At 62.0% G+C, this 54726-nt stretch carries 58 protein-coding genes (1 of these 58 only partly in view); 25 read left to right on the top strand and 33 right to left on the bottom strand.

Translation table 11 applies throughout. The annotated features are described in order from the left end of the window. Both AB4Z15_RS20045 and recR read left to right on the top strand, forming a co-directional pair. On the top strand, positions 1 to 2156 hold the 3' portion of the coding sequence (locus AB4Z15_RS20045) for a DNA polymerase III subunit gamma and tau (protein WP_442018669.1). Its footprint begins 1219 nt before the window's first position; only the last 2156 of its 3375 coding nucleotides appear in the window; the start codon falls outside the window, past its left edge; the stop codon is at positions 2154 to 2156. A gap of 33 nt (positions 2157 to 2189) precedes the next feature. After that, positions 2190 to 2789 carry a recombination mediator RecR gene (gene recR, locus AB4Z15_RS20040; protein WP_216921891.1) on the top strand — a complete coding sequence of 200 codons (600 nt, stop codon included), beginning with the start codon at positions 2190 to 2192 and terminating at the stop codon, positions 2787 to 2789. Here recR and AB4Z15_RS20035 read toward each other — a convergent pair. Further along, positions 2743 to 3864, bottom strand: a complete 1122-nt coding sequence (locus tag AB4Z15_RS20035) for a hypothetical protein (protein WP_442004319.1) — start codon at positions 3862 to 3864, stop codon at positions 2743 to 2745. The genes recR and AB4Z15_RS20035 overlap by 47 nt on opposite strands. Before the next feature lie 206 nt (positions 3865 to 4070). Here AB4Z15_RS20035 and AB4Z15_RS20030 point away from each other — a divergent pair, with 206 nt between their 5' ends. Next, complete coding sequence (locus AB4Z15_RS20030) at positions 4071 to 5417, top strand: aspartate kinase (protein WP_442018668.1); 1347 nt, start codon at positions 4071 to 4073, stop codon at positions 5415 to 5417. Between the two features lie 91 nt (positions 5418 to 5508). On the opposite strand, the gene AB4Z15_RS20025 is transcribed toward AB4Z15_RS20030, so the two are convergent. Further along, the gene (locus AB4Z15_RS20025) at positions 5509 to 6108 is read right to left on the bottom strand and encodes a TetR/AcrR family transcriptional regulator (protein ID WP_442018667.1); all 600 of its coding nucleotides are present in this window, start codon (positions 6106 to 6108) and stop codon (positions 5509 to 5511) included. Positions 6109 to 6249: 141 nt separating this feature from the next. Between AB4Z15_RS20025 and AB4Z15_RS20020 the strand changes: the two genes are divergently transcribed. Then, positions 6250 to 8742: a beta-glucosidase gene (locus tag AB4Z15_RS20020; protein ID WP_442018666.1), complete on the top strand. Its 2493-nt coding sequence runs from the start codon at positions 6250 to 6252 to the stop codon at positions 8740 to 8742. A 157-nt stretch (positions 8743 to 8899) separates the two neighbouring features. Continuing rightward, positions 8900 to 9199 (top strand): DUF4193 domain-containing protein, encoded by a 300-nt coding sequence (locus AB4Z15_RS20015; protein ID WP_216921958.1) that lies wholly within the window; start codon positions 8900 to 8902, stop codon positions 9197 to 9199. Positions 9200 to 9302: 103 nt separating this feature from the next. On the opposite strand, the gene AB4Z15_RS20010 is transcribed toward AB4Z15_RS20015, so the two are convergent. The 11 genes from AB4Z15_RS20010 to AB4Z15_RS19960 all read right to left on the bottom strand — a co-directional run bounded on the left by AB4Z15_RS20010 (position 9303) and on the right by AB4Z15_RS19960 (position 18218). After that, positions 9303 to 9512 carry a hypothetical protein gene (locus AB4Z15_RS20010; RefSeq protein ID WP_442018665.1) on the bottom strand — a complete coding sequence of 70 codons (210 nt, stop codon included), beginning with the start codon at positions 9510 to 9512 and terminating at the stop codon, positions 9303 to 9305. Continuing rightward, a complete protein-coding gene (locus AB4Z15_RS20005) occupies positions 9509 to 9868 on the bottom strand; it encodes a LapA family protein (RefSeq protein ID WP_442018664.1) in 360 nt (119 codons plus the stop codon). The genes AB4Z15_RS20010 and AB4Z15_RS20005 overlap by 4 nt, the downstream gene beginning before the upstream one ends. 201 nt (positions 9869 to 10069) lie before the next feature. After that, positions 10070 to 10300 (bottom strand): hypothetical protein, encoded by a 231-nt coding sequence (locus AB4Z15_RS20000; RefSeq protein WP_442004313.1) that lies wholly within the window; start codon positions 10298 to 10300, stop codon positions 10070 to 10072. A gap of 72 nt (positions 10301 to 10372) precedes the next feature. Beyond that, positions 10373 to 10558: a hypothetical protein gene (locus tag AB4Z15_RS19995; RefSeq protein ID WP_442018663.1), complete on the bottom strand. Its 186-nt coding sequence runs from the start codon at positions 10556 to 10558 to the stop codon at positions 10373 to 10375. Then, positions 10555 to 11616, bottom strand: a complete 1062-nt coding sequence (locus AB4Z15_RS19990; protein WP_442018662.1) for an L-idonate 5-dehydrogenase — start codon at positions 11614 to 11616, stop codon at positions 10555 to 10557. The genes AB4Z15_RS19995 and AB4Z15_RS19990 overlap by 4 nt, the downstream gene beginning before the upstream one ends. Next, positions 11616 to 12386, bottom strand: coding sequence for an SDR family oxidoreductase (locus AB4Z15_RS19985; RefSeq protein ID WP_442018661.1), 771 nt, complete (start codon positions 12384 to 12386; stop codon positions 11616 to 11618). The genes AB4Z15_RS19990 and AB4Z15_RS19985 overlap by 1 nt, the downstream gene beginning before the upstream one ends. After that, the gene (locus AB4Z15_RS19980) at positions 12383 to 13375 is read right to left on the bottom strand and encodes an NAD(P)-dependent oxidoreductase (RefSeq protein WP_442018660.1); all 993 of its coding nucleotides are present in this window, start codon (positions 13373 to 13375) and stop codon (positions 12383 to 12385) included. Before AB4Z15_RS19980 ends, AB4Z15_RS19985 begins: the two co-directional genes overlap by 4 nt. Positions 13376 to 13428: 53 nt before the next feature. Continuing rightward, complete coding sequence (locus AB4Z15_RS19975) at positions 13429 to 14571, bottom strand: substrate-binding domain-containing protein (protein WP_442018659.1); 1143 nt, start codon at positions 14569 to 14571, stop codon at positions 13429 to 13431. A 73-nt stretch (positions 14572 to 14644) separates the two neighbouring features. Next, on the bottom strand, positions 14645 to 15742 hold the full coding sequence (locus AB4Z15_RS19970) for an ABC transporter permease (RefSeq protein ID WP_442018658.1): 1098 nt from the start codon (positions 15740 to 15742) through the stop codon (positions 14645 to 14647). A gap of 8 nt (positions 15743 to 15750) precedes the next feature. After that, positions 15751 to 17256 carry a sugar ABC transporter ATP-binding protein gene (locus AB4Z15_RS19965; protein ID WP_442018657.1) on the bottom strand — a complete coding sequence of 502 codons (1506 nt, stop codon included), beginning with the start codon at positions 17254 to 17256 and terminating at the stop codon, positions 15751 to 15753. A 173-nt stretch (positions 17257 to 17429) separates the two neighbouring features. Further along, entirely contained in the window at positions 17430 to 18218 is a 789-nt protein-coding gene (locus AB4Z15_RS19960; RefSeq protein WP_442018656.1) for an IclR family transcriptional regulator, read from the bottom strand. A 170-nt stretch (positions 18219 to 18388) separates the two neighbouring features. On the opposite strand from AB4Z15_RS19960, the gene AB4Z15_RS19955 reads away from it, so the two are divergent. Then, the gene (locus AB4Z15_RS19955) at positions 18389 to 19357 is read left to right on the top strand and encodes a cyclase family protein (RefSeq protein ID WP_442018655.1); all 969 of its coding nucleotides are present in this window, start codon (positions 18389 to 18391) and stop codon (positions 19355 to 19357) included. Next, a complete protein-coding gene (locus AB4Z15_RS19950) occupies positions 19357 to 20388 on the top strand; it encodes an NAD(P)-dependent oxidoreductase (protein WP_442018654.1) in 1032 nt (343 codons plus the stop codon). The genes AB4Z15_RS19955 and AB4Z15_RS19950 overlap by 1 nt, the downstream gene beginning before the upstream one ends. Here AB4Z15_RS19950 and AB4Z15_RS19945 read toward each other — a convergent pair. Then, a complete protein-coding gene (locus tag AB4Z15_RS19945; protein ID WP_442018653.1) occupies positions 20385 to 20648 on the bottom strand; it encodes a hypothetical protein in 264 nt (87 codons plus the stop codon). The genes AB4Z15_RS19950 and AB4Z15_RS19945 overlap by 4 nt on opposite strands. Before the next feature lie 47 nt (positions 20649 to 20695). Here AB4Z15_RS19945 and AB4Z15_RS19940 point away from each other — a divergent pair, with 47 nt between their 5' ends. Continuing rightward, positions 20696 to 21184 (top strand): MarR family winged helix-turn-helix transcriptional regulator, encoded by a 489-nt coding sequence (locus AB4Z15_RS19940; RefSeq protein WP_442018652.1) that lies wholly within the window; start codon positions 20696 to 20698, stop codon positions 21182 to 21184. Between the two features lie 55 nt (positions 21185 to 21239). Here AB4Z15_RS19940 and map read toward each other — a convergent pair whose 3' ends face one another. Then, positions 21240 to 22010, bottom strand: coding sequence for a type I methionyl aminopeptidase (gene map, locus AB4Z15_RS19935; RefSeq protein WP_442018651.1), 771 nt, complete (start codon positions 22008 to 22010; stop codon positions 21240 to 21242). 65 nt (positions 22011 to 22075) lie between these two features. Between map and AB4Z15_RS19930 the strand changes: the two genes are divergently transcribed. The 4 genes from AB4Z15_RS19930 to AB4Z15_RS19915 all read left to right on the top strand — a co-directional run bounded on the left by AB4Z15_RS19930 (position 22076) and on the right by AB4Z15_RS19915 (position 24338). Beyond that, positions 22076 to 22342: a helix-turn-helix domain-containing protein gene (locus AB4Z15_RS19930; RefSeq protein WP_223947860.1), complete on the top strand. Its 267-nt coding sequence runs from the start codon at positions 22076 to 22078 to the stop codon at positions 22340 to 22342. Positions 22343 to 22364: 22 nt separating this feature from the next. Next, positions 22365 to 22967 carry an SSI family serine proteinase inhibitor gene (locus AB4Z15_RS19925; RefSeq protein ID WP_442018650.1) on the top strand — a complete coding sequence of 201 codons (603 nt, stop codon included), beginning with the start codon at positions 22365 to 22367 and terminating at the stop codon, positions 22965 to 22967. A 34-nt stretch (positions 22968 to 23001) separates the two neighbouring features. Beyond that, complete coding sequence (locus AB4Z15_RS19920; RefSeq protein ID WP_442018685.1) at positions 23002 to 23868, top strand: 3-methyladenine DNA glycosylase; 867 nt, start codon at positions 23002 to 23004, stop codon at positions 23866 to 23868. 80 nt (positions 23869 to 23948) lie between these two features. Continuing rightward, complete coding sequence (locus tag AB4Z15_RS19915) at positions 23949 to 24338, top strand: serine protease inhibitor (protein ID WP_442018649.1); 390 nt, start codon at positions 23949 to 23951, stop codon at positions 24336 to 24338. A gap of 71 nt (positions 24339 to 24409) precedes the next feature. Here AB4Z15_RS19915 and AB4Z15_RS19910 read toward each other — a convergent pair whose 3' ends face one another. Next, positions 24410 to 27580: a S8 family serine peptidase gene (locus AB4Z15_RS19910; RefSeq protein WP_442018648.1), complete on the bottom strand. Its 3171-nt coding sequence runs from the start codon at positions 27578 to 27580 to the stop codon at positions 24410 to 24412. Between the two features lie 268 nt (positions 27581 to 27848). Here AB4Z15_RS19910 and AB4Z15_RS19905 point away from each other — a divergent pair, with 268 nt between their 5' ends. Then, positions 27849 to 28787 (top strand): phosphoglycerate dehydrogenase, encoded by a 939-nt coding sequence (locus AB4Z15_RS19905; RefSeq protein ID WP_442018647.1) that lies wholly within the window; start codon positions 27849 to 27851, stop codon positions 28785 to 28787. A gap of 84 nt (positions 28788 to 28871) precedes the next feature. On the opposite strand, the gene AB4Z15_RS19900 is transcribed toward AB4Z15_RS19905, so the two are convergent. Beyond that, positions 28872 to 29162 (bottom strand): DUF1540 domain-containing protein, encoded by a 291-nt coding sequence (locus AB4Z15_RS19900; protein WP_442018646.1) that lies wholly within the window; start codon positions 29160 to 29162, stop codon positions 28872 to 28874. A 125-nt stretch (positions 29163 to 29287) separates the two neighbouring features. Next, positions 29288 to 29473 carry a hypothetical protein gene (locus AB4Z15_RS19895; protein WP_442018645.1) on the bottom strand — a complete coding sequence of 62 codons (186 nt, stop codon included), beginning with the start codon at positions 29471 to 29473 and terminating at the stop codon, positions 29288 to 29290. Positions 29474 to 29729: 256 nt separating this feature from the next. Here AB4Z15_RS19895 and purS point away from each other — a divergent pair, with 256 nt between their 5' ends. The 3 genes from purS to purL are packed head-to-tail and all read left to right on the top strand — an operon-like array spanning position 29730 to position 33062. Beyond that, the gene (gene purS, locus AB4Z15_RS19890; RefSeq protein WP_011773385.1) at positions 29730 to 29981 is read left to right on the top strand and encodes a phosphoribosylformylglycinamidine synthase subunit PurS; all 252 of its coding nucleotides are present in this window, start codon (positions 29730 to 29732) and stop codon (positions 29979 to 29981) included. Between the two features lies 1 nt (position 29982). After that, positions 29983 to 30756 carry a phosphoribosylformylglycinamidine synthase subunit PurQ gene (purQ, locus tag AB4Z15_RS19885; protein ID WP_442004208.1) on the top strand — a complete coding sequence of 258 codons (774 nt, stop codon included), beginning with the start codon at positions 29983 to 29985 and terminating at the stop codon, positions 30754 to 30756. Further along, positions 30753 to 33062 carry a phosphoribosylformylglycinamidine synthase subunit PurL gene (gene purL, locus AB4Z15_RS19880; RefSeq protein WP_442018644.1) on the top strand — a complete coding sequence of 770 codons (2310 nt, stop codon included), beginning with the start codon at positions 30753 to 30755 and terminating at the stop codon, positions 33060 to 33062. The genes purQ and purL overlap by 4 nt, the downstream gene beginning before the upstream one ends. Positions 33063 to 33147: 85 nt before the next feature. Here purL and AB4Z15_RS19875 read toward each other — a convergent pair whose 3' ends face one another. The 4 genes from AB4Z15_RS19875 to AB4Z15_RS19860 are packed head-to-tail and all read right to left on the bottom strand — an operon-like array spanning position 33148 to position 36761. Further along, positions 33148 to 34617 (bottom strand): putative bifunctional diguanylate cyclase/phosphodiesterase, encoded by a 1470-nt coding sequence (locus AB4Z15_RS19875; protein ID WP_442018643.1) that lies wholly within the window; start codon positions 34615 to 34617, stop codon positions 33148 to 33150. Continuing rightward, positions 34614 to 35117, bottom strand: coding sequence for a hypothetical protein (locus tag AB4Z15_RS19870; RefSeq protein WP_442018642.1), 504 nt, complete (start codon positions 35115 to 35117; stop codon positions 34614 to 34616). Before AB4Z15_RS19870 ends, AB4Z15_RS19875 begins: the two co-directional genes overlap by 4 nt. Then, positions 35114 to 36292 (bottom strand): diguanylate cyclase, encoded by a 1179-nt coding sequence (locus AB4Z15_RS19865; RefSeq protein ID WP_442004204.1) that lies wholly within the window; start codon positions 36290 to 36292, stop codon positions 35114 to 35116. The genes AB4Z15_RS19870 and AB4Z15_RS19865 overlap by 4 nt, the downstream gene beginning before the upstream one ends. 34 nt (positions 36293 to 36326) lie before the next feature. Next, a complete protein-coding gene (locus AB4Z15_RS19860) occupies positions 36327 to 36761 on the bottom strand; it encodes a SipW-dependent-type signal peptide-containing protein (RefSeq protein ID WP_442018641.1) in 435 nt (144 codons plus the stop codon). 130 nt (positions 36762 to 36891) lie between these two features. Here AB4Z15_RS19860 and AB4Z15_RS19855 point away from each other — a divergent pair, with 130 nt between their 5' ends. Next, entirely contained in the window at positions 36892 to 37185 is a 294-nt protein-coding gene (locus AB4Z15_RS19855) for a DUF503 domain-containing protein (protein ID WP_442004202.1), read from the top strand. A gap of 49 nt (positions 37186 to 37234) precedes the next feature. Here AB4Z15_RS19855 and AB4Z15_RS19850 read toward each other — a convergent pair whose 3' ends face one another. Beyond that, entirely contained in the window at positions 37235 to 37876 is a 642-nt protein-coding gene (locus tag AB4Z15_RS19850) for a GntR family transcriptional regulator (RefSeq protein ID WP_442004201.1), read from the bottom strand. 209 nt (positions 37877 to 38085) lie between these two features. Here AB4Z15_RS19850 and AB4Z15_RS19845 point away from each other — a divergent pair, with 209 nt between their 5' ends. The 6 genes from AB4Z15_RS19845 to AB4Z15_RS19820 all read left to right on the top strand — a co-directional run bounded on the left by AB4Z15_RS19845 (position 38086) and on the right by AB4Z15_RS19820 (position 43438). Then, positions 38086 to 39429, top strand: a complete 1344-nt coding sequence (locus AB4Z15_RS19845) for an MFS transporter (protein WP_442018640.1) — start codon at positions 38086 to 38088, stop codon at positions 39427 to 39429. Between the two features lie 90 nt (positions 39430 to 39519). After that, positions 39520 to 40314 (top strand): carbon-nitrogen family hydrolase, encoded by a 795-nt coding sequence (locus AB4Z15_RS19840; protein WP_442018639.1) that lies wholly within the window; start codon positions 39520 to 39522, stop codon positions 40312 to 40314. 53 nt (positions 40315 to 40367) lie between these two features. Beyond that, on the top strand, positions 40368 to 41054 hold the full coding sequence (locus AB4Z15_RS19835) for a DUF2848 family protein (protein ID WP_442018638.1): 687 nt from the start codon (positions 40368 to 40370) through the stop codon (positions 41052 to 41054). Beyond that, positions 41051 to 42538: a 4-hydroxyphenylacetate 3-hydroxylase family protein gene (locus tag AB4Z15_RS19830; RefSeq protein WP_442018637.1), complete on the top strand. Its 1488-nt coding sequence runs from the start codon at positions 41051 to 41053 to the stop codon at positions 42536 to 42538. The genes AB4Z15_RS19835 and AB4Z15_RS19830 overlap by 4 nt, the downstream gene beginning before the upstream one ends. A 2-nt stretch (positions 42539 to 42540) precedes the next feature. Continuing rightward, positions 42541 to 42912, top strand: coding sequence for a cupin domain-containing protein (locus AB4Z15_RS19825; RefSeq protein ID WP_442018636.1), 372 nt, complete (start codon positions 42541 to 42543; stop codon positions 42910 to 42912). Between the two features lies 1 nt (position 42913). Further along, positions 42914 to 43438, top strand: a complete 525-nt coding sequence (locus tag AB4Z15_RS19820) for a flavin reductase family protein (RefSeq protein ID WP_442018635.1) — start codon at positions 42914 to 42916, stop codon at positions 43436 to 43438. 79 nt (positions 43439 to 43517) lie between these two features. Here AB4Z15_RS19820 and AB4Z15_RS19815 read toward each other — a convergent pair whose 3' ends face one another. The 6 genes from AB4Z15_RS19815 to AB4Z15_RS19790 all read right to left on the bottom strand — a co-directional run bounded on the left by AB4Z15_RS19815 (position 43518) and on the right by AB4Z15_RS19790 (position 48872). Further along, entirely contained in the window at positions 43518 to 44411 is an 894-nt protein-coding gene (locus AB4Z15_RS19815) for a carbohydrate ABC transporter permease (protein WP_442018634.1), read from the bottom strand. Then, positions 44411 to 45433: a carbohydrate ABC transporter permease gene (locus tag AB4Z15_RS19810; protein ID WP_442018633.1), complete on the bottom strand. Its 1023-nt coding sequence runs from the start codon at positions 45431 to 45433 to the stop codon at positions 44411 to 44413. Before AB4Z15_RS19810 ends, AB4Z15_RS19815 begins: the two co-directional genes overlap by 1 nt. Then, a complete protein-coding gene (gene ngcE, locus AB4Z15_RS19805) occupies positions 45430 to 46839 on the bottom strand; it encodes an N-acetylglucosamine/diacetylchitobiose ABC transporter substrate-binding protein (protein ID WP_442018632.1) in 1410 nt (469 codons plus the stop codon). Before ngcE ends, AB4Z15_RS19810 begins: the two co-directional genes overlap by 4 nt. A gap of 177 nt (positions 46840 to 47016) precedes the next feature. Next, a complete protein-coding gene (locus tag AB4Z15_RS19800) occupies positions 47017 to 47643 on the bottom strand; it encodes a hypothetical protein (RefSeq protein ID WP_442018631.1) in 627 nt (208 codons plus the stop codon). Positions 47644 to 47760: 117 nt separating this feature from the next. Further along, complete coding sequence (locus AB4Z15_RS19795) at positions 47761 to 48171, bottom strand: MmcQ/YjbR family DNA-binding protein (protein ID WP_442018630.1); 411 nt, start codon at positions 48169 to 48171, stop codon at positions 47761 to 47763. Between the two features lie 128 nt (positions 48172 to 48299). Continuing rightward, a complete protein-coding gene (locus tag AB4Z15_RS19790) occupies positions 48300 to 48872 on the bottom strand; it encodes a polysaccharide deacetylase family protein (protein ID WP_442018629.1) in 573 nt (190 codons plus the stop codon). A gap of 43 nt (positions 48873 to 48915) precedes the next feature. Here AB4Z15_RS19790 and AB4Z15_RS19785 point away from each other — a divergent pair, with 43 nt between their 5' ends. Then, the gene (locus AB4Z15_RS19785) at positions 48916 to 49230 is read left to right on the top strand and encodes a hypothetical protein (protein ID WP_442004189.1); all 315 of its coding nucleotides are present in this window, start codon (positions 48916 to 48918) and stop codon (positions 49228 to 49230) included. Between the two features lie 44 nt (positions 49231 to 49274). On the opposite strand, the gene AB4Z15_RS19780 is transcribed toward AB4Z15_RS19785, so the two are convergent. From AB4Z15_RS19780 to AB4Z15_RS19765, 4 genes are all read right to left on the bottom strand, one after another. Next, the gene (locus AB4Z15_RS19780) at positions 49275 to 49700 is read right to left on the bottom strand and encodes a CoA-binding protein (protein ID WP_442004188.1); all 426 of its coding nucleotides are present in this window, start codon (positions 49698 to 49700) and stop codon (positions 49275 to 49277) included. Positions 49701 to 49709: 9 nt separating this feature from the next. Next, positions 49710 to 50552: a hypothetical protein gene (locus AB4Z15_RS19775; protein WP_442004187.1), complete on the bottom strand. Its 843-nt coding sequence runs from the start codon at positions 50550 to 50552 to the stop codon at positions 49710 to 49712. Continuing rightward, positions 50549 to 51103: an RNA polymerase sigma factor gene (locus tag AB4Z15_RS19770; RefSeq protein WP_442004186.1), complete on the bottom strand. Its 555-nt coding sequence runs from the start codon at positions 51101 to 51103 to the stop codon at positions 50549 to 50551. Before AB4Z15_RS19770 ends, AB4Z15_RS19775 begins: the two co-directional genes overlap by 4 nt. A gap of 293 nt (positions 51104 to 51396) precedes the next feature. Then, positions 51397 to 52842, bottom strand: a complete 1446-nt coding sequence (locus AB4Z15_RS19765; RefSeq protein WP_442004185.1) for a M20/M25/M40 family metallo-hydrolase — start codon at positions 52840 to 52842, stop codon at positions 51397 to 51399. A gap of 89 nt (positions 52843 to 52931) precedes the next feature. Between AB4Z15_RS19765 and AB4Z15_RS19760 the strand changes: the two genes are divergently transcribed. Then, positions 52932 to 54404 (top strand): aminotransferase class I/II-fold pyridoxal phosphate-dependent enzyme, encoded by a 1473-nt coding sequence (locus AB4Z15_RS19760; protein ID WP_442004184.1) that lies wholly within the window; start codon positions 52932 to 52934, stop codon positions 54402 to 54404. The last annotated feature ends 322 nt before the right edge of the window (positions 54405 to 54726 follow it).

Here is a 54726-nt window from a genome sequence, read left to right as displayed (position 1 = left end):
CTTCTTCACCGGCGGTTGCCCCCGTTGCCCAGTCCGCTCCCGCGCAAGCGCCGGCGGCAGCTGTATCGGTCCCGACGGTGGCGCCAGCATCTGCACCAGTTCAGGCACCTGCACCTGCACCTGCACCTGCATCAGTTCAAGCACCTGTAGCTGTGCCGGACACGTCGTCTGCGCCCGTGTCGCGGGAGCCACTCTCCGCTCCGCGCGTCTCGACCAACGACTGGCCCGTGGACGAGTCCACGGCTGCGCAGCGTCCTGTCCAGACTGCTCCTTCGCCGAAGCCACCCGCTGCGACGGCCCCTCCCGCCGCACCACAACCGGCTCCGCAGACTGCACCCGCCTCGCAGACCGCACCAGCTTCGCAGCCAGCCCCGGCGTCCCGGCCAGCGCCAGCCGCTGGTGGAGACGTCGAAGCCCTCCGTCGCGCCTGGCCCGAAGTCCTGCAGACGCTGACCAAGATCAAGCGCAGCACATGGGCCTTGGTTGAACCGAATGCCCAGGTGGCACAGTTCGACGGCCAGGTGCTGACACTCGCCTTCACCACGGCCGGGCTCGCCGGTGCCTTTGGGCGCGCGGATCACGCCGAGAACCTTCGCCAGGCAATCCACAAGACCATCGGCATCGACTGCCAGATCGTCGCAGTGGCTGGCGGCAACAGCTCAGCGAGCTCTGAGCCAAACCCAAAAGCACCTACTAGCCGGGATCTTCCGGCGTCACCTGGCACCACAGCACCGTCGACATCACCATCAGCATCACTCTCGGCAGCGCCGGCCCCAAGCCCAGCGCCAGCTGTCCCGGCGTCAGCAGGCCCAGCTCCAGCCGTCCCAGCGTCAGCAGGCCCAGCTCCAGCCGTCCCAGTGCCGGCAGTGCCAGTCCCGGCCCCAAGCCCTGTGTCATCGGTCGACTCTGCCTGGGGCTTGGCACCCGCTGGCCCTGACGCAGCACCGCCTGTTCCGGCCACGCCTGAACCAGTGGCATCAGTTGCAGCTGCGCCTGCTCGAGACCGACGCACGGCGCCGGCACCCGCCGCTGCCTCGGCGCCGGCCGCGCCGCATGGGGAAATTGCGGCCTCCACTGCAGCGTCAGAGCCTGCCCAGCTGGCGACGCCAGAACCTGCGCAGCTGGCCGCACAAGCACCTACAGCTCCAGAGACGCCAGTGCCCGCGCCGGAGCCTGAGCGGGATCCGACCGGAGATTACTCCTACCCTGACGAGGATTGGGGTCCTCCGCTCGACGAAGATGCACCACCGTTGGACGAAGAACCGCCAATGGATTGGGAACCATCACCCGCTTTTTCCGGTCCGAACACCGCTCAGGCACCGGCTTCCTCGGAACGTCCGGCTCCGTCAGCCTCATCGCAGGCAACCGCTGACCGCCGAACCCCTGACCACCCAACCCCAGGGCAAAACACCCCCGCTCAGCACAGCCCCGCATCGCCGGTCACTACAGCTGTCAAAACCTCAGAAGCGACCGCTTCCCACGACCCCTGGTCCCGGGCAGTAGAACAAGCGCCGGGCACGTGGGTGGTCGGGACCGACTCCAACGTAGGCACCAAGCCAACGGCTGTGGTCGAGGCCGATGCGGATGGGTCGAGCACCCCCCACTACGAACCGGCCACGGCGCAAGCCCCGGACTGGCAGGCCCCGGCGGACAGGCAAGCCCCAGCGGCGCAAGCAACGGCGGCGCAGGTCCCAGCGAACACGGCTGACGCAGCAACCCCGACGTATGGCCACCTGACCAAAGCGGAGCAAAACGGCTCGTCGGGCTGGGATGTCGCTCCGGCGTCGAGCTGGCCCGGCACCATACCTGCCCAGGCGACCCAAGCGCCTGCCGCATGGCCCATCACAGCTACGGAAACCCAACACGCCAGTGTCTCCGTTGCGACGCTTGAGGAGGGCGCGCCGTCGAGCGGTCCTTCGGGTCGCCAGAGCCTTTACCAGCGCTTGACCAACAGTCCTGAAGCCCAAGCCGGACGGGTGCAGGCGCCCGTGCGGACCCAGGCCAGGCCGGAGCCGGCACCTGAGGACATCCCCAGCCCGGAGGACGAGACGATCGAGGAATCGAGGGTCTTTGGGCGGGCTGCCGTGGAGCGTATTCTGGGCGGAAAGCTGATCGAAGAGCGCGCCTTGGATGGTTCTCCCCTGCAACCCCGCTGATGACAGCATTGATACCAAACAAACGAGGACATTTTGTACGAAGGTGCAGTTCAAGAGCTGATTGACGAGCTCGGCCGGCTTCCCGGTGTGGGCCCGAAATCGGCACAGCGCCTGGCGTTCCACATCCTTGAGGCCGATCCCGAGGACATGAAACGGCTCGTTACGGCCATCACTACGGTGAAGGAACGGGTCAAGTTCTGCACTGTGTGCGGCAACGTCACCGAGCAGGAAATGTGCAACATTTGTCGCGATCCGAGGCGGGATCCGTCGGTCATTTGCGTGGTTGAGGAATCCAAGGACGTTCTTGCTGTAGAGCGCACCCGCTCATTCCGTGGCCGGTATCACGTGCTGGGCGGAGCCATCAATCCCATCGCGGGCATTGGCCCCGAGCAGTTGCGGATCCGCGAACTCCTCACACGCCTCAACGACGGCGCTATCCAGGAAATCATCATCGCTACGGATCCCAACCTTGAGGGCGAGGCCACTGCTACCTATTTGGCCCGCATGCTCAAATCGATCGGGATCACCGTCACGCGGTTGGCTTCCGGACTGCCGGTGGGAGGGGACCTTGAATACGCCGACGAAGTTACGCTTGGCCGGGCGTTTGAGGGCCGCCGGAACGCACTGACGTAAGGCGGCGTGACGACAACCAGCGGCCCGGCAGCAGCACCAACGCAGCCACCGCTGCCTGAATCATGAGGCCGGTGACGGCGACGGGCACCGGTGGCGCAAGCTGATCACTTGATTTCCCTCCGATACACGGAACATCACGGCTCGGTCCATCGGCAGCCCACTGCAAGCCGGACAACACCCATGCCAGTTCATGCTCCCTGGGGAGCGCCTCGGCGGCGATGCTACCGAAGAGCAGAATCGGGTTGGACGCTGCCAGCCAGGCAACCCGCTCTGTATGCGCGACTTCCACGGGGCGGAGACCTCCCACGCACTCGTATGCTGTGATCCGTCCGGCGTCGTCCCGCTCCACGTTGATGGGCACTGACGCTTGGTCCATCACCGCCGTCCCGGGGAGCAGCGCGATGGTGGCTGCTACATTGCCCAGGCACAAGAACGCCACCAGCGCCGCAGCCAGGGCAACACCTGCCGCGGTTTGGGCCGAGCATGCGCGAGCACCAGCGCCTATGAGTCCAAAGAGCACAACTTCAAGGACAACAACCACGACGCCGGCACCCGCCAATGCGATCGGCCCGCCGACGGCCACCCCCACCACCAGCAACGTGATGCCGGACGGCACGGCGAAGACCGCCCCGCGGAAGAGTCCGGCGAACAGCACGCCAAAGAATGTTCGAGCTCTTTGACGGAAGCCCCAGACTGCCCCGAGGAGAGCAGAAACGACTGCCATAAGTCCGGCCATCAGCATGTACGTGGCGCTTGGCAGGCTCGATTCAAACCATCCGTTGGCTTCGCCGAAGGCCACCACAGCTGCGGCCATCGCCCAGGCGAGAATCAGCGCGGACGCGGAGGCCAACCAGAACCACCACGATCGCAAGGACGTGCGGCAGTCATCCCAAGCCTCCCGCACAGCGGCTCCAAGAATGTCGGCGATCCCAGGCTGATGGTTTAGCCTGTGTTCACTCGCGGTCCCGTCACGCCGCGGAAACCGGTCGTCGATCACGCCGCCGCCGATCACTTCGTATTCCGAATCGCTCCGCGCTGGCCCGGGATCGTCCGGGTCCTCAGGAACCCAGGCCATGGCACCACGCAATGCTCATAAAAGGGATCGTACGCCCGGTAACCTGCTCCCGAAACTGCCTGCGCGGCCGCCATGTGGTCACAATTCCTGTGGGGACACACCACGGCGATAAACTGGCCGAATAAGCTACGCAGGCGTGCTCAAATTTGGAATTTGGAGTTTGGCATGCCGCGTTCGAACCCTATTGATGCAGTGAGGGTGCGCGCATGACTATGCCCACTACCGAAGTGAAGACCGAAGAGCTCTCCGACGGAGCTGCCATTACCAAGCAGCTGATCGTTCAGAAGTTCGGCGGTTCCTCGGTTGCCGATGCTGATGGTATCAAGCGGGTCGCTCAGCGTGTTGTGGATGCGCAGAAGGCCGGCAACGAGGTTGTGGTTGTTGTTTCCGCCATGGGAGACACCACAGACGAACTCCTGGACCTCGCAGGCCAGGTCACGGACTCCGCTCCTGCCCGCGAAATGGACATGCTCCTATCCGCCGGTGAGCGAATTTCCATGGCACTGCTTGCCATGGCCATCAACAAGTTTGGCGCCTCCGCCCAGTCCTTCACGGGCTCCCAGGCAGGCATGATTACCGACGGTATCCACGGCAAGGCCCGCATTATTGACGTCGACCCCCACCGCATCCGCACCGCCCTGGACAAGGGGCACATTGCGATCGTGGCGGGCTTCCAGGGCATGAGCCGCAGCACCAACGAGATCACCACCCTGGGACGTGGCGGCTCGGACACTACGGCCGTTGCTTTGGCTGCAGCGCTCGAAGCCGACGTCTGCGAGATCTACACCGACGTGGATGGCATCTACACCGCCGATCCCCGTGTTGTGTCCTCGGCCCAGAAGATCGACCGCATCTCCAGCGAGGAAATGCTGGAACTCGCTGCTTCCGGCGCCAAGATTCTGCATCTGCGGTGCGTGGAGTACGCCCGCCGCTTTGGCGTGCCCCTGCACGTCCGTTCGTCATTCAGCCAGCACGAAGGCACGTGGGTCATCCCGGGCGCCGATGAAAAGTTCACGATTCAAGAGGGAGTTGCCTTGGAGCAGCCAATCATCTCCGGCGTTGCACACGACCGGTCCGAAGCCAAGGTCACCGTTGTAGGCGTGCCGGACATTCCGGGCAAGGCCGCTGCGATCTTCCAGGTGATCGCGGACGCGCACTCGAACATCGACATGATCGTGCAGAACGTGTCCACCCACGGCACGGGCCGCACCGACATCTCGTTCACGCTCCCAATCGTGGAAGGCGCCGATGCTTTGGCCGCCCTGCGCGCAGCTGAAGGCCAGATCGGCTTCGAGAGCATCGAATACAACGAGCACGTTGGCAAGCTGTCCCTGATCGGCGCGGGAATGCGTTCACACCCCGGCGTTTCGGCAACGTTCTTCAAGGCCCTCTCCGACGCCGGCATCAACATCGACATGATCTCCACCTCGGAAATCCGCATCTCGGTGGTCACGAGCGCAGATGCCCTGGATGACGCCGTCCGCGCCATCCACGCTGCATTCGAGCTCGACGGCGATGCTGAAGCTACCGTCTACGGCGGCACCGGCCGCTAGGGTCACAGCGGTAAACGAACCAGACGATGGCGAGTACCGCCGTCGAGGTTTACCAGGAAGGACCGGGGCAAGCGCCCCGGTCCTTCCTTCGTCAGCCTTTGATACGCTCCGCCGGAGCCAGCAGGACGTCGATGAGCTGCCTTAGTCCCTCCGCCATGTCCACGTCTTTGTCATAGAGCCACTGCAACTGCAGGCCATCGAACGCCGCGACAACCAATCTGGACAGCATGCCCGCGTCGACGTCGCCCCGGACTTCACCGGTCTGCTGGCGTCGGGCAATGTCCTCGCTGATTCCCTGCACCACGTTTTCGTACCGCTCTTTGAAGTATCCGTGGGAGTCATGGCCGGGATCATTGGCTGTGGCGGATGCGACGGCGTACAGCGTGGTCAGCCCCGGCTCATGCTGGTTCCGCTCGGCGATCGGCGGCATGAGGCTAAGGCCCACCTCCTCCTGGCCTGCCACAGCCATGGCCCGTCGGTCGCGCTCTGCCAGGACTGCGGTGAGGAGTTCCTGCTTGCCCTTGAAGTAGTGGAAAAGGGTGGCTTCCTTGACCCCAACGAGTTCCGCGACGCGCTTGAGCGCAGTCCCTTCGAATCCTTCGGTCGCAAAGACGTCCGTAGCCGTCTGGATGATTTGTTCGCGGCGTTCCGCGCCCTTCGCATATTGACCGCGGGCCTTGGAAGTAGACATTGAGTCAGTCTATTTCACCCATCAAAAATCGAGTCGCCCTAGATTTATTTCCCCAAAAACCTAGTCACACTAGATTTTTGTCGCTAAAGTCTCCTGATAAGACCCGACGGTGGGTCATTGAGTTCATCAGGAGTCAAGTACATGAACCCCTCACTCTCACAAGCAGTCCTGGCAACAGGCGTGCCCGATGCCGAAGATCGCATCCGGGAACTCGCACAGAGCCTGTCCCTGGAGCAGCAGATCCAACTACTGACGGGAGCCGATGTCTGGTCCACCCGCGCCATCCCTGAAATTGGGCTCAGTCGCGTCGTCCTGTCGGATGGACCGGCCGGCGTCCGTGGCGAAGACTTCGACGAACGCCACGACTCAATCTCCCTCCCGTCCTCGTCCGCCCTCTCCGCCACGTGGAGCGTGGAAACGGCTCGCCGCTACGGGCAGGTTCTCGGCCAGGAGGCTCGCCGCAAGGGCGTCCACGCCGTACTCGGACCCACCATCAACCTTCATCGTTCACCACTGGGTGGCCGTCATTTCGAATGCATGAGCGAGGATCCGCGGCTCACGGCAACCATGGCCGCCGGGTACGTCGCCGGAGTGCAGTCCATGGGCGTAGGAGCGACTCCCAAGCACTATCTGGCCAACGAGGCCGAGACTGAACGCTTCACTTCCGACTCTGTAGTGGACGAACGCCCGCTGCGCGAGCTCTATCTGGCAGCGTTTGAAGACGCCATTACGGAAGCGCGAGCTTGGCTGGTCATGAGCTCCTACAACTCCATCAATGGCACCACGGCGAGCGAAAACAAGCTGCTGGAAACCCCGCTCTCCACGGAATGGGGCTTCGATGGCGTGGTGGTTTCGGACTGGACGGGAGTGCGTTCCGTTGATGCCGCAAACGCCCACCAGGATCTGGAAATGCCAGGGCCCGTAGGCCATTGGGGACCCAAGCTTCTGGCCGCCGTCAAGGATGGCCGAGTCAGCCGGGAGGCCATCTTGGAAAAGGTCACCCGTATCCTGCGACTCGCTGCCCGCGTCGGCTCCCTCGAAGGCTTCGAGCCCGCGGTCACCGGGCTCCCCGCGAAACTGGACGGGGCCGCCGTCGCGCGTGAAGTTGCCGTCCGCGGCGCCGTGCTGGTCCGCAACGAAGGCGGCATCCTGCCCCTGGACGCCACCACGCTGAACAGCGTAGCGGTGATTGGCCACAATGCGGCAGAGGCCCGGACGCAAGGCGGCGGAAGCGCCACGGTGATGCCCAAGTACACCGTCTCGCCACTGGAGGGCCTGCGTAATGCACTGCCCGACGGCGTCCGTGTCACCTACGCGCGCGGCGCCAAGGTGGCCGAGGGCCTTCAGGCATTCCCCCGGAATTCCCTGCGCAATCCGGTCTCCAACGTCCCGGGGATCCGCGTGACGTTCCTCGCGGAGGACGGCACAGAGATTTCGGGCGAAGACCGCCTCGCCTCACATTTGATCTGGTTCGGAATCGGCATCCCGGAAGGCGCTGCCATCATTCGGATGGAAACCGATTGGACAGCCGATTCGGCAGATGTCCACCACCTCGGAGTGGGCACAGTGGGGCACATCCGTCTCTCATTGGATGGAGCCGAAGTCTTCAACGACGAGATCCAGGACGACACCGACGTCCTGGGTGCTGCACTCTTCGATCCGCCCAAGACTGTTCACGCAATCGAGGCCGCGGCCGGCCAGAGCGTGCGAATCGAAGCCGAATACCGCCTGCCCAAGGAACAGATCATCCCGTTCACGGCAATCCTGCTGGGAGAAGAAACGGTAGTGGCAGATCCCCAGGCGGAGATCGACGCCGCGGTGGAAGCCGCCCGTGCTTCCGATGTAGCTGTGGTGGTGGTCGGAACCAATGCAGCCATCGAATCCGAGGGCTTTGACCGTAAGGACCTGGACCTCCCCGGGTTCCAGAACGAACTCGTTGAGGCTGTCGCCGCAGTCAACCCACGCACGGTGGTGGTTGTGAACTCCGGTTCACCTGTGGTGATGCCGTGGCTTGGGAAGGTAAATGCCGTGCTGCTGGGCTGGTTCGGTGGACAGGAGTTCGGCAGCGCGATTGCAGACATCCTGCTTGGCGCCGAGGAACCTGGCGGTCGGCTCCCTACAACGTGGCCGGCAGCCCTTGAAGATGTCCCGGTCCTGAACACCACTCCCGTGGACGGCAAAGTGGTCTACTCCGAGGGAATTCATGTGGGCTACCGGGCGTGGCTCAAGCAGCAGGGCACCGGCGGCCGTGCTCCGGCGCTGCCTTTCGGCTTCGGACTCGGGTATACGACTTTCGAATTCGGCAGCGCACACGCGCCACAGTCGGTTCAGGCCGGCAAGGACGTGGTTGTGCACGTCCCGGTGAAGAACACCGGCACGCGTACGGGACGTGAAGTGGTTCAGGTCTACCTTGAGCGCACCGATTCCGCTGTGGAACGTCCGGTCCGTTGGCTGGCAGGCTACGCGGGAACGCACCTTGCTCCAGCGGGGACTGACAGCGTTGAAGTCCGCATTCCGGCAAAGGCTTTTGCGCATTACGACGGCGGCTGGCAGTTTGAGCGTGGAGGCTTCCGGCTGCTGGTGGGTCGCCATGTTGCGGACACCTTCCAGACTCTGGACATTGAGGTGCGGTAATAATAGAGGGCAATTGGCGCGGCGTGGCGGCCTTTTTTGGGCCGCCACGGACGTGGTTTTCGCCACAAGCGCCGAATCTGGGGTATGGTATGGAATTTTCATGGCATGCTGTACGTTGCATACCCGGTAACCCCCTAACACGAAGAGGCATCAAAAAGTGGCAGCCGACTACGACGAACTCCGTACCGATGTAAAAGAGAACCAGGAGCAGTCCCTCCAGGCGCTCCAGTCCGCCAGCGCCCCCACGGCGAAGAGCGTCGTTCTTGAACTCGACGAAACTGACGGCCTGGACGCCAACGGTCCCGGCGGCGAAATCGTCGCTGAAGAACTCATCATCCAGGTCATCCCCCAGGCAAACGACGAGTTCACTTGTAACTCATGCTTCCTGGTCCGCCACCGTTCGCAGATTGCCCGCGAAAAGGATGGCGTCGCCTACTGCACTGACTGCGAAGGCTAAAGACGACCACCACCCCGGCGGAACATGAATCGTCAGGGAGTGCCGCCGTCGGGATTAATTGCGGAAGGACCGGAGCGCGATGCTCCGGTCCTTCCGCAATTAACTACTTGTCGCCCGCTTCCTCTGTGCCGTCCTTGTCGGGCTGGGACTTATCGGGCTCGGACTTATCTGGCTCCGACAGTCGCTCCTCGTCGGTGTATTCAGGTGCGACCACCGGGGAAAGAGCGTCCCCGAGGAGGCCGGCGGCCTCGCTGCCATCCTCTGGAGCTGGCCGGCCCGGCGACTTGTCGTCCTCCAGCGGAGTGTCCGTCATAGCCCGCCTCCCTGTCCGCCGATCATCTTCTGGCGCCGATGGTTGCTGACCCTGAGTTGAAGAATCCGGGCACCGCCGGCAAGCGCCACCAGCACGCCTCCTCCAACGGCTGCGATGAACAGCGTGGTGCCGAGGGCGAGGGCCCCTTCCAATCCAAAGAACCGGACGGTGACCATGTCCTGGTTCTGGACGAAGAAGACGATCAACAGGACCAGCACCACGAGGCCCACAGCTACAGCCACCCAGATCGCTGCTGTTCGCGTGGGCCGGGAACTGGCCGGTGCCACCCTTGGCTGTGTGTGGTCCGCCCGTCCAGAGCCTCCCCGGGCCATTGCGGCATCATCTTGAGCGCTCATTGACAGCCCCCTCATTTCCCAGAACGTATGCGTGCTCATCACTTGTCCGTGCACTCATATAATAAGCATGCTTATAAGTGGCTCAACAGTGGCAGGGCAAGGCTGGATCGGAATAAGGAAGGACCGGAGTTCGCGGTCCGGTCCTTCGGTATTTGGGTGCCGTTGTTACTGTCGGTCACAGTTACTCATGGTTACTGGCGATCACACGGTGTAGTCGGTTGAAGTTGGTCCTGAATCGTTCCTCCGGACAGCGTAGTGATGACCCTCCGAATCGGTCTCAACCTCGAAATTCTTCAAGTCTTCCTCGGAAGCCGTTTCGAAGTCGTCGTGTTTATGCACAACAGGGGCATCCGTATCCCCATGGGTTGCCGGTCCGAAGACGGACTGCAGCCGCTCGGTCACGTGCTGAAAGGTTTCCAACTTGCGTCCCATGTTCTTCCACCTCCTTTCAACTGGAGAGAGAAAAAGCGGTAGGACGGCGTATGCCGTACCAGTACGCCAATTTTACGCCCGCGGGCCGGAAAAGGCGCGAGCGTTTGGGGCCGGAAGGGGCCGGGCCAGGGCTGCCAACGCGCCCAGAACGGATTCCACGGGGGCGGTCAGCGGCGATTCCAAAGGAACCGCAATGTGGGGTATTTTTCCGCTTCCGGAGACACCCATGACGGCGATCCCGCGCTCAGGATCGTTCATATGCTCCCCTTGGAACTGAAGTTCAGCAGGACTTTGCCGGACTCGGCTGAGTTCCTGGCTACTTTGAATGCCTCGAGGCCGTGGGCGAGGTCGAACTCGTGCGTTATCACGGGGTCCACGAACAAGGATCCGTCGGCCAACGCTGCGATGACGTCATCGATTTCGTTGTTGAACCGGAAGGATCCCAGCAGTTCCAGCTCACGGGTAATGGCCAGGGAGATGAAGACCGGCTGCGGCCCGGAGGGCAGCAGCCCCACCATGACTACTTTCCCGCCGCGGGTGGCTCCCTTGATGGCCGAGGCAAGGCCGTGGTGGCTGCCGGAGGACTCGATAACGACGTCGGCCTCCACAGCCGCGATGGCCTCGGCGTCGTCGCCCTTCAAGACGGCATCGGCACCCACGGCCCGTGCGATCTCCAAGGGCTTGTCATGCATATCTACGGCGACGATCCGGGCAGCGCCGGCGCGCTTGAGGACAGCGACAGCGAGGGCACCGATCGGGCCGCTGCCGATCACCATGGCAGTCTTTCCCGCGACGTCACCGGCCCGGGCGACGGCATGCCAGGCCACGCTGGCCGGTTCCACCAACGCCGCGGTCCGCAGATCCAGGGTTTCCGGCAGGGCACGGAGCATCCGCGAGGGAAGGGTGGCGTAGCGGCTGAAAGCGCCGTCGGTGTGCGGGTAGCGTGCCGCGCTGCCCAGGTACGTGCAGCCCGGGGAGAGGTTGGGCCGCTCTTCGGGGTAGCGTGCCCCGCCCGGGGCGGGGGTTGCGGGGTGCACGGCCACACGGGTGCCAGGTTCGGGGCCGCTGCCATCGGCTGCCTGCTCGATGACGACGCCGACAATTTCATGGCCCAGGACCATCGAGGCCTTCAGGATGGACTCCCCGGCAGCACCATGCAGCCAATAATGCAGGTCTGAACCGCAGATCCCGCCGTAGGCGATCTCCACGATCGACTCATCCGGCGCCGGCGCCTTCAGCGGGATGTCTTCGATCCGCAAGTCACCTTTGCCATGGGCGACGACCGCGGGGCCGGAGGCCGGGAGGGTGATGCCCATCAGACCACCACCGTCATTCCGCCATCAACGAAGATCGTCTGGCCATTGACGAAATTGGACCCCTGGGACGCCAGCCACACAACAGGCCCGGCCAGGTCAGCGACCGTCCCCCACCGATGGGCAGGTGTCCGGCCCAGGATCCAGGAATTAAACGCCTCATCATCGACCAGGTTCTGCGTCATTTCCGTATGGATGTACCCCGGGGCGATGCCGTTGATCTGCAACCCCGACGCCGCCCACTCAGCCGTCATCGCCCGGGTCAGGTTACGCAGCCCGCCCTTCGCCGCCACATACGGGGCAATCGTCGGCCGGGCAAGGTCCGTCTGGACCGAGCAGATATTGATGATCTTCCCCCGGCCCCGGGGAATCATATGCCGCGCCGCTTCCCGGCCCACCAGGAACGCGCTGGTCAAATCCGTGCTGATCACCCTGTCCCAGTCCTTCACATCCAACTCAAGCATGGGAACACGGTGCTGGATACCTGCGTTGTTGACCAGGATGTCCAACGGGCCAACGTTGGCCTCAATCCACGCCACGCCATCAGCGGCTGAAGCCGCATCCGTCACATCAAACGCCCGGCTGTGGACCCTTCCCGCAGGATAGTCAGCAGCCATAGCCTGATGGGCCGCTTCAAGCCGTCCCGTGGTGATCCCGTTGAGAACTACAGTTGCTCCGGCGTCGGCGAGGCCCCGGGCCAGGGCGTTGCCAATCCCCCGGCTCGAACCCGTCACCAACGCCACACGCCCACTCAGATCAAACAATCCACTCATAAAGAATCCTGCTCAATAGTCGGTGCGGTCTCTATGGCCGGTACGGTGAGGTGGAGGTCACTGAGGTTTGCGATCGTTTGTCTCACGACAGCCAAGTCAAGGTCGCCGAGACCCTGATCAGTGAGGTCCGCGTAGAGTTTCCGGGCAGCCGATGCCATGGGCATGTCTGTTCCTGACTTGGACGCGCTCTGAAGGACAAAGGCCAAATCCTTATGCATGAACTTCGCTGGCCCGGTCGGCCTGTAGTCCTTCGAGGCCAGCCGGGGACCCACAAACTCCAACACCCGGCTGCCGGCCAAACCCCCGGCCAACACCTCGAAGAGGGCCTCCACATCCATGCCCGATCGTTCGGCAAGTTCCGCGGCCTCGGCGAGTGCCGCCGTCGTGGTCCCGACGATCAGCTGGTTACAGGCCTTGGCGAGCGAGCCCGCCCCCAGTTCCCCAAGACGCCGCACCGTGGTTCCCATGGTCTCGAGCGCCGGACGAAGCCGTTCGTAATGCTCAACAGGACCGCCGGCCATAATGGCCAGGGTTCCACGCTCGGCGCCTTCCGTCCCGCCACTGACTGGGGCGTCAAGGACTACCGCATTGCCATTGCTGGCCTCGCTGACAGTTGCGCCGAACCGCAGAACCGCAGTTGGCGAGACGCTGCTCATGACTACGACCAACGTTCCGGGTCGAGGCGGCTCTTGCCTCCATTCAGCCAGAAGACCAGCGGCGGATTCCTCAATGAAGGGCAAATCGGGAAGCATGAAAATAATGAGCGGCTGGTCCCGTAGTTCTGCAATCGTCGTGGCCCGCGCACCGCCCCAACGAACGAGATCGTCGAGAGCGGCCGCTGACCGGTTCCATCCTGTGACGGACCAGCCGGCGTGGAGCAGGTTTGCTGCCATGCGCGAGCCCATCAGGCCGAGCCCGACGAACCCAACGCTGCGAGGTAGGCCGCTGCCAGGCGGATCGAAGACCCGGGGATTGTTATCTTGTGTCAAAATCAACCTTGGTTCTGGGTCGAGAGCCGGTTTGGATGGCGCAGCCTCGAGGGCTACTTGCCCCAGATCTTGCGGTAGGCATCCTGGTAACCCATGGGGTCCCAAGCGTCAGTTGCCGTGGTGTTTTCCTTGGTCGAAACGTGGATCTGCGGGACGTAGCCGCTCGCAGGTTCGCCGGCGAAAGCGCGGTTGAGTTCGTCAACGAGCTGCCAGCCTTCGGATTTCAGGGGCGATGGAACCGTGGCGGTCTGGTAGTCGTCTGTCTTGATGCGCTGCAGGGCTGATGAATCACCGTCGCCAGCGCCCACATTGAAGGGTGCGCCGCCGGCTTTGACGCCACCGGCCCGCAGTGCAGCGGCTGCGTTCTCGTAGTAGACGTCGTTGATGGCCACTGAGTAGGTCCAGGCTTCGTTGTGCTTGCTGAGCAGTGAGGAGACTTCCTGAGGCATACGGGCGCTGACGTCGGAGAGCGGTACATTGTCGTATTCGAGGACCTTCACCCCTGAACAGGTCTCCAATTCCTTCTTGATCATCTGGGATTTACCTTCGGCGAACGGGATGGAAGAGTCTGTAAAGATGACGACGCCGGCATTGCCGTTGGACTTTGCAATGACGTAGTCGGCACTGATTTTGGCGACGTCTTCGACCTTGGTGGTGATGTTGCTGAAGAGCAGCGGGTCGGTGCTTGGGCCAGGGGTCGAGAGTGCCTGCCAGGCGACGAGCGGGATCTTGGAAGAGTTGGCTTCTGCCACCTGCGCGGCTGTGGTCTTAGGGTCAAAGCCGCCGATGACAATGCCGTCAGGCTTGGTTGTCAGGGCCTGGCTGAAGGCGCTTTGAATCCCTGCCGGAGTTCCCAGTCCATCGATCACTTTGACGTTCCAGCCGATCGCTGCCGTGGCTTCCTGAAGTCCTTTGGCCACGCCGGCAACGCCGGGGTTGGTCATGGACTGGGCCACATACACGATGGTTTTGCCCGCAGCCGCCTTGGGGCCCGCCATGGGACCGTCCCAAGGCGCATCGGACTTGGAGGCGCCGTCGACAGCTTTCTGGGCGGAGGTAACGACGTCGGCACACCCGCTGTTCCCGGTTGCGGCAGCCGTGGCCGCTGATTCGGAGGACCCGCTGGTGCAGCCCGTGAGTCCAAGCGCGAGGACGGTGCCAGTGACGAGCAGCAGGCGGGGGGTGGAAGGGTTCATGGTGGAGCCTTTCAGTATGGAGGGTTCCGTTGTGGTGAGCGGGATGACGAAATGCTGAAGAGAGATAGGAGTGCTATAGGGAACTGGGGGCGGTGGCCGGTGGCAATGCAGCGGACGTCGCAGGTCCCGCGGGCGGAGGTGTTTCATCCCCTGGTGTGGGAGTTGCCGGGGGCGCTGCGACTGCGCCTGCCCGGAGTTTGCGCCTGGCGGAGTACCCGGCCAGGCCGACAGCAATGAGCAGGGTGACCCCGTTGAAGAGCGGGGTGACCCAGAACTGGGCTCCCAGCTGCGAGATGCCGGCGAGTCCGATTGCCAGCGTGATCACCGCGACGAGAGTGCCAATGACGTTGGCCCGGCCGGGTTTGATGGCGGTAGCTCCCAAGAGGGCTCCTACGAAAGCCGGTAGCAGGTAGTCCATGCCGACGCTGGGGTTTCCGATCTGCTGCTGCGAAGCGAGCAGCACGCCCGCGAAGCCGGTGACGACCGCGGAAAACGTGAAAGCGTAGATGGAATATCGCTTAGTGGGGATCCCCATCAGTGCAGCAGCCCGAGGATTGGATCCCAGGACGTAGAAGTAACGGCCCAGTGGAAGGCGTTCGAACAGGATCCACAAGAGGACAGCAACAACCAGCAGGTAGACGGCGACGATAGGCACCCCCGCGATCTTGGAATCGTAGAGGTCCTTGAAAGAAATCGGCAGGCCACCAGGACCGGGCACCACGCGGGCGCCATTGGTGATGGCACCGGTAATGGCATAAAGCACCGTCCCGGTCCCGAGGGTAGCCACGAACGAGTCGATCTGGCCGAATTCCACCAGCAGTCCGTTGACGATGCCTACCAATGCCATGACACCTATCGCTACGAGCGCTGCAAGGCCCCATGGCAGCCCACCATCAACGATGAGTTTGAGGACGATTACATGAGAGAGTCCCAGCCCGTAACCGATGGACAGGTCGAATTTTCCTGTCGCGATGGGGATCATGGCGCCGAGGGCCAGCAACGCGGGGATTGCCTGATTGCTGAGGATGGCATTGAAGTTTCGGCCTGAGAGGAACGTCTGGGGCAGGATCAATGCGAAGACTGCGAAAAGCAGGACGAGAATGACCACCAAGCCGTAGGGTCCCAAGAGATGGGCGACGCCCTGCCGGCTGCTGTTCTTAGTTTGGTTCATGAGGATTACTACTCCGAAGTATGGGCAGCACCCGAGGCCGCCGCAGTGAGGTTTGCAATAGTCAGGTCAGCGCCGGCAAGTTCCGTGGTCACAGTTCCCTGGACGAAGACGAGGGCCCGCTGGCAGACGCTGGCGACTTCCTCGAAATCAGTGGAGATCATCAGGACTGCCAGGCCTGCGGCCAGGGATTCTTCCAGCAGCTGATAAATGTCTGCCTTAGCCCCGACGTCCACGCCTGCTGTAGGTTCTTCGAGAATGAGGAGTTTTCGGTTGGCGCTCAACCACCGGCCAATCATGATTTTCTGCTGGTTTCCGCCCGAGAGCGTCGCGATGGCCACCTCAGGGAGGGCAGGCCGGACGCCATAGCGTTCAATCAGTCCCTCCGCGAGCCGCCGTTCTGTTTTTGGGTTGGTCCAAAGGAACGGATTCTTTGAGTGCACGCCTGGATTCGGGAGGAAATTCTCCCGCAGAGTCAGCTCGGGGGCACAGCCTTCATCCATCCTGTTGCTGGTCACGAATCCCACGCCGGAGGCGACCGCCTCGGAGGCGGTGCGTGGCTGATAGCTCTGCGAATCCAAGGTGATGCTGCCTGAATCAATACGGTATGCGCCTGCCAGCGCGCGTCCGATTTCCATGTGTCCGGCCCCGGTCAGGCCAACCATGCCCACCACTTCCCCGGCACGGACCGAAAAGGATACCGGCCGGTTCTGCGCTGTGGCCAGGTCCCTGACCGACAGGCGCTCGGGGTTATCCCGGACCGTGCTCTTGGAGCTGTAACTGACGGGCTTATGTCCCACGATGTCGACGACGAGTTCCCGCGGAGTCTTCTGCGAGATGGGGCCGCTGTGAATCAGCCTCCCATCACGCAGCACCGTGACAGTATCGGAAATGGCGAAGACCTCATCGAGCCGGTGGCTGACATACAAAAGACCGTGGCCCTTGCTCCGAAGCTTCTCCAGGACGTCAAAGAGCTTGCGGGAATCCGCCGCCGGGAGGCTTGCAGTCGGTTCGTCGAGCACGATGACTGACGCATTCGACGCCAGGGCCCTGGCGATGGCAACCAGGGACTTATCGGCCCTGGACAATTCAGAGACGTACCGGTCAGGCTCCAGGTGCGAAGCCACCGTCTGCAGCGCTTCCGCAGCGCTTTCACGGACTTTGTGCCAGGAGATAAGCCCTCCCATGCGTCCAAAACCCGTACCCAGCGCTATGTTCTCGGCAATGGTCATGGAATCAACGAGTCCAAGATCCTGGTGGATGAAGGCCATGCTTGCCGCTGCTTCCGGTGTGCCCAAGGCATGGCCATTGACGGTGATCCGTCCGCTGGTGGGCGAGTACAGCCCGGAAAGAATCTTGATGATGGTCGATTTGCCTGCGCCGTTCTGGCCCAGCAGCGCGTGGATACTCCCGGCCTCAAGCGTGAGGTCTACATCCTGCAGAGCCGCGTTGACGCCGAACCGCTTTGACAATTGGTCAATCTGAATCAGCGTTTTCGAGGGAGGGTTGAGTCCCATGGTCGCTCCTTGCAGCCCCAGTGCTGCCTAAAATTCTGGGTGGTCACCAATGACCTATTGACCAACATCTTGTCTGATAGCCAACCCTTTGGTCAATAGCATTTCGTGACCGATTTTTCACCCAAGCTGCACGAGCTGCCAGTACATGCAAGCGGGAGGACTCCCACGGAGCCCTAAAGCGAGTGCGCGCTAAGGGGGTTGGCCAAAGCACGGGCAATGACCTGCAATTCCTGCACAATTTCCGCGTGGTCGAGCTCATCAGCGCGGGCTTTGATCAGTGTGGCGCTGATTGCAAACTGGGCGGGGTCGCCAGGGATGTCCACCACAGGAACGGCGAAGCACACCACGCCGACGTTGGTCTCCTCGTCATCCATGAAGTACCCGCGGTGACGCGATTTCTCAAGGTCGGAAAGCAGCTCCGAAACGCTGGACAGGGAGCGGGCGGTGAAGGGAACAAAGGTCTTTCCCCGGTACCGGTCCTCCACAACGGCATCAGGAAGAGTCGAGAGGACGGCCTTTCCGGTAGCCGTTACATGGGCTGGAAAGCGATCGCCAATGTTCGCAGTGAGCCTGATGGGATTGGTTCCCTCATAACGGGCCAAATAAAGGACATCGGTACCGTCAAGCAAAGCCAACCGCGCCGCTTCCCGGGAAATCAACGGGGACCGCCGGCACAACGCATAAAACTCCGAGAGCTGATCGGCCGAGCGGAGGTAGTCGCCGGCCAGGGAAAGGATCCTCCTGCCCAGAATGAACCGTCCGTCCGAGCGACGAAGCATGCCCTCGCCTTCAAGCGCACCGCAGATGTTTGCCGTGGAGGACTTGGCAAGGTCCATCGATTTCGCAATTTCGGGCACGCTCAAGCCCGCCTGTCCCGCCGCCGCAATCAGATCAAGAATTGCCATCGCCCGAGTGATCGCCGGCACTGCACTCTGCCCAGCCGTGGTGATCTCTGTTGTCATTTTCCACCCTCCCCAATCAAGGTATTGACTCCTGACCAGTATATTGGCCTACTATTGCTGTGTCACCCCTCCGGACCCCACAGAGCCAGCTTCTTCAACCTGACGCCAAGGCTTTGCGCGAATTGTCACTCGACGCCGGAAACAGGGACACCAAAATCTAGGAGTACACCGTGTGCGCTGAACACACCAGGGCAAGCTCACTCTACCCAGCCCCGCCCGGCACGGACCCCACAGTGACCGGGAAACAGTTCGAGCAGATCTTCGAGCAGGTCAAGACCTGGGGCACTTACGCTGAACCATCCGCAGGTGCTTGGCAGAAGGCAACTGCTGAGGGAGTCATTGACGCCGCCTCGTTGGTCCGCAGCGGCCGTGTCGTATCCACCGCATTGCCGTGGAACACCACGAGCGGGCCGTCCAATGCGAACCCCGCGCTGCACTATATGACTGACCTTGGAGTGCGTGAAGCGCCGGAACCGTCCTGCAATAAGGACTTCATCGGCGTCGACTACCACGGCAAGGCCGTCAGCCACCTCGATGCGCTGAGCCATATCGCCTACAAAGGCCTGCTCTACGACGGACAGGTTTCGAAAGAGGTTGTCACGGCCACGGGCGCGGATTTCGGTTCGGTCAGCGCCCTCGGCCCCCTTGTTGCCCCTTGCGTGTTGCTGGACTTTACCGTGTTGTTCGACGTTCCCTGGCTTGAACCAGGAACGGCCATACATGCAGCGGACATCCTGGCGGCAGAAGAGCGGCTCGGGATCAGCATTCAGGAGGGCAACGCCGTCCTGGTCCGCACCGGTCACTTCCGGCGCGCCCGCGAAGCAGGGATCTGGGACTCATCGGACCTGAGTGCGGGGCTTCACGTTGACTGCATGCCCCTGCTGGCCGAACGGGGGATCGTCCTTCTCGGCGGCGACGGCGACTCCGATGTTCGCCCTTCACCGACACCTGGGATCCACTCCCCCATCCACATCCTTGCGATTACAGCCATGGGCCTGCCGCTCCTGGACAATCTTGACCTTGAAGAACTCGGAACGGCATGCGCCGAAGAGGAGCGCTACCGTTTCATGTTCATGGTCGCCCCACTCAACATTCCCCGTGGCACTGGCTCGCCCGTTAACCCTTTGGCGGTTTTCTAATGACATTCACCGTAGGCATCTCCCGCGACTTCCTGGATCCCAGCGGCAAGAACGTCTGGGGCGACATCGGCTTGGACGGCCTTGACGAGGCCGGTCTGGAATGGGAATACATGGCCGACAGCGCCGAAGAACTGACACCTGAACAGTTGGAGCGCTATGACGCAATTCTCTACGCTGCACCCGCGGTTACGGCCGCCTCTTTCGAAGGCGTCGCGAATCCCCCGCTCATACTTGCGCGCTTCGGGGTGGGATTCGACGCGGTTGACCTAGCCGCCTGCAGCCGCGCCGGCACAGTCGCGACCATAACCCCCGACGGCGCCCGTGGCCCGGTGGCAACGGCCACCCTATCCATGCTCCTGTCGGTCTTCCACAACACCGTCATGAAGGACCGCCTGGTCAGGGAAGAATCCTGGGACCTGCGCGAAAGCTTCATGGGAACCGGCCTGACCGGAAAAACCATTGGCTTCCTCGGCGTCGGGAACACCGGCGGCGAGCTGATCCGCCTGCTCCAACCGTTCAACGTGCGATGCGTGGGCCATGACCCCTTCTGCCCTCCCGAACGCGCCAGCGAACTCGGCGTGGAGCTGATGCAACTCGAAGACGTGGCAGCGGGATGCGACGCCCTGATCGTCATGGCAGTCCTGACCGAGCAGACCCATCACATCATCAACGCAACCATCCTGGAGAAGATGAAGCCAACCGCTGTTGTCATCAACATGGCACGCGGACCCATCATCAACGAACAGGACCTTATTCATGCACTTTCACAGGGAGTTATCGCCGGCGCGGGGCTGGACGTCTTTGAACACGAGCCGGTGGCCAACGAACTACTGGGAATGGAAAACGTAACGCTCTCGCCGCATTGCCTTTCTTGGACGGACGAGATGTCCCTCGGAAACGGCAGCAGTTGCGTCCGCGCCATCGTCAACGTCGCCGCAGGCCGAGTCCCGGACTTCGTGATCAACCGGGACGTTCTCGAATCGTCAGCGTTTACCGACAGGCTCACCCTCCTTGCAGCGAGCGGCCTCTAACGCAGCGACTTATCGTCCGGATTACGGGGCACCACATACGTGCTGCCATCGGGGCGACGAAGGGTTTCCCATTGCTGGGTCTCCGCTTCGCGTTGGGCCAGGAGCCTGCGGTTGTCCTCCGTCATTTCGTGATCAATGGAGCTGCTGTGTGCGGGGCCGAAGATGACCCTCAGCTTTCCCGTAGCGCGCATGAACTTCTGGGTAAAGGATTCCTTTGCCACGCCGATCGACTCCTCTTTTAGACGGTTCAACAAGTTCATAGTACGCTAACAATTAGTGCACTAACTAATTGGATGGGAAGGCAGCCATGACCCAGACCAGCGAGACAACCCAAACCATTGAAACAAGCCAGACCAGCGAAACTGACGACCTCCTTTTGGAACGCCAGCTGTGCTTCGCGCTGACCGTTGCCTCGAGGAGCGTCGTGGGTATCTACAAGCCCATCCTCGAACAGCTCGGGTTAACCCACCCGCAGTACCTTGTGATGCTCGCACTCTGGGAGCGGAGCCCCAGGACACTTAAGGACATTAGTGACAGCCTCCTCCACGAGCCCGCCACCCTGTCCCCACTCCTGCGCCGACTTGAGGAAGCACAGTTCATCACCCGCGAGCGCGTGCCCGGCAACGAGCGCGCGCTTGCCGTCAAGCTGACGGAAAAGGGAGCCGCGCTTCGGGATCAGGCGACGGCGGTTCCTGGTGCGATCCGGGAGCGCCTGCAGCTCAGTCGCGAGGAAGTAGCCGAACTTCACCAGGCTATGACCGGCCTCATCGCAGCAACCCAGCGGACGGAAAACTAGCGGACGGCCACCAAGCCGACGACAACCGAACGCAACGGCCACTGAGCGCCAACGCTCATCGCACCAGAGTGAGAATCTCAGCCCCGTCGTCGGTGATGGCGATCGTGTGCTCACTGTGTGCGGTACGGCAACCCGTCGCGCTTCTCAGCGTCCACCCGTCGTCATCGGTGACGAGCTCGGCGGTGTCCGCCATAACCCAAGGCTCCAGCGCCAGCAACAGTCCCGGGCGCAATTTGTATCCACGGCCCGGCCGTCCGGTGTTGGCGATGTGCGGATCCTGGTGCATCGTCGATCCGATGCCGTGACCGCCGAACTGGGTATTGATTGGATAGCCAGCTTCACTGAGGACCGAGCCGATGGCGTGGGAGATATCGCCGATGCGGGCGCCGGGTCCGGCCACGGCTATCCCTGCGCTCAAGGCCCGCTCGGTTGCGTCGATCATTGCCAGGCTGTCCGAGGGCTTTGAATCGCCCACTATGAAGCTGATGGCAGAGTCTGCCGCGACCCCGTTCTTGGAAACTGCGAGGTCCAAGGACACCAGGTCGCCGTCAGCAAGCGTGTAGTCGTGAGGCAGTCCATGGAGTACCGCGTCGTTGACGGACGTGCAGACGTAGTGCCCAAAGGGACCGCGCCCAAAGGAGGGCGAATAATCGACGTAGCAGGATTGGGCCCCGGCATCAGCGATCATGGCCTTGGCCCACTGATCGATCTCCAGGAGGTTAACGCCCACCGCGCTGCGGCCTTTCATTGCCTGAAGGATGTCGGCAACCAGGGCACCAGCCTCCTTTGCCCGGTGCAGTTCGGTGCGGTTCAGAATCTCGATCATGCGGCGCCTTCCCATTCAACCAATAACTATCCCGGCCATATTATCCCGGTATTAGAATTGGAGCCATGGTCAGATTGCCACTCACAGCTGAAGAGGTCGAGCGCGGACAGCGTCTCGGCGCCATGTTGCGACGCGCCCGCGGAGGGCGCTCCATGCTGGAGATCGCACTCGAGGCCCAGGTTTCACCGGAGACACTCCGCAAGATTGAGTCCGGACGTGTGGCAACCCCGGCATTCCAGACCATCGCGGCGATAGCCGATGTCCTCGGGCTGTCCCTCGATGAGGTCTGGGCAGGGATCAGCCAGCCCGAAAGCATTGCCGCACCGGCATAAAATGGCAGCCCAAGGAGATTCCATGCGCTCGCGCCTCGTCCGGCCCCTCATAGGAGTCCGGCCCCTCATAGCCGTCCTGGCCCTCGCTGGCCTGGCCGGCTGCTCGGGCACCCCCGCCCCGGGTGGGTCAAGCAGCGCTGCCTCAGCGCCGGCGTCGTCCGTCAGTCCAAGTGACAGCCCCACGCCATCCAAGCCAACGCCCACCCAGGTGCCCACAACCCTCGGCCCGGAAGACACAGCACCGGACCCCAGCCTCCCGGGAGCAAAGCCCACGCCAGGACAGGGAAACGCTGAACTCTCCATCACGGTTCTGGAGTCCGCCAGCGCAGCACCGCAGAACTACACGCTGGTCTGCATTAACGGCGCCCCGGCAGATGAAAGCAAACACCCCACCGCGAACGCGGCCTGCACGGCACTGAAGAACAATCCTTCGCTGCTAAGCCCGGCGCCCATCAAGAGCGACCAAGCGTGCACCCAACAGTTTGGCGGTCCGCAAACAGCCAAGGTAACCGGCGCCGTTGACGGCATGGAAGTTTCCGCTTCCTTCAGCCGCACCGACGGTTGCCAAATTGCCTTGTGGGACGCGGCCAGCGCCATCATCGGTTCCAGTGGTGGAGCAGCTTAGGCCGCAGCACCTCCCCCAAGAGCAATGGCTCGGGATGGAGGCCGCCCATCATGCACGCGTCGCCCGGTACGCCGACCCCTATTTGGCCCGCCGCTCGGCAGGAAAGAAACATCCCGTGGAGGACTTCCTCTTCACCTACTACACCCAGAAGCCTGGCCAATTGCTGCGCTGGCATCCCGGCGATGGCGTGGTGCTAAGTGGCGGGCGTGCCCTTGAGCGCGCCAACTGGAAGTTCTACCGCATGCTCGACGACGGCGACCTCGCCGCCGTCGGACTGCTGCCAGGTACGCCCGCCGTCATCTTTGATCGCGACAGTTTCATGGCCCAACGCGCCGAAGCCGTCAGTTTCGCCGGCATCCTCCTCAACGGCACGGCGAAGCGCCCGGCCCAGTTCGGCTGCTTCGGCCTCCACGAGTGGGCCATGGTGTACCGGCAGGAGAAATTCGAATTGCGGCATGAGTACTTGAAACTGCGGCTTGGCGGGGACGGGACTGACACCGTGGTGGAGCAGAACCGTATCCGCTGTTCCCACTTCGATGCCTTCCGCTTCTACACGCCGGACGCCGTACCGCTGAACGAGCTCACGCCCACCCGTGAGAACCAGCGCACCATGGAACAACCGGGTTGCCTGCACGCCAACATGGACCTGTACAAGTGGGCATACAAACTGACTCCGGCGCTGCCCAGCGAGTTGGTGATGGACTGCTTCGAACTGTCGTGGCGGATCCGGACCATGGACATGCAGGCTTCCCCTTACGACCTCGAAGAATGGGGCTACCCGCCCATCAGGATCGAGACACCGCAGGGCAAGGCCGAGTACGTTGAGTACCAGCGGGCTTTTGCGGCCGAATCCCAGGCGCTGCGGACCCGCGTGCTTCAGGCAATCGAACCGCTTCTTTAAAGGAGTCTGATCGTCCCCCGGGACTCCTGACATAAGCATCCGCCGCCGCGAGCACCCGCCGCCATCAGCGAAAGGTAACCATGGCTTCTCCCGACAACAGCGAGTACGACGTCGACCTCACCGTCACGCTGACAGAGGCACCTGGCGCCGCGCCCACTGAGTTCTACCTGCGGTCCGCAAAGGGCATTCTGTCTCCGGAGCCGGATTCGATCGACTCGAACCTTCCGGACGCGACCGCGGCCCTTGCCGCCGTCGAGCAGTTTGGCGAGGAAGTATTCTTCCCGGTTCCGCGTCCGGACCGGATCTGCACGCAACAGTACGGGGGCCCGCAGGTGGCCCTTGTGACGGGTTGGTTCCGTGGGCGGAAGGTCCATAGCAAGCTCAGCCGTACAGATGGCTGCGAGATCGCACGCTGGCGTGCCATGGCACCACTCCTGGGCGGCGCGGGAGGATCCATCGGCGCCATCTGAGTCCGGGTGCAGCTGACGCCCTCAGGAGAGAGCCTCCTCAGGGCGTCAGCTGTACAAATTTCGCGAACGAGCTAGCTTGCGTTGTTGCTTTCCGTTGGCTCGTCTCCTCGGATCTTGTTCTGCTTGGTTGCGCCCTTCTTCGGGTTTTCGTTGTCCGGAACAACCGCGGCGCCGCCAGCAGTCACCACTACCGTGACGAAGCTGGGTTCGCTGGTGCCCTCGAATGTCAGGCGTCCGATGTAGGAGCCTGGCGTCAGGTTGGTCCAGTTCAGCGAGATGGTCCCGGCCTTGCCGTTGGCGAGGCGGATCGGGTTGGGCGTCACGGCGGCGTTGCCCTCGTTGGCCCCCAGGACCGCTGCATCAACTGTTGCCTTGGTGGGCTGGTTGTTGGGGCTCGCGTAAAGGTTGGCGAAAACGTAGTAGTCGCCCGGCTCGGGATTGGGCACCGTGACGGATTCGCTGGCCGAGGCCGTCGCGGACGGGAGCTGCTGCCCGGTGGGAGTCAGGACGAGCATGTCGAAGTCCGCGGCTTCGTCGGAGGATATGACCGAGAACTTGGCCAAGGCGCTGTTCTCCCCCACCGTCACCTTCTTGACGAAGTTCGAGGCGTCGGTCTCACCGGTAAAGGGACCCGGGACCAGTTCAACTTCTGAAGAATCCGCCTTGGACAGGCCATCAACCGTGACTCCCACCGGTGCGTTGGTGCCGGAGACGATGTTGATGGCTGCTGAGCCGTTGGGGCCAGTTCCCGTGAAGGCCATGGCCTTATCAGCAATAACAGACTGCGGACGGACGGCGATGGGAGAGGTGACGGTCTTGTTTGCGCCCTGCCAGCTCAGTGATCCCATGGCGAACTTACCCAAGGCTGCATTATTGTTTTCGAACTGCACCTTGAACGTCTTCTTCTCACCCGCAGCGCCAAAGTTCAGAACGGACGGGGTGACCTTGACGTTGACGCCGGGAACGTTGACGGAGGCGCGATACAGACCCGGCGTCAACGCGGTAACTGTCCGCGTGACCTCGATCTTGCCGGCCAGGTTGCCCAGCGCAAACGAGGGGACGTTCATGTCCCGCGGCTGCGTTGTGCCCAGTCCCTCGATGCCGAGGTCCATCCCGGTACCCTGAACAAATTTGAGGTAGTCCTCCGTGGTGGCGTCGTAGACCAAGCCGGGGCTGAGGACCTTTGCGGGATCAACCTGTCCTGCGCCGGTGGCGAAGACATCCTTGTTGACCGCCCCGTTGGCCAATTTCACCGGACCGGCAGTGGTCATCATGGCCGACTTCACGGTTGCCGGGGACCACTTCGGATTCTTGGCCAGGATCAAGGCGCCGAAACCGGCCACGTGAGGGGAAGCCATGGACGTTCCGGACAGGAAACCAAAGTTGTCACCACCGGTTCCGATGGGCGAAACGCCTGCCAGGATAGCGACGCCGGGTGCTGATACGTCAGGCTTGAGCAGGTCTGAATCCGTTGCCAGCAACGGCCCGCGGGAAGAGAAGCCGGCGATCTGCGGCTGCGCCTCGGCGGGCAGGCCCGTGGTGTCGTGGTTCACCAGGGACACCGTGATGGTGGGGTTGGCCGTCACCTTGTCCTTGATGGCCTGCGTGGCAGGAGGGTTCACGTGGACAGTGGGAACAGCATGCTTGTCCGTGTCCAGCGATGATTCCGTCAGGTTTACCAGGATCATTCCGACGCCACCGCCTCGAAGGACCTCCGCGCTCTTCGCGGTGCGGTCAACCACGCCACGGTCACAGACAACAACCTTGCCGGAAACCTTGGCCGGATCCAGCGAGCCGGGAGCACACAGCGCTGCGTTGCCTTCACCGCTTGCAGCGTTGGTGGAAAGCACGACGCCGGCCCCGCTCACCTCGTGGTTCATGATGCTCGCTCCGCGGAATTTGCTGCCATCGGAGAATTCAACGGTCCCCTGCAATTCCTGCGAGAAAGAGGTCGCAGCCACAGTGGTCAACCAGGGCGCTCCGTGGTTCACTGTGCTGGCGGTTGGTCCGGAGTTTCCGGCGGAGGTTGCTACGAAGATCCCGGCCGATGCAGCGGAAAGGAAAGCCAGTGATACGGGATCGGTAGTGGATGTGGTGGAACCGGAGATGGAGTAGTTCAGCACATCCACGCCGTCCAGGATGGCCTGTTCAATGGCGTCCACCGAAGCGGAGCCGTAACAGCCGCCCGTCGTGGGATCTGTGTCTTCCCAGCAGACCTTGTAGATGGAGAGCTTGGCAGCAGGAGCGATACCGCTGGTGATGCCGAAGCTGCGTCCGTCCACTACGCCGTCGACGTTGCCGTTGCCCGCGGCAGTGCTTGCGGTGTGGGTGCCGTGGCTGTCCACGTCAACGGGCGAGATGACTTCCTGAGGGGCACGGTTTTCCGGGGGAACACTTCCCAGGAAGCCATCCGCGAAGTAGTGGGTGCTGAGGACCTTGGAGTTGCAGGCGCTGCCGTCGTAGCTGGCGCCGGTGTCCGTGCCGGGCTGGCATTCGCCGATGAAGGTATCGCCGTCTGCCTTCAGCATGGCAATCTTGCCGTCAGCGGTCCGGTAAGGGACGCCTACCTGCGGGTCTCCGACCAGCGGGCCGACGGGCTCGCCCGCGAAAAAGGGATTGGAGGGTGTGTATCCGGTGTCGATGACACCAACCACGGTGCCCTTGCCGGCGTTCTCCTGGCCTCCATATTGCGTTGCCCAGGTGCCGTTGGGGCCGGTGAGTTTCAGGAAATCAGTGGTGGAGTAGTCCGGTGCATACTGTGTGTCCGGCGCGACCATCAGGACCTTGGGGTCCTTGGCAAGGTTAATGGCCTGCTCTGCCGTCAGCTTGGCACTGAAGCCGTTGATGGCGGTGGTGAAGTCACGTTCAATGGTGACTTTTTCCTGCTGGGCAACGTCCTGCTGCGACCGTTGCAGGTGTTCCTGGTATTTCTTTACTTCGGCGCTGCCGGAGTCGAGCTTCTTGCCCTCTTCCGGCTTGGTGGGCGCAAGTCCCGACGTACCGCCGTCGTAGGTGGCCGTAGGCTTTTCTGCCAGGACAACCATGTAGCGGCCGTCCTTGTAGGCGCTGGGGTCAAGGTTCTTCTTGGCCACGCCCGCCTGATTTCCGGCCACGGTCTCCGGCGAGGGAGCTGCCTGGGCCGGTATCGCCACGGAAGAGAGCAGCAACGGCAAGCCTACGGCCAGAGCCGCTGCCTTTCGAAGCCCCCCGCTTCTGACGAAGCTCTTTCCTTGTGATTTCACGAGTGATAGCACCTTTCACTGAGTGAGGCCCGGGCTCCATCGCCAAGGCCTGTCAACATGTGAATGGCTGCGTTCGTGACAGTTCTTGTCAAAAATGCGCAACCAGTCGAGTCACAGAGTACAGACTGAGAGCAAAATATGACATACAGCACATTTCAGTGAATTTGTCTTGTCTCCACACCAAATTCGCGTCACATGACGGCGAAACAAGCGGAGCACGGGATATTTTCTTTTACACAGCGCTAAACCTTTCAACGATGGAGTTGCAGTGAAAATCCTCGTCCCCCACACCATCACCCTGGACCTCTCCGAGTCAGGTGAGGACGTGTTCGTTTACCAGGCGGATCAGCCCGTTCCTGACGAGCACGTTGATGCGCAAGTCCTGGTGGTCTGGCAGAACACCTCAGAGAATCTGGCCGATGCCGCCCGAAAGATGAGCCAGCTCAAACTGGTACAGACCCTGGCAGCCGGACCGGATTCGGTGCTGGCAGCGGGATTTGCGGCCAATGTGGCCATCGCCTCTGGTCGCTCACTTCACGACGGTCCAGTGGCCGAGCACGCCTTGGCTCTCACGCTCGCCGCCGTGCGGAGGCTGGACCTTCTGTTCGAAGCCCAAAAGTCCAAGACATGGGACCACGCCTACAACGCAGCTCAGGCCAGCGTGGAAACCGAACAGCTCTACACGCTCGACGGCGCGAACGTCACCATTTGGGGGTTCGGTTCCATTGCGGGACGACTCGCTCCCATGCTCGCCGCACTGGGCGCAAGTGTCACCGGCGTAGCCAGCTCACGTGGGGAGCGCTATGGCTTTCCTGTCGCTGCGGCCGAGGAACTTCCCGAAGTACTGCGAACCACGGATGTGCTGATTTCGATACTGCCCGCCACCCCCGAGACCACTGACGCCCTTAATGACGAGCTCTTGCGTGCGCTTCCAGAGACCGCAATTTTCGTCAACGTTGGCCGTGGGGCAACCGTTGATGAAGACGCCTTGGTTGCCGCCTTGGACGAGGGTCGCCTGCGCGCCGCAGCCTTGGATGTCACCAAGGAAGAGCCCCTGCCGGCAGACTCCAAACTCTGGTCGGCACCAAATGTCATCATCACCCCGCACGTGGCGGGCAATCGCCCCAAGGGTTCAGCCAAGCTCGTCCTTGCCAACCTTTCAGCACTCCGGGACGGCCGGGCATTGACCAACCAGGTTTCCGGCTAGCTCGAAGCCAAGCGGCGCGAGCCGGAAAATGACAAAAAGTGGGCCCGTCCGGAAGGACGGACCCACTTTCGTGAAAGACAAAAGTCAGGCGTGCTCGTACGTCAAGCAGTCCGCAGCCTCGCGGCCAGGGCCGACCTTGACGTCGTGGGCCTCGCACATGAGGTTGTTGTTGTGAACGCATTCGGACCGTTGGCAAGCACCGACGTGGGCAAGGACCTTGGGGAGGCCACCCATGGCGTTGGTGTCGATGAACGTGGCGCAGGACGCGTGGTCCTGGGTTCCACCAATAGTGATTCCAAAAGCAGTGCATCCGTCGTGGTTGAAGCCGCAGCTGCCGACGCTACAGGCGGATACTTCGGCAATGTGTTCGGTCATTGTTCCTCCTGGTTGGATCCAGACTTAACGCAGGGCCTGGACCCCGCGCGTAGTCCCTAAACTACGCCGCCACAGCCGGATTTAACCCGAAGGAATAGCGCATTTGTACGTACGCTAATAGGCAGCTATTTGCCCGGAGTCCGGAGGGCATCACTGATCTTCGCGCGCGTTTCCTTATCCAACGGGGCTGTCACGTGATGCTCCCTTGCCACCCTGTCAGCCTTGATTTTCTGGATGACCATTCGTCCCAGACCAGCAAAAACAGCTGCGGCTACGACGCCCAGCACCATCGACCTCGGTTTCTCCGCCATGCCACAATCCTAGTGACGGGCGCCACGCCCGGCGAGTGCCGCCGTCGGGCTTTCATTACCCCGAATTTGGTGGGGATCGGCGGGGGGTCCTCGCGGAATCCGGCTGAATAGGGTATGCGCTCCGGTCCCGGTAAGATAGGTGTGCAAGCTCGCGGAGCGCCCCCACGCTGTAGAAACCCAGTTGAACGGCGTGAGACGGCAACCTCCGCGGCAGCCTTATTTAAGGTTCACCCAACTCACGCACAGGAGTTACCGGATGCCCCGGATCGTCGTTGACGTCATGCCCAAGCCCGAGATTCTGGACCCCCAGGGGAAAGCCATCGTGGGTGCATTGCCCCGCCTCGGCTTCAACAGCTTCAGCGCAGTCCGTCAGGGCAAGCGTTTCGAACTGACGGTTGACGGCGAGGTGACCGACGCTATCCTGGCCCAGGCCCGTGAGGCCGCTGAGACCCTCCTGTCGAACCCGGTGATCGAGGATGTTGTCAACGTCGAGGTCGTCGAGGCCTGATATGACATCGATCCCCCTGATTGGCGAGGCCGTGGCCGTCGCCGCTGAGCCCCGCTTGGCCGGTGCCAAGATCGGCGTCGTCACCTTCCCCGGCACCCTTGACGACCGCGACGCCGCCCGAGCGGTGCGGCTTGCAGGCGCCACAGCGGTTCCGCTCTGGCATGCAGACACCGAACTGGGCGATGTAGACGCGGTCATCATCCCCGGTGGTTTCTCCTACGGTGACTACCTGCGCGCCGGCGCCATTTCGCGCTTTGCGCCGCTGATGACCAAGATCATCGATGCTGCCAACTCCGAGGCAAAGCTACCCGTCCTGGGTATTTGCAATGGCTTCCAGATCCTGACCGAGTCGCACCTGCTGCCCGGTTCCATGATCAAGAACGACCACCTGAAGTTCATCTGCCGGGACCAGGTCCTGCGCGTGGAAAACGCCAACACTGCCTGGACCTTGGACTACCAGAACGGCCAGGAAATCACTGTGCCGCTGAAGAACCAGGACGGCCAGTACATCGCTGACGAGAAAACCCTGGACGCCCTTGAGGCTGAGGGCCGCGTGGTGTTCCGCTACGTGGGCTTCAACCCGAACGGCTCCCGCCGCGACATCGCCGGCATCTCCAATGCGGCTGGCAACGTTGTGGGCCTCATGCCCCACCCCGAGCACGCGGTTGAGGTCGGTTTCGGACCTGAATCCCTCGATGGAATCGGCGGCTCCGACACCGACGGCCTCGGTTTCTTCACCTCCGTTTTGAACAAGATTGTGGGAGGCGACAAGTGACCACGGAAACCACTAAGAAGTTCAACATCGATACTGTTGAGCACGCTGCCAAGACCCCGGACACGGAACTCCCGTGGGCCGAGCTGGGCCTGAAGCAGAACGAGTTCGACGAAATCGTCAAGGTCCTTGGCCGCCGTCCCACCGGCGCCGAGCTGGCCATGTACTCCGTCATGTGGAGCGAGCACTGCTCCTACAAGTCCTCCAAAAACCACCTCCGCCAGTTCGGCGAGAAGGTCACCGAGGAAATGAAGAAGGACATGCTGGTGGGCATCGGCGAGAACGCCGGCGTCACCAACCTTGGCGACGGCTGGGCCGTGACGTTCAAGATCGAGTCCCACAACTCGCCGTCGTTCGTTGAGCCTTACCAGGGTGCCGCTACCGGCATCGGCGGCATCGTCCGCGACATCATCTCCATGGGCGCGCGCCCGGTTGCCGTCATGGACCCGCTGCGCTTCGGCGCGATCGACCACCCGGACACCGCCCGCGTCATGCACGGTGCCGTGGCCGGAATCGGTGGATACGGCAACTGCCTCGGCCTGCCGAACATCGGCGGCGAAATGGTCTTCGACTCCGTTTACCAGGGCAACCCACTGGTGAACGCACTGGCCGTAGGCGTCATGCGCCACGAGGACATCCGCCTGGCCAACGCATCCGGCAAGGGCAACAAGGTTGTCCTGTTCGGTGCGCGTACCGGTGGCGACGGCATTGGCGGCGCTTCGGTGCTGGCCTCGGAGTCCTTCGACGACACCAAGCCCTCCAAGCGCCCCGCCGTCCAGGTGGGAGACCCCTTCGCTGAGAAGGTCCTCATCGAGTGCTGCCTCGAGCTCTTCAAGGGCTCGCTGGTTGAAGGTATCCAGGACCTCGGCGCTGCTGGTATTTCCTGCGCCACGTCCGAGCTCGCCTCCAACGGCGACGGCGGCATGGAGGTCGAGCTGACCTCTGTTCTGCTGCGCGACCCCACGCTGACCCCGGGCGAGATCCTCATGTCCGAGTCTCAGGAACGCATGATGGCTGTGGTCACCCCGGAGAACATCGCAGCATTCGAAGCTGTGATGGACAAGTGGGCCGTGGAGTACTCCTGGTTGGGTGAAGTCACCGATACCGGTCGCCTCATCATCACCTGGGAAGGCGAGGTAATCGTCGACGTCGATCCCCGCACCGTTGCGCACGACGGCCCGGTCTACGACCGCCCGTTTGCACGCCCGGAATGGCAGGACTCGGTCCAGGCGAACTCCTTCACCGGTTCCGTTGAGGATGCCGACCGTCCTTCCGCTCCGTCGGAACTGGCCGCAGCCGTTACTGAACTGGTCGCTTCGCCGAACATGTGCAGCAAGGACTGGATCACCAACCAGTACGACCGCTACGTTGGTGGCAACACGGCCATGGCCTTCCCGGACGACTCCGGTGTGGTCCGCGTTGACGAGGAAACCGGCCTGGGCGTTGCCCTGGCTACCGATGCCAACGGCCGTTACACCTACCTCGAGCCGTACCAGGGTGCACAGCTCGCGTTGGCCGAGGCCTACCGCAATGTGGCCACCTCTGGTGCTGTTCCGATGGCCGTCAGCGACTGCCTGAACTTCGGTTCCCCCGAGGACCCGGACGTCATGTGGCAGCTGGCCGAAGCCATTCGTGGCCTGTCGGATGCTTGCATGGAACTCGGCATCCCGGTCACGGGCGGCAACGTCTCCCTGTACAACCAGACCGGCACCACGCCGATCCACCCCTCCCCTGTGGTGGCAGTCCTGGGCAAGCTCGACGACGTCGCCCGCCGCACGCCGTCGGGCTGGCGCGAGGACGGCCAGGCCATCTACCTGCTGGGCACCACCGCAGCAGAACTGGACGGTTCGGAATGGTCCAACCTGCGCGGACACCTCGGTGGCCTGCCGCCGAAGGTTGACCTCGCAGCCGAGCGTGCATTGGGCGAAATCCTGATCAACGCTTCCCGTGACGGCATGGTTGACGCAGCACACGACCTCTCCGAAGGCGGCCTTGCAGCTGCATTGGTTGAGTCGTCACTGCGCTACGGCGTCGGTGCCCGCATCGCCCTTGAGGAACTCATGGAGCGCGACGGCGTGGACCTGTTCACAGCACTGTTCTCCGAGTCCCAGGCCCGGGCAATCGTCTCGGTGCCGCGCTCCGAAGAAGTCCGTTTCAAGGACATGTGCACCGCCCGCGGCTTCGCCCACCTCCGGATCGGCGTTGTTGATGCTGCCAGTGCGAAGCTGGAGATCAACGGCGTGGACGAACTGTCCCTGGACGCACTCCGCGAAGCACACGAGGCCACCCTGCCGAAGTACTTCGGCTAAGCCTCCCCCGCTTAAAGCAACGCGGGGTCACATACAGCCCATAAATCCCCTCGGGATGGGCCGTATGTGACCCCGCGTTGCTGTTTTAAGCGGGCCAAGTCTCTTGCCGGGACAGTTGCTCCGTGAATTCCGGTCCGGGCAAAGGCCGGCCGAAGTAATAGCCCTGTCCACTCGTGCACCCGATGCTCCGCAGCGCTTCGGCTTGTTCCGCCGTTTCGATTCCCTCCCAGATGCCCTTCAGTCCACACGAGCGGATAACCTGTTGGATCGCGGCGAGGAAGCCCAGCTGCGTACTGTCCTTGCTCAGTTCCTGGACGAACTGCCGGTCCACTTTCACACAGTCCACGGGGAGTTTTCGGAGGTAGCCCATGGACGAGTAGCCCGTGCCGAAGTCGTCGATCTCCAGCCCGACGCCCAAGCGGTGCAGGCTCGCCAAGGTGTAACGGTCCAGCTCGTTGTTCTGGATGATGGCACTCTCCGTGAGTTCCAGAACCAGTGATTCCGGCGGCAGTCCCGTTTTGACCAATGCGTCCCGCACGTCGTCCACGAACTCCAGGCTTTGCAGATCTGCAGCAGAGACATTGATTCGCATCGTGAAATCGTGTTGTGCCGTGACGGGGTTGTCCCGCCACTGGCGCAGTTGCTCCACGGCCGCCCGGAGGACCCAGCGGCCCAGCTCGGCGATCAAGCCTGTGGCCTCTGCGACGGGAATGAAGTGGTCCGGCATGATGAGTCCACGCACGGGGTGGTTCCAGCGGACCAAGGCCTCGCTGCCCTCAATCCGGCCGGTAGCCAGGTCAACGATCGGCTGGTAGAAGAGGACCAACTGATCCGAGCGGATGGCTTCCCGCAGCTCCCCCACGATCTGGCGCTGGAGTTGCCGGGCATGAAGCGTGGAGGGATCGAACAACTTGAGCTTGTTCCGGCCCTCGCTCTTGGACTCCTCCATCGCCATATCGGCCTCCTGGAGAAGGTCCTCGACGCTGTGGTGCGGCTCCGCAATCCGAAGGCCCATGCTGGCACCACAGCGGACACTGCTGTTCCCGAGGTCGATGTTGGGTTCCAGCGCCGCAAGGATACGGTTTCCGACGGCGGCCGCCCGGTTTTGCGGCGTGGCGGGCAACAGCACGGCGAATTCGTCGCCGCCCAGGCGGGTAACGACGTCGTTCTCCCTCACTGCCGAGCGGATCCGCATGCCGACAATGACCAGAATCTGGTCCGCCGACGCGTAGCCGGCGGACTTCTTGAGCCCCTTGAAGCCATCCAGGGTGAGGAGGAGGAGTGCGGCTGGGAGGGCGCCGCGCGCAGCAGCCTCCTGCGCTTCAATGAAGGCATCCACCAAAGCCATACGGTTGCCGAGCCCGGTGAGCGGATCTGCGAAGGCTTCCCGACGCTGCTCGTGGCGTGCGTGGTGAAGCTCCTCCATCAACGCAGTGATATGCCGCTCCAGTTTTCCGATCCGAGCGTCAATGTCAGAGGGAAAGGCGCGGCTGGGCTGGATTCGGCTGGGCTGTGTCGCGCTGGGTGGTGTCCCGCTGGGCTGGGCCCCGCTCACGACGCTTCCATGCGCCGCAGGGTATTGTCCGCTACCGCATTCGGTTTGGCGACAGGATTGCGGCGTTCGTCGAGGAAAAGGCGGTACGAGGCGACATCGAGCCTGCCGTCTCCTTCAATCAGAGTCCCGGCGCGGTACACGTGGGTAATCCAGGACCCGCCCAGGATGGCTTCGATCCACGCATCACATTCAGCCAAGGGAAGGGGTACACGTGTTCCGGTGTTCCGCCGATGCCCGGCGATGGAGACCGTAATGCAACTGCCCAGGAGTCCCTTATCGGCGGTGAACCATGCAAGGCCCTCGACATCGGCCACAATGGTCAGGTTTGCGCTGTCATCACCTACGGACTGGACGGGTTGCATGCGCACGGAACGCCGGGCCACATTCAAGGCTGACGGTGTTCCAGCCTGGTACGGGGCACTGGTGATGTCCTGGCGGAAGGCATTCAGTTCCTGGTTGTGCTGGATCTGGATGCGGGTGGTGAGTGCATTGATGGTCATGATCGTGCCTCGTCAGCGATAGTGGCCGCCTGGAGGCGGTCGGCTCCTACAATCCGGTTTCTTCCCTGTGCTTTGGCGCTGTACAGGGCTGCGTCCGCCACCTCGATCATCGAAATGAGGTCTGGGACAGCGTGGGTGCTTGCCGTAACTCCGTAACTGATGGTGGGGAAGGAGACGCCCTCTGGAACCTCAGTGGAAGCCATGCGGCGGCTGATCTCGGTCGCGATGCTTTGGGCACGCTCCTGGGTGGCTCCGGGCAGGAAGAGAACAAATTCTTCCCCACCGTACCTGCCAATGAGATCTGTAGACCTGACCGAGGACGTGCAGGCTTCGGCGAAAGCCTTCAAAGCGACGTCCCCTGCGCGGTGCCCGTGGGCGTCGTTGACCAGCTTGAAGTGGTCCAAATCAGCCAGGACAACTGCAGCACCGGACTCGTCGGCCCGCAGTCGTTTGAGTTCCGTAGATGCCAGGTCCAGGAAAGCTCCCCGGTTGAGGAGACCCGTGAGATGGTCCCTGGTGGCCCGTTCCTTCAGTCCCTTGATCAGTTGATCGCTGCTTAAGGTGGTCATGCTGAAGGACACCGTCACCAGCAGCACCAAGGACACCAGGCCGGAAGGCGCGGGACCAAAATACGCCCGGAATGTTGCGCCGCCGGGGCCTTCCAATGCGTAAACTACCCAACGGCCCAGGTAGTAGATCGCCAGGAGTCCGGCAGCCAGGGAAAGGGCTTTGTGCACCTGCGAGTGGGTCGCCTTGATGAACCACAAGTCACGGGCCGCCAATGCGATGCCAAGGGTCATCATGGCCAGGTACACGAAGCCGCCGGACCACACATTGGAGCCGGGACTTTCCAGGACGGAAGCGACCGCCGTGATGACAGGAGCAACGGCGAGCTGCCATGGTGCCGCTTTAAGGTCCCGCAGAGTACGGGCGCCGGCCCAAACGCTGAACGCTCCGGCCACCACCAGGACGTTGCCGAAAGGGTTGGCCCAGTGCTGCGCGGGTGTGCCGTTCAGGAGGAACGCCGTGTTTCCCAGCATGAACTGCAGCAAGGCCAGACTCCACCAGCCCGCGTACGGTGACCTCGTGCGGCGGTACGAGGCGAGGAACAGCGCAAAGAGCGTCAACGTGACCACTCCGAGGGCAATCCTCACCGAAAACGAGTCGAGCACCATTGTTCGCTCCTGCCGATTGGTCCCACGCCAATTTCTAACATGTCAGGGTTCCTGTCAAAGCGGAGCCTCTCCACATGTTGGCCGTGCCGGGAACCTTGTAATACCCGCGGATCTCGTAGGTCCAGTTGCCCACGGTTTGGATTCCCGATTTATAGGACTTTCCGGCATTTTTGCTGAGGTCGCCTGTGAATTCCAGGGTCCCCAAAGGGTTGTACAGCTTGATCTCGTGATAGTTCGCGCCCGAAACTTCCGAGAACGAATTCACATCAACGGCAACCTTGGCACCATTCGCCGAACACGTCATGATCACGTCGGCACTCGCAGGGGCAAGGAGACGCATGGCCGAGTACTGCGGGGTGGCATTCCCGGTGTCAGAGAAAGCGGCAAGTGCGGCGGCGGGTCCGGCCATCATGGAAGCAGCGACGGCGGTTACGCCCGCGAGTGCGCGCCAGGTATGGTTCTTGCTCATGCCGCCCGCCCCCTTAGCTGCTTCTGGCCTTGCTGTGGTTCCAGTCTGACCGTGCTGGATCAACCCCGGTGCGACATTTCCTCAAGATTGGCTCAGGATTGGGGGGCCGGAGACGTGCTCATAATGAACCATGTGGATCGGTTGGATTGAATTCGATGTGCTCCTGGGCGATGTCCATAGCCTGAAGGAGAAACGCTCGCTCGTGCGGCCCGTCATTGCCGAACTCAAACGCCGCTTCGAGGTGTCCGCAGCCGAGACCGGAATGCAGGACCAATATCGCCGCACCTTGCTCGGCGCGGCACTGGTGGCGCCTGACCGGGCGCACCTCAAGGAAGTGCTCGACGCCGTTGAACGGTTCGTTGCCGCCCGGCCCGAGCTTGAGCTGCTCAGCGCAAGGCAACGCGAGCTGCACAGTGAAGATTAAGTACAGCGAAGATTAGGTACAGCGAAGACTAGGTGTACACAAACCCGGGTTAGTAGCCGATGACCGCGAGCCGCGTTGAATCCAAGTGGGCGTCGATCGCTTGGTGTGCAGCGTCCAGGCTCCGGCTTCGAAGGGCATCGACAATGAGCTGATGCTCGCGCAGCACGTCCCCCGCACGGTCTGTCCCCTGCGTGACAGCACGGACACCAATCCTGAGTTGCCGCTGCCGAAGGGAAGCGTAGAAATCGGCCAGGATTGGATTTCCTCCCGCACGGACCATGAGCGTGTGGAATTCGGTGTCCAACTCGATGAACCGAGCGGGGTCGTCCTTCGCTTCGTGCTGCTGGTCGATGATGCGCTGGAACGCGTCAATCTGTCCATCCGGCATGCTGTCCAGTGCTGAGACGGCCCACTTCTCCACCACAGAGCGGGCCTGCAGGATGGCTCGGACATCGGGGTCCGAGATTGGCGGAACGTAAGCGCCTTTGTGTGGGATCCGTTTGACGAAACCCTCGGCTTCGAGGCGCAGCAGTGCCTCACGGACTGGTGTGCGCGAGGTGCCGGTGGACTTGGCGAGGACCGCCTCGTTGAGGAAGGTCTCCTCGTCTCGCGGCAGGGCAGCGATATAGCTTTTCATCCACTGATAGGCCACTTCGGGCTGGGATTGAGCAGTGGGAGTCATCTGGATCATGAAGAGCCTTTCTCGCGAAGCCCAGTATACGAGTTGCATTCAGGACGGACCCGGACACGCACGAAAAACTTCTTCGTTAGATGTAGACGGGTTGTATACAACTAGTCTACAGTGTTGTTCAGTGACTCCGCTCACGCATTTGGAACCCCTCAATTTCCTGGGATCGCCTCGCTTCACCGAAGCCTCCCAACCGCAAAAGGATCCCAACCATGACCGATTTGAAGAAAGCAGAACTGAGGCAGCAGAAGCATTCCAGCCTGCCCGTTGTCGCTGCATCGAGCCTTGCCGGCACGGCCGTCGAGTGGTACGACTTCTTTCTCTACGGCACCGCTGCCGCATTGGTTTTCAACAAGCTCTTTTTCCCAACCTCTGACCCGCTTGTGGGCACCATGCTGGCCCTCGGAACATTTGCCGCCGGCTTCCTTGCCCGTCCTTTGGGCGCCATCGTTCTGGGGCACCTCGGCGATAAGCATGGCCGTCGCGCCACACTGGTGGCCAGCCTCATGCTCATGGGCGTAGCCACCACGCTTATTGCATTCATCCCTTCCTATGCAGCCATCGGCATTGCAGCACCTTTGCTGCTCTTGCTGCTGCGCCTGATCCAGGGATTCGCACTGGGTGGCGAATGGGGCGGGGCCGTCCTCCTCGTCTCGGAGCACAGCAATGACAGTGCACGGCGGGCGTTCTGGGCATCCTGGCCCAACATCGGTCCGCCGCTGGGCAACCTCATGGCCGCAGGTGTGCTGGCAATCCTCGCCGCGACCATGCCCGAAAGTGAATTCCTTGCCTGGGGCTGGCGCGTCGCCTTCGGGCTGTCCGCCCTCCTGGTGATCATCGGCCTCGTCCTGCGTCTCTACGTTCAGGAGACTCCGCTGTTCAAGGAAGCACAGCTGAAGCGCGAGGCAGAAGCCATCAAGGAACGGAAATTGCCCCTGGCCATTCTGTTCCGTCGCAACTGGCGCCAACTGCTCATCGCAACGGGCAGCCGTATGGGTGAGAACGCCGGTTTCTACATCTACTCGCTGTTCATCATCACCTACGTCACCCAGATCATGGGCCTGCAACGGCAGACGGGCCTCACCGCCGTCATGATCGGCCAGGGCGTCGCCGTCGTCGCTATTCCCATCCTGGCGCTCTACGCGGACAAGGTGGGCCGGAAGCCCATCATGATCGGCGCTTCCATCGCCACCGTCATCTGGGCGTTCGCGTTCTTCGCCCTGCTGAACACCGGCCAGGTGTGGGGCATCATTGCCGCCGCCGTTGGTGGCCTGTTGATCTTCGCCGCCTACAGCTCCGTGATCGGTGCGTTCTTCTCCGAGCTCTTCCCCACGGATGTCCGGTACAGCGGAACCTCGGTTGCGTACAACCTCGCCTCGCTGATCGCCGGCTCGCTATCGCCCATCATCGCCCTGGCTCTCTACAGCGCCTTCGGCACCGGCTACGCAATCGGCATCTACCTCGCAGCGATGGGCCTGATCTCCATGGTCTCGGTCATGTTCGCCAAGGAGACCAAGGGCCTGCGGCTCAGCGACCTGGACGAACCCGCAAAGTAAGCACCCGCGAGATGGCACTTCACACCCATATTTGCCCCAAACACGGGCGCGAAGTGCCATCTCGGCACCACTGAAAGTAAGGAAACAACCATGAAAGTCGCACTCGTCCAGGTGGCCAGCCCGGATTCGGAAACCCGTGGTCAGCGGATAGATCGCGTTGAAGCGATTCTTCGCGGCATCGAGGGTGCCGAGCTGATCGTGCTCCCCGAGCTGTGGAGTGCCGGATACTTCCACTTCGATGAGTACGAGGCCCTCGCCGAGACCCTCAGTGGCCCCACGGTGTCCATGTGCTCACGCGTGGCGGCAGAGCTTGGTGTGTACCTTCACGTCGGGAGCATCATCGAGGCGGGCGAGGATGGACGGCTCAGCAACACGTCCATCCTTCTGGGACCGGACGGGAAAATCCTGCACACGTACCGGAAGATCCACGTCTTTGGTTACAAGTCCAAGGAAGCCAGCCTCCTGACGGCGGGATCCTCCCTACCGGTGGTGGAGTTGCCGTTCGGAGCAACGGCCGGGATCACGTGCTATGACCTCCGGTTCCCGGGATTGTGGATGGAGCTGAGCACCCGGGGCGCAGAAATCGTCATCGTCCCGGCAGCCTGGCCCGCAGCGCGTCGCGAACACTGGCGGCTGCTCACAACTGCCCGGGCACTGGAGCACCAGATCTTCGTCATTGCCTGCAACGCCGCAGGCACTCAGGAAGGCGTGGAACTTGGCGGACACAGCCGGGTGGTGGACCCGGCCGGCAACGTACTCGCCGAAGCCGGCGCCGGGGAATCGGTGCTGATGGTGGACATCGATCCTGACCAGGTCAACGCAGTACGCACCGAATTCCCCGTCATTGGCGATCGGCTCGCGACCTACGACGCACTTGCCGTTTGAGGAAACCGACCGTTTGACCCGCCACGATTTAGACAGCATTCAAGGAGACGTACATGGAAACAACAAGGCAAGTCCCACTCACCTTCAGGGTGGTGGGCACGGACAAGACCATCGCGGTCTCGGACTTCCACGCAGTAGTGGCCGGCTATACCGGCAGGGATCCCAAGGCCGTGCAGCATCACATCGATGAGCTGGCAGCGATTGGCGTAGCTCCACCGCCGGAAGTGCCCATGTTCTACCGGATGGACTCGCAACTGTTCGATACATCAGGCGAACACGACACCAGCAACAACCTGACCTCCGGCGAGATTGAGCCTCTTTATATTCGCCACAACGGCAAGTTCTACCTCGGCATCGGTTCCGACCACACGGACAGGGACATCGAGGCCCAGGATATTGGCGATTCCAAGAGAGCATGCCCCAAGCCCGTCGCAACCGAGGTCATCGAAGTCGAATCACTTGAAGACCTGGACCTTGACCAGTGCACAGCCCGCTCGTGGGTGGACGGCGAACTGTACCAAGAGGGTTCGTTGGCGGGCCTGCGCAAGCCGGCGGACGTCGTCGAAAAGCTCCTGGCGCGGACGGAAATCGGTGACGCCGACTTCATGTGCCTGGGTGGCACTCTGCCACTCCTCAAGGGGAATTTCGTTGACGGAACTTCCTGGAAAGTAGAGCTCTCGTTCCCCGATGGGACGAGAATCGAACACAACTACAAAATCAAGAAAGGCTCACTTCGATGAGAACCGGAAAGCAATACCTGAAGTCCCTGAACGATGGCCGGACGGTGATCCTCGATGGCGAGGTAGTTGGCAACGTCCTGGAACACCCGGCGTTCGCGAAGGTCGCCCAGACCATGGCTGAGCTGTTCGACATCGCAGCCGATCCCAGCAACGGCATGCAGTTCCATTCGCAAGAGATTGATGGACCCGCGAACCGCACCTTCGCTGCTCCGCGCACCCAGGAAGAGCTCGTCCTCCGGCGCCACGCCATTGAAAAGTGGGCCAAGCACACCCATGGCTGGGTAGGCCGCAGCCCCGACCACGTGGGCACCTTCTTCGCCGCCTTCGGTTCCCACGCGGACGTGTTCAAGAATGACGAGCGCGACTTCGCCGGCAACATGGAGCGGTACTACAAGAAGATCCTGTCCGAAAACCTGTACCTTTCCTACGCGATCATTCCGCCGCAGGTCTCCCGCGCAACCACGGCGTCCGGTTGGGAAGGCGAATACCTGCAGGTCGGCGTCGTGCGTGAAACCGAGGAAGGCATCATCGTCCGCGGTTCGCAGATGCTTGCCACGGGCGCAGCGATCGCGGACGAAGTGTTCGTCACCTGCATCAAGCCGCTTGGCCCGGATGACGTGGACTTTGCCGTCAGCTTCGCCGTTCCCGTGGCGACCGACGGGTTGAAGCTGTACTGCCGCCGTCCGTTCGCGCCGGCAGTCACCAGCGACTTCGACTACCCGCTGACCAGCCACTACGACGAGCCCGACGCGTTGGTAGTTTTCGATGACGTGCTCATCCCCTGGGACCGCGTTTTCATCAACCGGAACATCGATACCCTCCGCCGTCAGTTCTTCGATACCGGTGCCCACGCGCTGGGAAACTGGCAGGCGCAGATCAGGTTCTCCACCAAACTGAAGTTCATTGCTTCTGTTGCCCGCAAGGTCACCCAGGTGAACGGCACGGACAAGATCCCCGGAGTCCAGGAGAAGCTTGGCGAGCTCGCCGCGATCGTCCAGTCCGTTGAATCGGCGGTTCTTGCGGCCGAATATACAGCAACGGTTGACGACGCCGGCATGGTGGTTCCCGGGAAGAGCGCCCTATACGGGGCCATGGGTCTTCAATCCGAGACATACCCGCGGGTGATTTCGATCCTTCGTGACCTGGTGGGTGGCGGCGTGCTTCAGCTGCCCTCCAGCGTTGCCGACATGACCAGCAGTGTGACCCGTCCGGACATGGAACGCTACGTGCAGTCCCCCGGTGTTGCCAGCGAAGAGCGCGTGAAGCTGTTCAAGTTGGCCTGGGACATCATCGGCTCCGAATTCGCCGGCCGCCACCAGCAGTACGAAATGTTCTACGCCGGCGCCCCGTTCGTGGTCCGCGGAGCCTACACCTACCGGAACTACGGCTACGACGCCCTGGTTGCTGAGCTGGACAAGTACCTTGGTTCGTACAGCATCAACGGCCCAGTAGACGGCAGCATCAGCGGCATGGAAGGAGAATAGCCATGGCAAAGCCCGAATTCGAGTTCACCCCCACCTCATCGGTGGACTTCGCACCCTGCAACCCGCACATTGAGGGCCTGTCCGAGGCCATCCTTGCCCGGGATTCAGACAATGACAGTGTCACGCGCATCCTCAAGTTCGAGCCCGGCACGGACACCTCGCCCAACGGCGTCCTGACCCACGATTTTTGGGAAGAGGTCTTCATCTTCGAGGGCTCGTTCGTGGACCAGCGCCTGGGCAAGACCTTCCAAGCCGGCGACTGGGCCACCCGTCCGCCGGGTATGGAGCACGGGCCGTGGGTTTCTGAAACCGGGGCCAAGATGTTCGAGGTCCGGTACTACAGGGATCCGGAACCATCCGAGCGGAGCAACTGACATGAGCCTCGCACCGCTTTTCACCGTTCCCGACGCCATGGGAATGCGCCGCGCCATGGGCCGCTTCCTCACCGGCGTTGCCGTGGTCACCACCAAGCACGAGGATGAGCTGTACGGGATGACCATCAGCTCGTTGACCTCCATCAGCCTGGAACCGCCCATCCTCATGATCTCGCTGAACTTCGGAACGCGGACGGGTGAGGCATTGATCGAGAGCGGCAAGTTCGCCGTGTCGATCCTTGGCGCCAAGCAGGAGTCGATGGCGCGGCGCTTTGCGGTGCGAGGCGGTGACCGTTTCGGCGACGGCGAATTCGACATGACCGAGAATGGACTTCCTGTCATCAAGGGAGCCCTCGCCCAGGCGGATTGCGCCGTTGTGCAGCAGTACGACGTCGGAGATCACCAGGTCTTCTTCGGCCAGGTCACGACGTGCCGGGACCGGGACGGGGAGGTGCTCGCGTTCAAGGCAGGCCGCTTCGGTTCCTTCTCCGACTTCGGCCACGCGGAGATCCCCTGGAGGTTCTAACCCCCTCTTAAAGCAACGCGGGGTCACCTACGGCCCATAAATCCCCTTGGGATGGGCCGTAGGTGACCCCGCGTTGCTTTTACTTGGAGGTGCCCTGCGAGACGGAACCCTGCAGCTGGCGCTGGAAGATGACGTAGACGATCAGCACCGGAACCACCGTGACAGTGACTGCCGCGAAGAGTGCCCCGAAGTCCACGGCGTACCCCATCTGGCCAGCGAAGGCCGCGAGGCCCTGGGAAAGAACGCGCGGCCCGGCAGCGTTGATGGATACCGGGATGAGGAATTGGTTCCACAGGCCCAGGAAGTTGAAGATGGCAACCGAGGCGAGGCCCGGCTTGGCCATCGGCAGCATGACCTGGAAGAACGTCCGCCATTCCCCTGCACCGTCGAGTGCTGCTGCTTCAGTGATTTCGTGCGGCAGGGACTTGAAGAAGGAGAACAGGAAGAACACTGTGAACGGCAGCGCGAACCCCACGTACACGATGATCAGGCCTGGCAGGGTGTTCAGCAGTCCGATGTTCTTCAGCACGAAGAACAGCGGGACCATGGCGAGGAAGATCGGGAACGTCAGGCCGGCCAGCATGAGGTAATAGATCGCCCGGCTACCCGGGAACGTGTACCTCGCCAGGACGTAGGCACACATTGCACCGAGCACCATAACGATCACCAGTGCCGAACCCACCACAATCACCGAGTTCAGGAAGTAGCTCCCGATCCCGGCCTCACTCCAGGCCTTCACATAGTTGTCGAACCGCCACACCGAAGGCAAGGCGAACGGGGAGGCAAAGATCTCGCTGGAGGTCTTGAAGGACGACATGAACGTCCACAACAACGGCAGGATCACGATGAGTGACCAAATGGTCAGCGCAGTGTGGGAAACAGCGCCCACCAGTTTGTCGCCGGGCGTAGTGGCGGGTTTGCGCGGCTGGAAATGCAGCGACTTCATTTCAGGGGTTGAGACTTTTGTTGTCATTAGATGCTCACGTCCTTATCGCCGCCAGTGAGCCGGTTGATCACAAACACCAGGCCGGAGAAGATCAGCGTGGCCACAGCCAGGACAACGCCCATGGCGCTGGCCAGGCCGAATTGGCCCTTGCTGAAAGCCGTGAAGAACAGCTGCTGTGCCATCACAAGCGTTGAGTTGTCCGGACCACCGCCGGAGTTCAGTGCCGCCATGTAAACGAACGCATCGAGCGCCAGGATACCCATGTAGATGTAAGCGGTCTGGATGTTGTCCCTGATGAGCGGGATGGTAATGGAGACGGCGGTACGGAGCCTTCCGGCGCCGTCGATCCTTGCCGCCTCGAACAGCTCAGCAGGAATGCCCTTGATACCGGCCACGAAAAGGACCATGTAGAAGCCAACGAAGCCCCACACAATCACGAACATGGTGGCGGTCATGGCCGTGTTCTTATCGCCCAGCCACGCGAAGCTCTTGAACTGGTCAAGGCCCATGCTGGTGAGGATCCCGTTGAGCAAGCCACCTGAAGGATCGTAGATCTGACCCCACATGATGCCGATTGCGATGGCGGGGATCGTGTAAGGGAAGAAGGACACAACGCGGTAGAAGCTGGAATTGCGCAGGCCTTTGATCTGGCCCTTGCTGCTCCCGCCAACGGTCACCATGGTGGCGAGCACCAGGCTCAGGATGATGGTGACGATTGGCAGCACGATGACCAGGAGAATGTTGTTCCCCATCGCCTTCATGAAGATGTCGTCCGAGAAGATCCTGGCGTAGTTATCAAAGCCGATGAAGTTCTGTGTGGGCGAAAAACCCGACCAGTCCGTCAAGGAATACCCAAAGGCCTGGATGAACGGCCAGATCACGAACAAGAGATAGATCGCCAGCGGCAGGCCAAGGAACACCGCGAAAAAGCTGACTTTGTCCCACGTCAGCGGCTTGCGCCGGCGCCTCACCACAACCGGTGGGGCCATGGCCGGAACGACGGCGGCCAGGCCGTCGTTCCGGCTCTGCTTCGTTTTCACTACGGTCACTTCACTTCAATCTTCTTGACCGAGCTGTCGTTGCGGACCTTGTCGGTGATGTTCTGCAGGGCCGAGGTCAGCGTGGCGACGTCCGACTTGCCATCGAGGAAGGTGTTCCAGACGACGAGCTGGTCCTTGTTGGTGCCGTAAAGGTCGATGAAGTTCCAGGTGTAGATGTTCTCGCCTGCATCGCTGAGCAGCTTTGTCTGCGAGACCAAGGCCGTGGAACCGAAGCCATCGGCCGGGACGGTGTCCTTGACGATGGTGGGAGCAAGCTTGGTCTTGGCGAAGTTGGTAGCAGCTTCCTTGGAGAGCATGACGCGGAGCAACTCCTTGCCGCCTGCAACGTTCTTGCCCTGGGAGGGAACCACATAAGGCTCGCCGGCTGCACTGTGCAGCGATGCGTACGCCTTCTTGGGGCTGGCGCTCACTGAAGGCACGGGGGCGCCCGTCATCTTGAAGTCCGCCTTCGTCTGGTCCTTCATCTCGTTTTCGATCCACGAACCGGACGGGTAGAACACCGCTTCCTGGGCGTTGCTCCACTGGGCCTGGGCTGCGGTGAACTGCGTTCCGGAACCGCCGGGCTTGAAGTACCCCGCCTTGACGATCTTGTCCAAAGCTGTGAAGACGGACTGTATGGCCGGGTGCGACCAGCAGTCTGCCTTGAGGTTCTCCAGGGCCAGCCGAACGTCGTCGCCACCTTCCTTGATAGCGGAAGCGATCGCCATTTCCTGGTAATACGTTGCAGCTTCCTTGCCCCAGAGGAACAGGTACTTGCCCTTGGCCTTGGCCTGCTCGCCCAGCGCATACATTTCGTCCCAGGTCTTGGGAACGGTCCAACCATTTGCCTTGAGCAGGGAGTCCGAGTACCACATGGCGTAGACGGTGAGCACGTAGTTCAGGGCGGCGAGCTTGCCCTCGAATGTCCCGGGAGCGAGCACGCCGGTGTACAGGGTGTCCTTAATAACCTTGCCCTCGAGGTTCTTGGCCTCCACCACGCCGGTGAGGTCCTCGAGCTGGGCAAGGATGGTGCTGAAGCCAATGGCCTTCGCACCGGAGTTGTCGATCAGATCCGGTGGGTTGCCACCGACGAAGCGCGGCTGGAGCTCCTGCGCGATATCCGTGGACGGAGCAATCTTGGCGGTGGAACCGGAGTGGGCCTTTTCGAAGGCCTTGCCTGCGAAATCGACGTAGTCGATGCCGTAGCCACCCTTGAAGATCACGGCATCAACGGTGGACTTGTCCGCCATGCCAAAGGGGTTGGTGTCGGAGACGGCGCCCGTGGGGCCGGCAGTGGTACCGCCACCGCCTGCTGCACAGGACGCAATGGTTCCCCCCATGGGGACGAGCACCGCAGCTGCGAGTGCCCCGCGGAGGAATCCGCGGCGGCCAAGGGACTGGTGCTGAACGTTCATTTTCGTAACCCTCCAGTGACTCGTAATGTCGACTGTTGCGGCAGGCGGCCGGAAAGTCGGACAGTCTGGGTTGGCCACTCTGCAGCGCCAACCTTCGTGTGACATACTTCACCACGAATGATCGAAAATCAATATTTCTCGGCACTTTCGATCAACATTTGTCAAAGCGTGATCTTTCTAAGGACCCTCCGCAAGGGCTTTTCCACAGTCGGTAATCGCTTCCCGTGCGAGCAGCTTTTGCCGCTCAGTTCCCAGTCGTTCCGCCCATTGTTCGGCCAACTGGAACTCCACCAAGGCCTCGGTTAAGCGCCCGTTACCGTGCAGAAACCACCCGAGACTTCCGTGCAAAGCAATCATCCATCGCTTGGTTCGCTCATGGCGGGCCGTGGAGGCATATTCGATGCCGCTGCGCATCCAGGATTCGGCGTGGGCGACGTCCGCGATGGAGAGCAAGTGCAGTGCGTCCACGGCCAGGAATTCCTCACCAAGGTGGTCAGCCAACTCCGCAGCCTGCTCGAGGAGCGGCACTGCCATCTCAGGGTGCCCTCCGGCGTTCAAAACCCGGCCGCGCTCCAGGAGCACGCGCACGCCAACGGTGGGTTCGTCGCCGTCGATTCCGTCCAGGAGGGCATCGGCTTCTTCCAACCGGCCCTGCAGACCGATGGCCCGCCCAAGCTGGGTTGCCAGCTCGGCCCGCTCATCGGCGTCGTAAATTTCCTCCAGCATGGCTGCACGAAACCTGGCTTCGGACGCTGCCGGATCGCCAAAGTTCCATAAGTGGTCCAAAGTTCCCTGATCCAGCATCAACCCGCTCCTGACCAGCCCTTAGCTGCGCCCGTTGGCTTGCACTATCAATGTAGCCCCATGTCAGCGGCGTGGGGAGAGGGTGCGGTGCCGTGTCAGAGCCGGGGCAGGCCGGGTTCAGATGCCAGTGCGGTTGACGAGCCGCGCCCAGCCGAGCTGTTCCTGCTGCTTCCGGCTTAGCGAAGCAACCACCAGATCATAGGAGTCCTCCACCATGTCCCGGATCATGTCATCGGGAAGGGCTCCATCCAACCGGACGCCGTTCCAATGGGTCTTGTTCATGTGCCAGGCACCAGTGATCTCGGGATTCGCTGCGCGGAGTTGCTCGGCCAAGGCGGGCTCGCACTTCAGACTCACGGACCAGTTGTCGGGATCCATGGCGGAAAGCGCGAACATCTTGGCCTCGTGCCGTGCTCCACCCGCGACGGCGGCACGCACCTTGAACACGGACGTTTCAGGTCCGAACGGGAAGTCTTCAAAAGCACCGGGAAAGCCCAGGCAGATCTCGCGGAGCTGGGAAACATCCATGGAGATGAGCTTACCGGGCCCCTCCTTTTCGGCGCCGTCTTCGTCCCCGTTTCGATGGCCCGCTGCGCGCAAGGCCGTGCGAACGGCATGGTCCGCAGCGCCTCATCGAAATGGGCAAACGGGCAGCCCTACGCTACCCCCAGGAAGTCCTCCAGCAGTACCACTTCCAGGCCCGCGGCCAACTGTGCAGCACGGAAGGCAGCGAGGTCCGCGGCGAACTCTGCGCGGAAATGCATCAGCACGATGTCGCCGGGACGCAGTGAGTTACCAACCTGGTAGTCCATCTTCCCGGCGTTCGCCTTGGCCTCCCATGTGATGATCGCCTTCATTCCGGCAGCGGCAACCGCCTGGCGCATGGCGTTGGAGTAGGCTCCGCCCGGGGGCCTGAACAGCGTGGGACGTCGGCCGTAATGCTGAAACGCATACTCCTGCATGCCCACAATGTCGTTCAACTGCTGCTGGTACCCCCACTGCCGCACCATGTTGATGTTGTGGGTGACGGTGTGGTTCTCGACGAGACTGCCTTGCGCCTTGAAGGCGTCGAAGAAGGCGGGGTTGTCAGCGATGGTGTTCTTGGTCAGGAACAGGGAAGCCGGGTAGTCGTGGTCAGTCATGAGCTTGACCGACTCCGGGGTCTTGATATTGCCGTCATCAATCGTCAGGAACACTACCGGGTGTTTGGTCTCGATCTTGGTGATCACGGGCGCCAGCCCGCCAACTATCGGCGGCAGCTGGTAATCGGGGATGAACGTTCGCCGGATCCGCTTCGTGGCGGTGGGCGTAGGCGTTGGTGTTGAAATGTACGACGACGGCACCTCACCCCCGGCCGACAGCCCACCGTTCGCGCCCGGCACCTCGGGCGAGGCAGACGCGGAACCAGGCGGCAGCTCCGACGTCGTGCTTTTAGGCGCTGTGCTTTCTGATGCAGCGCAGGCAGTCAAACCTGCGAGGAGGGAAGCGCCGAACACGCCTAAGACGGCCCGCCTGGCTGGTGTGGAAGCTGGTGCGGAAATGGGCACCGCTGAATGGTCGCCACACATGGCCGTCCCCTATGGCTAAAAGAATGAGTCAGCTGCAGATTAGCAAAGGAATCGACCTGGTGATTACAGGCCGTAATGCCAGCCTTCGCGCGCCGGGCAGGAATTGACCACGACGTCCAAACCTGCATCCCTGGCCCGCTGGACGGCGTCGTCGTCAAAGACGCCCAGCTGCAGCCACACAGCCTTGGCACCGATGGCGATTGCCTGATCAATAACAGCGCCCACTCGTTGGGAGTTAACGAAGCAGTCGACCACGTCGATGGGGTGTTTCTCCGCAGGAATATCCATCAGGGACTTGTATCCCTGTTCCCCATGGACGTCCTCGCCCTTGAGGTTTATGGGGATAATCTCCATACCCATGCGGTCGCGAACGTACAGGGAGACGTCGTATGCGGAGCGCCACTCATTGTTGCTGAGTCCAACGATTGCCCAGCATCCTTTTGTTCGCATCAATCGTTCCACCACGGCCGGATCGTTGACATGCATCATGAAGCAAGCTTAGTGTCCCTCGCCCCTCAGCCATTGCTTCAGCTTGTCCATGAAGGACTGGAAAGGTTCGTGAGCCGGCTTCTCGTTCAGGAGTGGGAGTGCTTGGCTTGGTTTATTTCCGTGGGCGGGGGCGGGTTTGGCCGTTGTAGTCGGTTCTGCGGTTGGTTTAACAACGTCGGGGAGCGTTGGCTCAAGTCCGGACTGTCCAAGTTTTGCCTCAAGCTTTGCCTCCCGAGGCTCGGCAGGCTTCGCTTGGTCGGTACGGGGAGGCTCGCCGACCGCGCCTGAAGCCGGGACGTTTCCGACGTCGACCGCCTCCGCCTCAGGCGCTGACTGGTGCGCCGGTGCCTTGACATGCGGCATGGCAGTGCCAGAAGCCTCATCGTCTTGCCCGCCCTGCGCCGCAGGGGATTCGGTAACCAGCGGTACTGCTGCGGGATACACTGAGGGCGCTGGTTCGGTGCTGACCTTCGGAGCATCGGGCGTGGGCAGCGCGGGCGCTGCGGATGAAGGTTGCGGAGCGAAATTTCCCAGCAGTTCATCGACGAACGTGGGCGTACGGGTGAAACCGGAACTGGCAGCGGCCACACCACTGACGCCGAGTCCCATGGCCGCAACCACGGCCACACTCACCACAGCCGTACGGTGCTTGTGTCGCCAACGACGCTTGCTGAGTTCATCGTGAGGTCCAGCGAACATCGCGGCCAGCGCCTCGCTCGGAGCAGGTGCCGGGCGGTCCGCGAAGGAACGCAGGGAGAGCAGTGCCTGCCGAAGGCCGGGCGCGTCAGTGGGCCCGGCGTCGAGCAGGAGCTCGTCGACGATATCTTCGCGTTCCATATCCCTGTATGTCATGAGGACACGTATTCCTTTACTGCCGAATGCTCACGGAGCGTCATCAAAGCCCTGCGCTGCAGTTGCTTTACTGCGCCGGCGGATTTCCCCATGATGTCGGCTGCCTGCTCCACGGTCAGGCCTGCCACGATCCGGAGTGCCAGGACCTCCCGTTGATCGTCCCCGAGGTAGTCCAGGAGCTTCATGACCTCGTGGGGAGCCAGCAGGCCCATTGCCTCTGATTCTGCAGAACCAGATTCGCGGGGATCGCGCTCGGGCTCGAACTCGTGGTGTTCCGGGGCCCTGCTTTGTTTCCGATGCTCGTCTACCATGCGGGCATGGGCGACCGAAAAAACAAAGGTCCGTAATCCGCCTGCTCCTCCCTGGATGTCGTCCAACCGGGGCAGGACAGCAAGGAACACGTCCTGTGTGATGGCCTCGGGATCTGATACGCCTTTAGCCGTCAGGTAGCCGAGAACCGGTCCAGCGTATGCCTGGTAGACGGCGCTGAACAGTTCCGCGTTATTGCCCTTGAGTGCATGAAGCGCTTCGTCGGTCAATGCGTCGGTCACAGTTAAGAGACTTTCGATCGGCGGCAGGTCCGGGCTTGGAGCCAGGTCGTCCGCCTTTGCTCGACGGGCAACCCACCAAGGGTATCTGCTCAACCGGGCGGCCCCAAGGAAGGCCCATCATGTCCCTCAAAATCTCTTCAGGAAAGAGAAGAGCCGAGCTGGAACATGATGGGGGACAAATTCCAGCTCGGCCCTTTCAAAGACGTAATCGTCGGGGTACGCCAAAGGGTTACGCGAGGTACGAACTTTTTTGAAACTTTTTTCGGGAGCCGGTTTCTGGGTGATCCGAGTCGTCACCCCAGGCTTTCCTTGTGGCTTGTCCTGGGTGGGGCACCGCCCTGAAGTGCCGCAAGGAACAGCGCCTCGGCCAGGATCGCGTTCCTTAGTTCCCCAAGATGGACGGACTCGTTTGCCCCGTGAGCCCGGGAGTCCGGATCCTCCGCTCCGGTAATGATGATGGGACACTGCGGTTGGGCAGCGGCGAGTGCGGCAACGAACGGGATGGAACCACCAACGCCCATGGACACTGGTTGTGCTCCCCATGCCTGTTCCAGGGACCAGAGTGCCGCCTGAACCATCGGGTGGTTGGAGTCAGCCATGAAGGGCATGCTTTTGGACCCGGGGGTGAAGGTGACCTCCGCCCCGAAAGGAACATTTTTCAGTGCATGGCGCCGCACAGATTCCATTGCCTGGTCGGGGTGGTTCCCCGGCGGCAAGCGAAGGCTGAACTTCACCGTGGCCTCGGGCAGCAACACGTTCCCGGCTGTCCCGATGGGTTGGGAGTCCAGCCCCACGAAGGAGAGTGCGGGCTTGGTCCATAAGCGTGAAGTGAGCGATCCGGTTCCAGCCAGCTGCACGCCTTCCGGCACACCCGCGTCCCGCCGGAATGTCTCCTCGTCCATATCAAGGCCCACAGCAGGGCCCTCAACCAGCCCCTCCACAGCAACCGAACCGTCAGCATAGTGGAAGGTTGCCATCAGGCGGGCCAAGACTGTCAGCGCATCAACGACCGGTCCTCCATACGTCCCCGAATGCAGAGCATGGTCAAGGACGCGAACACGGATGGTCCCGTCCACCAGGCCGCGGAGGCTGGTAGTCAGGCCCGGGATCCCGATCTTCCAGCTGCCTGAATCCGCAACAATGGCGGCGTCAGCAAGGAGTTCCTGTCCATAATCCGCCATGAAGGCCTGAAGGCTAGGTGAGCCGGCCTCTTCCTCACCCTCAACGAACACAGCGAGGCCCAGCCCGTGGTCCGGGCCAAGAACCGAATCAACGGCGTGGATCGCAGCGAGGTGCATGACGATGCCGGCCTTGTCATCGGCAGCGCCACGTCCCCAAAGACGTCCGTCCTTCTCCATTGCGGAGAAGGGCTCCGAATTCCAAGCGTCAAGCGGCCCTGCCGGCTGGACATCGTGATGGGCGTAGAGCAGCACAGTGGGAAGACCCTGCACGGCAGGCCGCCTCGCCAGCACTCCCGGGGCTCCGTCTGCCCCGGTTTGATCCGTGCCCCGGATGACGGATACGTCGGTGAAGCCGCGTGCCAGGAACAGCTCGTGCACCCGATCGGCACTGAGATCCAAGGCGTGGGGATCAAATCCGGGCCAGGCGACGCCGGGAACGCTGACCAGGTCGGCCAGGACGGTCACGTAGTGGGCCATGTTTGCATCCACCGCGGCGGCGAGTGCCTCAAGGGCGGCCGGTGGAAGGTGGGCTTGTGGAAGATGCTCATTGAACTTCACGCGTGATTCACCTTGCGCCTTGACGGGTACATGGAAGACGAGATCGATGTAAGGAATTGTAAGTTTACTTATCCATCAAGGAGAGCCTCGTGGATCAAAATGAAGCACCGTTGCTCGACGCGTTGGCCGAGTACCGTCGGCTGAACCGCTACGGGTACACGCCTCCGGGGCACCGTCAAGGCAGGGGTGCCGATCCGCGAACCCTTGAGGTTCTGGGTGCCGACACGTTTCGCTCCGATGTGCTTTCCACGGCAGGACTGGATGACAGAAAGTCCTCAGGCGGTTTTCTCAGCAAGGCCGAGGAGCTCATGGCCGAAGCCGTCGGAGCTGATAAGGCATTCTTTTCGACCTGCGGCAGCTCACTCTCCGTCAAGGCATCCATCCTTGCCGTCACCCGTGGAAGTGGCGATTTGCTGATTGGCCGGGATGCACACAAATCCGTGGTGGCTGGCATCATCCTTTCCGGACTCCAGCCCAGATGGATCAGCCCGCGGTGGGACAGGGAACTGCACATTGCCCACCCGCCGAGCCCTGAAGAAGTTGAGAAGATGTGGCAAAGGTACCCGGATGCTGCCGCAGCCCTGATCACCAGCCCAACACCCTATGGCACGTGTGCAGATATCGAGAAAATTGCCGAGATCTGCCACTCCAGGGGCAAGCCGCTGATCATCGACGAAGCGTGGGGCGCGCACCTGCCCTTCAATGACAGGCTCCCCACATGGGCAATGGATGCCGGCGCAGACATTTGCGTGGTCAGCGTCCACAAAATGGGAATGGGATTCGAGCAAGGATCCATCTACCACCTCCAGGGCAGCCTGGTGGATCCGGTCCGGCTAAGCCAGTGCGCCGATCTGCTCTCCACCACCAGCGCCAACGTCATGATCTATGCGGCGATCGACGGCTGGCGGCGCCACATGGTCCAGGAGGGCGAGGTGCTGCTGGACAATGCCTTGAACCTGGCCGAGAGCGTCCGCAGCGATATCGATTCCATGACCGGACTCCACGTCCTCGGGCCGGAGCTGATCCATGCCGAGGCCTCCCATGATTTGGATCCCCTCCACGTGCTGATCGACGTCGCGGGTTTGGGCATCAGCGGTTACCAGGCGGCGGACTGGTTGCGTGCCAACTGTCACCTTGACGTTGGGCTCAATGATCACCGGAGGATAGAAGCCACGTTGTCCCAATCCGACGATGAGGAAACAACAGAGCGCTTGCTGTCCAGCCTGCAGCAGCTGATTCAGGCGGCACCGCAAATGCCGGAACCGACGCCTGTTCAGCTCCCGGATCCGGAAGATCTGGAGACGCCAACGGTGATGCTACCGCGGGATGCCTTCTTCGGACCCGTGGAAAACGTCCCGGCAGAAGAAGCCGCAGGTCGGGTCGCAGCCGAGCAGATCACGCCGTATCCGCCCGGCATCCCGGCAATCCTTCCGGGCGAACGGATCAACCAGGCCGTCGTCGATTATCTTCGCACCGGAGTAGCCGCCGGAATGGTTTTGCCGGACCCGGCGGACCCTTCAATGAAAACCATCAGGGTAGTGGCACATCAGCGCGACCAGTAAGCTCTGGACTCTCCCCACATAATCACTAGGCTGAAAAAGACCAACACCGAGTTCCAAAGGAGAGATGATGACGCTTCCTCCAACTCACGAACCTGAGCCGTTCCCGCCGGAACCGGGACCGGTCCAGCCACCACCGGATCCCACTACCCCGTTCCCACCCAGCCCTATTCCATCTCCAAATCCGACGCCCGGCCCGCTTCCGGTTCCGGATCCTGGTCCCGTTCCACCGCATCCAGACCCAACGCATCAGCCGGATCAGCCGCCAAGCTAGGCTGGTTTTGGACCTAAACGAGTACGACGGCGGCGCTCACCTAACAAGGTG

The sequence above is a fragment of the Paenarthrobacter sp. 2TAF44 genome (assembly GCF_052114885.1).
Classification (GTDB): Bacteria; Actinomycetota; Actinomycetes; order Actinomycetales; family Micrococcaceae; genus Arthrobacter.
Note: the sequence above shows the minus strand (reverse complement) of the source record. Positions and strands in the feature narration are given on the sequence as shown.

What these genes read in the sequence shown, in the direction of transcription:
- AB4Z15_RS19990 (WP_442018662.1), bottom strand. Translation starts at nt 11,616, where the DNA reads ATGGGCATCACCCTCCCGGCCTCCGGCCCCGCGGTCGTCGCCCATGGC.
- AB4Z15_RS19815 (WP_442018634.1), bottom strand. Translation starts at nt 44,411, where the DNA reads ATGACAACAAAAGTCTCAACCCCTGAAATGAAGTCGCTGCATTTCCAG.
- AB4Z15_RS19965 (WP_442018657.1), bottom strand. Translation starts at nt 17,256, where the DNA reads ATGGGACTCAACCCTCCCTCGAAAACGCTGATTCAGATTGACCAATTG.
- AB4Z15_RS19825 (WP_442018636.1), top strand. Translation starts at nt 42,541, where the DNA reads ATGGCAAAGCCCGAATTCGAGTTCACCCCCACCTCATCGGTGGACTTC.
- AB4Z15_RS19930 (WP_223947860.1), top strand. Translation starts at nt 22,076, where the DNA reads ATGGTCAGATTGCCACTCACAGCTGAAGAGGTCGAGCGCGGACAGCGT.
- AB4Z15_RS19855 (WP_442004202.1), top strand. Translation starts at nt 36,892, where the DNA reads ATGTGGATCGGTTGGATTGAATTCGATGTGCTCCTGGGCGATGTCCAT.
- AB4Z15_RS19835 (WP_442018638.1), top strand. Translation starts at nt 40,368, where the DNA reads ATGGAAACAACAAGGCAAGTCCCACTCACCTTCAGGGTGGTGGGCACG.
- AB4Z15_RS19985 (WP_442018661.1), bottom strand. Translation starts at nt 12,386, where the DNA reads ATGAGTGGATTGTTTGATCTGAGTGGGCGTGTGGCGTTGGTGACGGGT.
- AB4Z15_RS19940 (WP_442018652.1), top strand. Translation starts at nt 20,696, where the DNA reads ATGACCCAGACCAGCGAGACAACCCAAACCATTGAAACAAGCCAGACC.
- AB4Z15_RS19820 (WP_442018635.1), top strand. Translation starts at nt 42,914, where the DNA reads ATGAGCCTCGCACCGCTTTTCACCGTTCCCGACGCCATGGGAATGCGC.
- AB4Z15_RS19845 (WP_442018640.1), top strand. Translation starts at nt 38,086, where the DNA reads ATGACCGATTTGAAGAAAGCAGAACTGAGGCAGCAGAAGCATTCCAGC.
- AB4Z15_RS19800 (WP_442018631.1), bottom strand. Translation starts at nt 47,643, where the DNA reads ATGCTGGATCAGGGAACTTTGGACCACTTATGGAACTTTGGCGATCCG.
- purQ (WP_442004208.1), top strand. Translation starts at nt 29,983, where the DNA reads ATGACATCGATCCCCCTGATTGGCGAGGCCGTGGCCGTCGCCGCTGAG.
- AB4Z15_RS19775 (WP_442004187.1), bottom strand. Translation starts at nt 50,552, where the DNA reads ATGACATACAGGGATATGGAACGCGAAGATATCGTCGACGAGCTCCTG.
- AB4Z15_RS19925 (WP_442018650.1), top strand. Translation starts at nt 22,365, where the DNA reads ATGCGCTCGCGCCTCGTCCGGCCCCTCATAGGAGTCCGGCCCCTCATA.
- AB4Z15_RS20030 (WP_442018668.1), top strand. Translation starts at nt 4,071, where the DNA reads ATGACTATGCCCACTACCGAAGTGAAGACCGAAGAGCTCTCCGACGGA.
- AB4Z15_RS19995 (WP_442018663.1), bottom strand. Translation starts at nt 10,558, where the DNA reads ATGAACGATCCTGAGCGCGGGATCGCCGTCATGGGTGTCTCCGGAAGC.
- AB4Z15_RS20035 (WP_442004319.1), bottom strand. Translation starts at nt 3,864, where the DNA reads ATGGCCTGGGTTCCTGAGGACCCGGACGATCCCGGGCCAGCGCGGAGC.
- AB4Z15_RS19795 (WP_442018630.1), bottom strand. Translation starts at nt 48,171, where the DNA reads ATGGATGTTTCCCAGCTCCGCGAGATCTGCCTGGGCTTTCCCGGTGCT.
- AB4Z15_RS19865 (WP_442004204.1), bottom strand. Translation starts at nt 36,292, where the DNA reads ATGGTGCTCGACTCGTTTTCGGTGAGGATTGCCCTCGGAGTGGTCACG.
- AB4Z15_RS19915 (WP_442018649.1), top strand. Translation starts at nt 23,949, where the DNA reads ATGGCTTCTCCCGACAACAGCGAGTACGACGTCGACCTCACCGTCACG.
- AB4Z15_RS20010 (WP_442018665.1), bottom strand. Translation starts at nt 9,512, where the DNA reads ATGACGGACACTCCGCTGGAGGACGACAAGTCGCCGGGCCGGCCAGCT.
- AB4Z15_RS19950 (WP_442018654.1), top strand. Translation starts at nt 19,357, where the DNA reads ATGACATTCACCGTAGGCATCTCCCGCGACTTCCTGGATCCCAGCGGC.
- AB4Z15_RS19850 (WP_442004201.1), bottom strand. Translation starts at nt 37,876, where the DNA reads ATGATCCAGATGACTCCCACTGCTCAATCCCAGCCCGAAGTGGCCTAT.
- AB4Z15_RS19830 (WP_442018637.1), top strand. Translation starts at nt 41,051, where the DNA reads ATGAGAACCGGAAAGCAATACCTGAAGTCCCTGAACGATGGCCGGACG.
- AB4Z15_RS19945 (WP_442018653.1), bottom strand. Translation starts at nt 20,648, where the DNA reads ATGAACTTGTTGAACCGTCTAAAAGAGGAGTCGATCGGCGTGGCAAAG.
- AB4Z15_RS19870 (WP_442018642.1), bottom strand. Translation starts at nt 35,117, where the DNA reads ATGACCATCAATGCACTCACCACCCGCATCCAGATCCAGCACAACCAG.
- AB4Z15_RS20005 (WP_442018664.1), bottom strand. Translation starts at nt 9,868, where the DNA reads ATGAGCGCTCAAGATGATGCCGCAATGGCCCGGGGAGGCTCTGGACGG.
- AB4Z15_RS19920 (WP_442018685.1), top strand. Translation starts at nt 23,002, where the DNA reads ATGGAGGCCGCCCATCATGCACGCGTCGCCCGGTACGCCGACCCCTAT.
- AB4Z15_RS19785 (WP_442004189.1), top strand. Translation starts at nt 48,916, where the DNA reads ATGAACGTTCGCCGGATCCGCTTCGTGGCGGTGGGCGTAGGCGTTGGT.
- map (WP_442018651.1), bottom strand. Translation starts at nt 22,010, where the DNA reads ATGATCGAGATTCTGAACCGCACCGAACTGCACCGGGCAAAGGAGGCT.
- AB4Z15_RS19860 (WP_442018641.1), bottom strand. Translation starts at nt 36,761, where the DNA reads ATGAGCAAGAACCATACCTGGCGCGCACTCGCGGGCGTAACCGCCGTC.
- AB4Z15_RS19970 (WP_442018658.1), bottom strand. Translation starts at nt 15,742, where the DNA reads ATGAACCAAACTAAGAACAGCAGCCGGCAGGGCGTCGCCCATCTCTTG.
- AB4Z15_RS20020 (WP_442018666.1), top strand. Translation starts at nt 6,250, where the DNA reads ATGAACCCCTCACTCTCACAAGCAGTCCTGGCAACAGGCGTGCCCGAT.
- AB4Z15_RS19840 (WP_442018639.1), top strand. Translation starts at nt 39,520, where the DNA reads ATGAAAGTCGCACTCGTCCAGGTGGCCAGCCCGGATTCGGAAACCCGT.
- AB4Z15_RS19960 (WP_442018656.1), bottom strand. Translation starts at nt 18,218, where the DNA reads ATGACAACAGAGATCACCACGGCTGGGCAGAGTGCAGTGCCGGCGATC.
- AB4Z15_RS19780 (WP_442004188.1), bottom strand. Translation starts at nt 49,700, where the DNA reads ATGATGCATGTCAACGATCCGGCCGTGGTGGAACGATTGATGCGAACA.
- purS (WP_011773385.1), top strand. Translation starts at nt 29,730, where the DNA reads ATGCCCCGGATCGTCGTTGACGTCATGCCCAAGCCCGAGATTCTGGAC.
- AB4Z15_RS20000 (WP_442004313.1), bottom strand. Translation starts at nt 10,300, where the DNA reads ATGGGACGCAAGTTGGAAACCTTTCAGCACGTGACCGAGCGGCTGCAG.
- AB4Z15_RS20025 (WP_442018667.1), bottom strand. Translation starts at nt 6,108, where the DNA reads ATGTCTACTTCCAAGGCCCGCGGTCAATATGCGAAGGGCGCGGAACGC.
- AB4Z15_RS19975 (WP_442018659.1), bottom strand. Translation starts at nt 14,571, where the DNA reads ATGAACCCTTCCACCCCCCGCCTGCTGCTCGTCACTGGCACCGTCCTC.
- ngcE (WP_442018632.1), bottom strand. Translation starts at nt 46,839, where the DNA reads ATGAACGTTCAGCACCAGTCCCTTGGCCGCCGCGGATTCCTCCGCGGG.
- AB4Z15_RS19900 (WP_442018646.1), bottom strand. Translation starts at nt 29,162, where the DNA reads ATGACCGAACACATTGCCGAAGTATCCGCCTGTAGCGTCGGCAGCTGC.
- AB4Z15_RS19895 (WP_442018645.1), bottom strand. Translation starts at nt 29,473, where the DNA reads ATGGCGGAGAAACCGAGGTCGATGGTGCTGGGCGTCGTAGCCGCAGCT.